The sequence below is a fragment of the Wenxinia saemankumensis genome (assembly GCF_900141735.1).
Classification (GTDB): Bacteria; Pseudomonadota; Alphaproteobacteria; order Rhodobacterales; family Rhodobacteraceae; genus Wenxinia; species Wenxinia saemankumensis.
Window position 1 is genome coordinate 275,258 of record NZ_FQYO01000002.1, and the last position, 55,897, is coordinate 331,154.

The 55,897-nt window shown below is 72.2% G+C and carries 51 protein-coding genes and 1 tRNA gene (2 of these 52 cut by a window edge); 25 read left to right on the forward strand and 27 right to left on the reverse strand.

Annotated features, from left to right (window positions below; translation table 11 throughout):
* The 4 genes from BUE30_RS05175 to BUE30_RS05190 form a co-directional block, all read left to right on the forward strand.
* Positions 1 to 376: the 3' end of an amino acid ABC transporter substrate-binding protein gene (locus BUE30_RS05175; RefSeq protein ID WP_073326792.1), read on the forward strand. It extends 641 nt beyond the left edge of the window; 376 of the gene's 1,017 nt are visible here — the last part of the coding sequence; the start codon falls outside the window, past its left edge; it ends in the stop codon at positions 374 to 376.
* A gap of 182 nt (positions 377 to 558) precedes the next feature.
* Complete coding sequence (locus tag BUE30_RS05180) at positions 559 to 2,100, forward strand: amino acid ABC transporter permease (RefSeq protein ID WP_073326793.1); 1,542 nt, start codon at positions 559 to 561, stop codon at positions 2,098 to 2,100.
* A gap of 1 nt (position 2,101) precedes the next feature.
* Positions 2,102 to 3,406 (forward strand): amino acid ABC transporter permease, encoded by a 1,305-nt coding sequence (locus BUE30_RS05185; RefSeq protein ID WP_073326794.1) that lies wholly within the window; start codon positions 2,102 to 2,104, stop codon positions 3,404 to 3,406.
* Between the two features lie 11 nt (positions 3,407 to 3,417).
* Entirely contained in the window at positions 3,418 to 4,215 is a 798-nt protein-coding gene (locus BUE30_RS05190) for an amino acid ABC transporter ATP-binding protein (RefSeq protein ID WP_073326795.1), read from the forward strand.
* 17 nt (positions 4,216 to 4,232) lie between these two features.
* Here BUE30_RS05190 and BUE30_RS05195 read toward each other — a convergent pair whose 3' ends face one another.
* The 7 genes from BUE30_RS05195 to ttcA all read right to left on the reverse strand — a co-directional run bounded on the left by BUE30_RS05195 (position 4,233) and on the right by ttcA (position 11,515).
* Positions 4,233 to 4,730 (reverse strand): SixA phosphatase family protein, encoded by a 498-nt coding sequence (locus BUE30_RS05195; RefSeq protein ID WP_083601147.1) that lies wholly within the window; start codon positions 4,728 to 4,730, stop codon positions 4,233 to 4,235.
* Positions 4,727 to 5,293 carry a ferredoxin gene (locus BUE30_RS05200; protein ID WP_244526276.1) on the reverse strand — a complete coding sequence of 189 codons (567 nt, stop codon included), beginning with the start codon at positions 5,291 to 5,293 and terminating at the stop codon, positions 4,727 to 4,729. Before BUE30_RS05200 ends, BUE30_RS05195 begins: the two co-directional genes overlap by 4 nt.
* A 71-nt stretch (positions 5,294 to 5,364) precedes the next feature.
* A complete protein-coding gene (gene argB, locus BUE30_RS05205) occupies positions 5,365 to 6,255 on the reverse strand; it encodes an acetylglutamate kinase (RefSeq protein ID WP_073326797.1) in 891 nt (296 codons plus the stop codon).
* Positions 6,256 to 6,314: 59 nt separating this feature from the next.
* Positions 6,315 to 6,962, reverse strand: coding sequence for a ribosome biogenesis GTP-binding protein YihA/YsxC (gene yihA / locus BUE30_RS05210; protein ID WP_073326798.1), 648 nt, complete (start codon positions 6,960 to 6,962; stop codon positions 6,315 to 6,317).
* Positions 6,959 to 8,770 (reverse strand): membrane protein insertase YidC, encoded by a 1,812-nt coding sequence (gene yidC / locus BUE30_RS05215; RefSeq protein WP_073326799.1) that lies wholly within the window; start codon positions 8,768 to 8,770, stop codon positions 6,959 to 6,961. The genes yihA and yidC overlap by 4 nt, the downstream gene beginning before the upstream one ends.
* Before the next feature lie 364 nt (positions 8,771 to 9,134).
* Positions 9,135 to 10,619: a GGDEF domain-containing phosphodiesterase gene (locus BUE30_RS05220; protein ID WP_073326800.1), complete on the reverse strand. Its 1,485-nt coding sequence runs from the start codon at positions 10,617 to 10,619 to the stop codon at positions 9,135 to 9,137.
* 59 nt (positions 10,620 to 10,678) lie between these two features.
* Positions 10,679 to 11,515, reverse strand: coding sequence for a tRNA 2-thiocytidine(32) synthetase TtcA (ttcA, locus tag BUE30_RS05225; RefSeq protein ID WP_073326801.1), 837 nt, complete (start codon positions 11,513 to 11,515; stop codon positions 10,679 to 10,681).
* Positions 11,516 to 11,562: 47 nt separating this feature from the next.
* Here ttcA and BUE30_RS05230 point away from each other — a divergent pair, with 47 nt between their 5' ends.
* The gene (locus tag BUE30_RS05230; protein WP_073326802.1) at positions 11,563 to 12,195 is read left to right on the forward strand and encodes a glutathione S-transferase family protein; all 633 of its coding nucleotides are present in this window, start codon (positions 11,563 to 11,565) and stop codon (positions 12,193 to 12,195) included.
* Between the two features lie 85 nt (positions 12,196 to 12,280).
* Here the strand turns inward: BUE30_RS05230 and BUE30_RS05235 are convergent, their stop codons facing one another.
* From BUE30_RS05235 to BUE30_RS05270, 8 genes are all read right to left on the reverse strand, one after another.
* The gene (locus BUE30_RS05235; RefSeq protein WP_073326803.1) at positions 12,281 to 13,348 is read right to left on the reverse strand and encodes an LLM class flavin-dependent oxidoreductase; all 1,068 of its coding nucleotides are present in this window, start codon (positions 13,346 to 13,348) and stop codon (positions 12,281 to 12,283) included.
* Positions 13,349 to 13,456: 108 nt separating this feature from the next.
* Entirely contained in the window at positions 13,457 to 13,984 is a 528-nt protein-coding gene (locus tag BUE30_RS05240; protein WP_073326804.1) for a hypothetical protein, read from the reverse strand.
* Positions 13,981 to 15,219, reverse strand: a complete 1,239-nt coding sequence (locus BUE30_RS05245; protein WP_073327684.1) for a bifunctional folylpolyglutamate synthase/dihydrofolate synthase — start codon at positions 15,217 to 15,219, stop codon at positions 13,981 to 13,983. Before BUE30_RS05245 ends, BUE30_RS05240 begins: the two co-directional genes overlap by 4 nt.
* Positions 15,220 to 15,302: 83 nt before the next feature.
* Positions 15,303 to 16,301: an acetyl-CoA carboxylase, carboxyltransferase subunit beta gene (gene accD, locus BUE30_RS05250; protein WP_073326805.1), complete on the reverse strand. Its 999-nt coding sequence runs from the start codon at positions 16,299 to 16,301 to the stop codon at positions 15,303 to 15,305.
* 430 nt (positions 16,302 to 16,731) lie between these two features.
* A complete protein-coding gene (locus tag BUE30_RS05255) occupies positions 16,732 to 17,133 on the reverse strand; it encodes a hypothetical protein (RefSeq protein WP_073326806.1) in 402 nt (133 codons plus the stop codon).
* A gap of 16 nt (positions 17,134 to 17,149) precedes the next feature.
* A complete protein-coding gene (locus BUE30_RS05260; protein ID WP_073326807.1) occupies positions 17,150 to 17,923 on the reverse strand; it encodes a DUF6478 family protein in 774 nt (257 codons plus the stop codon).
* 109 nt (positions 17,924 to 18,032) lie between these two features.
* Positions 18,033 to 18,698, reverse strand: a complete 666-nt coding sequence (locus BUE30_RS05265; RefSeq protein ID WP_073326808.1) for a hypothetical protein — start codon at positions 18,696 to 18,698, stop codon at positions 18,033 to 18,035.
* Between the two features lie 123 nt (positions 18,699 to 18,821).
* The gene (locus BUE30_RS05270) at positions 18,822 to 19,919 is read right to left on the reverse strand and encodes a class II histone deacetylase (protein WP_073326809.1); all 1,098 of its coding nucleotides are present in this window, start codon (positions 19,917 to 19,919) and stop codon (positions 18,822 to 18,824) included.
* Here BUE30_RS05270 and BUE30_RS05275 point away from each other — a divergent pair.
* Positions 19,918 to 20,217, forward strand: a complete 300-nt coding sequence (locus tag BUE30_RS05275; RefSeq protein ID WP_073326810.1) for a DUF167 domain-containing protein — start codon at positions 19,918 to 19,920, stop codon at positions 20,215 to 20,217. The genes BUE30_RS05270 and BUE30_RS05275 overlap by 2 nt on opposite strands.
* A 17-nt stretch (positions 20,218 to 20,234) precedes the next feature.
* Here the strand turns inward: BUE30_RS05275 and BUE30_RS05280 are convergent, their stop codons facing one another.
* The gene (locus tag BUE30_RS05280; protein WP_073326811.1) at positions 20,235 to 20,486 is read right to left on the reverse strand and encodes a hypothetical protein; all 252 of its coding nucleotides are present in this window, start codon (positions 20,484 to 20,486) and stop codon (positions 20,235 to 20,237) included.
* Positions 20,487 to 20,638: 152 nt separating this feature from the next.
* On the opposite strand from BUE30_RS05280, the gene BUE30_RS05285 reads away from it, so the two are divergent.
* Positions 20,639 to 21,409 (forward strand): M48 family metallopeptidase, encoded by a 771-nt coding sequence (locus BUE30_RS05285; RefSeq protein WP_073326812.1) that lies wholly within the window; start codon positions 20,639 to 20,641, stop codon positions 21,407 to 21,409.
* A gap of 27 nt (positions 21,410 to 21,436) precedes the next feature.
* Here the strand turns inward: BUE30_RS05285 and trhA are convergent, their stop codons facing one another.
* Positions 21,437 to 22,093, reverse strand: coding sequence for a PAQR family membrane homeostasis protein TrhA (gene trhA / locus BUE30_RS05290; RefSeq protein ID WP_073326813.1), 657 nt, complete (start codon positions 22,091 to 22,093; stop codon positions 21,437 to 21,439).
* A gap of 188 nt (positions 22,094 to 22,281) precedes the next feature.
* Here trhA and msrB point away from each other — a divergent pair, with 188 nt between their 5' ends.
* Positions 22,282 to 22,773, forward strand: a complete 492-nt coding sequence (msrB, locus tag BUE30_RS05295; protein ID WP_073327687.1) for a peptide-methionine (R)-S-oxide reductase MsrB — start codon at positions 22,282 to 22,284, stop codon at positions 22,771 to 22,773.
* Positions 22,774 to 22,849: 76 nt separating this feature from the next.
* Here msrB and rimO read toward each other — a convergent pair whose 3' ends face one another.
* Complete coding sequence (gene rimO, locus BUE30_RS05300) at positions 22,850 to 24,226, reverse strand: 30S ribosomal protein S12 methylthiotransferase RimO (RefSeq protein ID WP_073326814.1); 1,377 nt, start codon at positions 24,224 to 24,226, stop codon at positions 22,850 to 22,852.
* A gap of 111 nt (positions 24,227 to 24,337) precedes the next feature.
* Here rimO and BUE30_RS05305 point away from each other — a divergent pair, with 111 nt between their 5' ends.
* Positions 24,338 to 25,537, forward strand: a complete 1,200-nt coding sequence (locus BUE30_RS05305; protein WP_073326815.1) for a mechanosensitive ion channel family protein — start codon at positions 24,338 to 24,340, stop codon at positions 25,535 to 25,537.
* 60 nt (positions 25,538 to 25,597) lie between these two features.
* Positions 25,598 to 26,695 carry an endonuclease/exonuclease/phosphatase family protein gene (locus BUE30_RS05310; RefSeq protein WP_073326816.1) on the forward strand — a complete coding sequence of 366 codons (1,098 nt, stop codon included), beginning with the start codon at positions 25,598 to 25,600 and terminating at the stop codon, positions 26,693 to 26,695.
* Between the two features lie 102 nt (positions 26,696 to 26,797).
* On the opposite strand, the gene BUE30_RS05315 is transcribed toward BUE30_RS05310, so the two are convergent.
* On the reverse strand, positions 26,798 to 27,400 hold the full coding sequence (locus tag BUE30_RS05315; RefSeq protein ID WP_073326817.1) for a GcrA family cell cycle regulator: 603 nt from the start codon (positions 27,398 to 27,400) through the stop codon (positions 26,798 to 26,800).
* A 203-nt stretch (positions 27,401 to 27,603) separates the two neighbouring features.
* Here BUE30_RS05315 and BUE30_RS05320 point away from each other — a divergent pair, with 203 nt between their 5' ends.
* From BUE30_RS05320 to argF, 3 genes are all read left to right on the forward strand, one after another.
* A complete protein-coding gene (locus tag BUE30_RS05320) occupies positions 27,604 to 28,425 on the forward strand; it encodes an ABC transporter permease (protein WP_244526277.1) in 822 nt (273 codons plus the stop codon).
* Positions 28,426 to 28,685: 260 nt separating this feature from the next.
* A complete protein-coding gene (locus BUE30_RS05325) occupies positions 28,686 to 29,861 on the forward strand; it encodes an aspartate aminotransferase family protein (protein WP_073326818.1) in 1,176 nt (391 codons plus the stop codon).
* 83 nt (positions 29,862 to 29,944) lie between these two features.
* Entirely contained in the window at positions 29,945 to 30,850 is a 906-nt protein-coding gene (gene argF, locus BUE30_RS05330) for an ornithine carbamoyltransferase (protein WP_073326819.1), read from the forward strand.
* A gap of 82 nt (positions 30,851 to 30,932) precedes the next feature.
* On the opposite strand, the gene BUE30_RS05335 is transcribed toward argF, so the two are convergent.
* The 4 genes from BUE30_RS05335 to BUE30_RS05350 form a co-directional block, all read right to left on the reverse strand.
* Positions 30,933 to 32,603 carry an alpha-amylase family glycosyl hydrolase gene (locus BUE30_RS05335; protein WP_073326820.1) on the reverse strand — a complete coding sequence of 557 codons (1,671 nt, stop codon included), beginning with the start codon at positions 32,601 to 32,603 and terminating at the stop codon, positions 30,933 to 30,935.
* Positions 32,604 to 32,692: 89 nt separating this feature from the next.
* Positions 32,693 to 33,061, reverse strand: coding sequence for a hypothetical protein (locus BUE30_RS17740; RefSeq protein ID WP_073326821.1), 369 nt, complete (start codon positions 33,059 to 33,061; stop codon positions 32,693 to 32,695).
* Between the two features lie 72 nt (positions 33,062 to 33,133).
* Complete coding sequence (locus BUE30_RS05345; protein WP_073326822.1) at positions 33,134 to 33,811, reverse strand: GntR family transcriptional regulator; 678 nt, start codon at positions 33,809 to 33,811, stop codon at positions 33,134 to 33,136.
* 40 nt (positions 33,812 to 33,851) lie between these two features.
* The gene (locus BUE30_RS05350; RefSeq protein ID WP_073326823.1) at positions 33,852 to 34,541 is read right to left on the reverse strand and encodes a M48 family metallopeptidase; all 690 of its coding nucleotides are present in this window, start codon (positions 34,539 to 34,541) and stop codon (positions 33,852 to 33,854) included.
* Between the two features lie 131 nt (positions 34,542 to 34,672).
* Between BUE30_RS05350 and BUE30_RS05355 the strand changes: the two genes are divergently transcribed.
* From BUE30_RS05355 to BUE30_RS05365, 3 genes are all read left to right on the forward strand, one after another.
* Positions 34,673 to 35,011, forward strand: a complete 339-nt coding sequence (locus BUE30_RS05355; RefSeq protein WP_073326824.1) for a TIGR02300 family protein — start codon at positions 34,673 to 34,675, stop codon at positions 35,009 to 35,011.
* Between the two features lie 106 nt (positions 35,012 to 35,117).
* Positions 35,118 to 35,193 (forward strand) — tRNA-Ala (locus tag BUE30_RS05360).
* Between the two features lie 761 nt (positions 35,194 to 35,954).
* Positions 35,955 to 36,854 carry a sugar kinase gene (locus tag BUE30_RS05365; RefSeq protein ID WP_073326825.1) on the forward strand — a complete coding sequence of 300 codons (900 nt, stop codon included), beginning with the start codon at positions 35,955 to 35,957 and terminating at the stop codon, positions 36,852 to 36,854.
* 100 nt (positions 36,855 to 36,954) lie between these two features.
* Here the strand turns inward: BUE30_RS05365 and BUE30_RS05370 are convergent, their stop codons facing one another.
* From BUE30_RS05370 to truA, 3 genes are all read right to left on the reverse strand, one after another.
* Positions 36,955 to 42,897, reverse strand: coding sequence for a translocation/assembly module TamB domain-containing protein (locus tag BUE30_RS05370; protein WP_073326826.1), 5,943 nt, complete (start codon positions 42,895 to 42,897; stop codon positions 36,955 to 36,957).
* 68 nt (positions 42,898 to 42,965) lie between these two features.
* Entirely contained in the window at positions 42,966 to 44,717 is a 1,752-nt protein-coding gene (locus BUE30_RS05375; protein WP_073326827.1) for an autotransporter assembly complex protein TamA, read from the reverse strand.
* Positions 44,718 to 45,259: 542 nt separating this feature from the next.
* Entirely contained in the window at positions 45,260 to 46,033 is a 774-nt protein-coding gene (gene truA, locus BUE30_RS05380) for a tRNA pseudouridine(38-40) synthase TruA (RefSeq protein ID WP_073326828.1), read from the reverse strand.
* 283 nt (positions 46,034 to 46,316) lie between these two features.
* Here truA and BUE30_RS05385 point away from each other — a divergent pair, with 283 nt between their 5' ends.
* From BUE30_RS05385 to BUE30_RS05400, 4 genes are all read left to right on the forward strand, one after another.
* Complete coding sequence (locus tag BUE30_RS05385; protein WP_073326829.1) at positions 46,317 to 47,744, forward strand: YcjX family GTP-binding protein; 1,428 nt, start codon at positions 46,317 to 46,319, stop codon at positions 47,742 to 47,744.
* Positions 47,741 to 48,196 carry a GNAT family N-acetyltransferase gene (locus tag BUE30_RS05390; protein ID WP_073326830.1) on the forward strand — a complete coding sequence of 152 codons (456 nt, stop codon included), beginning with the start codon at positions 47,741 to 47,743 and terminating at the stop codon, positions 48,194 to 48,196. The genes BUE30_RS05385 and BUE30_RS05390 overlap by 4 nt, the downstream gene beginning before the upstream one ends.
* The gene (locus tag BUE30_RS05395; RefSeq protein WP_073326831.1) at positions 48,193 to 49,218 is read left to right on the forward strand and encodes a YcjF family protein; all 1,026 of its coding nucleotides are present in this window, start codon (positions 48,193 to 48,195) and stop codon (positions 49,216 to 49,218) included. The genes BUE30_RS05390 and BUE30_RS05395 overlap by 4 nt, the downstream gene beginning before the upstream one ends.
* 352 nt (positions 49,219 to 49,570) lie before the next feature.
* Positions 49,571 to 49,813: a hypothetical protein gene (locus BUE30_RS05400; protein ID WP_244526278.1), complete on the forward strand. Its 243-nt coding sequence runs from the start codon at positions 49,571 to 49,573 to the stop codon at positions 49,811 to 49,813.
* A 107-nt stretch (positions 49,814 to 49,920) separates the two neighbouring features.
* Here the strand turns inward: BUE30_RS05400 and BUE30_RS05405 are convergent, their stop codons facing one another.
* A complete protein-coding gene (locus tag BUE30_RS05405; protein ID WP_073326832.1) occupies positions 49,921 to 51,168 on the reverse strand; it encodes an FAD-dependent oxidoreductase in 1,248 nt (415 codons plus the stop codon).
* Positions 51,169 to 51,275: 107 nt separating this feature from the next.
* Here BUE30_RS05405 and BUE30_RS05410 point away from each other — a divergent pair, with 107 nt between their 5' ends.
* The 5 genes from BUE30_RS05410 to BUE30_RS05430 all read left to right on the forward strand — a co-directional run.
* A complete protein-coding gene (locus BUE30_RS05410) occupies positions 51,276 to 51,746 on the forward strand; it encodes a GNAT family N-acetyltransferase (RefSeq protein WP_073326833.1) in 471 nt (156 codons plus the stop codon).
* 505 nt (positions 51,747 to 52,251) lie between these two features.
* Entirely contained in the window at positions 52,252 to 55,191 is a 2,940-nt protein-coding gene (ileS, locus tag BUE30_RS05415) for an isoleucine--tRNA ligase (RefSeq protein ID WP_073326834.1), read from the forward strand.
* Between the two features lie 82 nt (positions 55,192 to 55,273).
* The gene (locus BUE30_RS18000; RefSeq protein WP_073326835.1) at positions 55,274 to 55,531 is read left to right on the forward strand and encodes a DUF3253 domain-containing protein; all 258 of its coding nucleotides are present in this window, start codon (positions 55,274 to 55,276) and stop codon (positions 55,529 to 55,531) included.
* Positions 55,528 to 55,893: a VOC family protein gene (locus BUE30_RS05425; protein ID WP_073326836.1), complete on the forward strand. Its 366-nt coding sequence runs from the start codon at positions 55,528 to 55,530 to the stop codon at positions 55,891 to 55,893. Before BUE30_RS18000 ends, BUE30_RS05425 begins: the two co-directional genes overlap by 4 nt.
* On the forward strand, positions 55,869 to 55,897 hold the 5' portion of the coding sequence (locus BUE30_RS05430; protein WP_073326837.1) for a methylated-DNA--[protein]-cysteine S-methyltransferase. Its footprint extends 442 nt past the window's final position; 29 of the gene's 471 nt are visible here — the first part of the coding sequence; it begins with the start codon at positions 55,869 to 55,871; the stop codon falls past the right edge of the window. The genes BUE30_RS05425 and BUE30_RS05430 overlap by 25 nt, the downstream gene beginning before the upstream one ends.

Consider the following 55,897-nt stretch of genomic DNA (forward strand, 5'->3'; position numbering starts at 1 on the left):
CCTGCCCGAGATCATCTCGAAGGAGCCGCTCGGCCCGCTCGTCCGCCAGGGCGACGACCAGTGGGCGGACATCGTCCGCTGGACCCTCAACGCGCTGATCGCGGCCGAGGAATACGGCGTGACCTCGACCAATGTAAGCGAGCTGGCCTCGGGCACCGACAACCCCGAGATCAACCGTCTGCTCGGCTCCGAGGGCGAACTCGGCGCGATGTTCGGGCTCGAGAACGACTGGGCGCAGCAAGCGATCGCGGCGGTCGGGAACTACGGCGAGCTGTTCGAGCAGAACATCGGCGAGTCGACCCCGATCGGCCTGGCGCGCGGCCTGAACGCGCAGTGGACCGATGGCGGCCTGATGTACGCGCCGCCGTTCCGGTAAGCGACAGGGCAGGGCGCGGGAGGAACCCCTCCCGCGCCCGCTTCACAAGAAGAAACGACCAAGCCGCCGATCAAGACGCGGCCGGGACCAGGAAGGGCCCAAACCAACCGCCTGCCAAGCCCGAAGACCGGACCAATCCGGCGCGGGCGCGGCGCGCACGGGCGGAACCTCGGGGGTAAAACATGGCGACGACGACCGATCCGCATCGCGCGGGATTCCGGCTCAGCCAACTTGTCTACGACACGCGTTACAGGTCGATGACGATCCAGATCGTCGCGCTCGTCGCGCTGATCGTCGCCGGCTGGTGGCTGGTCGCGAACGTGGTGCAGAACCTGTCCGCGCTCGGCAAGGATTTCGACTTCGGCTTCCTGTCGTCGCGTGCCGGCTACGACATCAACCAGACGCTGATCGCCTACGACAATTCGATGAGCCACGGCCGCGCCTCGCTCGTCGGCATCCTCAACACGCTTCTCGTCGCGTTCATGGGCTGCGTCACCGCGACCGTGCTCGGCGTGATCGCGGGCGTGCTGCGGCTGTCGAGGAACTGGATCGTGGCGAAGCTGATGGCCGTCTATGTCGAGGGCTTCCGCAACGTCCCGCTGTTGCTGTGGATCGTGCTGATCTTCGCGGTGATGACGGAATCGACGCCGCAGCCGCGTGATTTCCGCGTGCTCGACGACGGCACGTCGGCCGCCTCGATGCTGCTGGGCGACACGATTGCCATCACCAACCGCGGGGTGTTCATCCCCGCCCCGGTCTGGGGCTCGGGGGCGCTGGTGCTCGGCCTCGTCTTCCTCGCCTCGCTGGTCGCCATCTGGGCCTATCGCCGCTGGGCCTTCGCCCGGCAGGAGAGGACGGGCCAGATCGCGCCGGTCTTCCGCGTATCGCTCGTCCTGTTCCTCGTGCCGACGATCCTCGTCTTCCTGTTCATGGCCTTCCTCTCCGACCGGCAGACGCTGGTCGCCTATGGGGGCGCCGACGGTCAGGACCTTGCCGGTTTCGCGCAGGCGCTCGGCCCCGACGGGCGGGTGACGGCCTGCGTCGTGCCCGGCACCACCCAGGCGCTGCTGGTCCGCCGCGCGCTGCGGAACTCGGACGCGAATTTCAGTCTCGTCGAGGTCGCCGACGGCGAGGCCGCCATCGCGGCGGCCGAGGCGGGCGAATGCAACCTGATCTCGCAGCCGCCCGGCGTCGATCCCGCGACGATCCCGGCCGGCGGCTTCGCCCTGTCGGACGGCATCCGCTCGGGCAACCCGGTGGAGTTCGACGTCCCCGTCCTCGGCGGCTTCAACTTCGAGGGCGGCCTGCAGGTCCGCAACTCGCTGATCGCGCTGTGGCTGGCCCTGTCGCTCTATACCGGGGCCTTCATCGCCGAGATCGTGCGCGGCGGCATCCTCGCCATCTCCAGGGGCCAGTCCGAGGCGGCCTTCGCGCTCGGCCTGCGTCCCAACCGGACGATGAACCTCGTCATCCTGCCGCAGGCGCTGCGGGTCATCATCCCGCCGCTGATCTCGCAATACCTCAACCTGACCAAGAACTCCTCGCTCGCCATCGCCGTCGGCTACATGGACGTGCGCGCGACGCTGGGGGGGATCACGATCAACCAGACCGGGCGCGAGCTCGAGGGGATGCTGCTGCTCGGCGGCTTCTATCTCGGCCTGTCGCTGCTGATCTCGGGCGTGCTCAACGTCTACAACAATCGCGTCAAGCTGAAGGAGCGCTGAGATGAGCGACACGCACGCCCAGACGGTTCCTTACGTCCGCGAGTCCATGCTGCCCCAGGCGGAGCCGCCCGTGGCGGAGCGCGGTGTCGTCAAGTGGATCCGCGAGAACCTCGTCTCGTCCTGGCTGAACGCGATCCTGACGCTGGTCTCGCTCTACATCATCTGGTGGGTCGTCTCGCACGTCTGGGGCTGGTTCGCCGGATCGGTCTGGAATGCCGGATCGCTCACCGAATGCCGCGAGATCCTGGCGGGGGAGGAGGGCGCCTGCTTCGCCGTCATCGCCGAGCGGTGGAACCAGCTCGTCTTCGGGTTCTACCCGCCCGAGCTCTACTGGCGCCCGCTCCTCGCGCTCGCACTGTTCTTCGCCGCCATCGCACCGGTCCTGTTCCCCGAGCGCGTGCCGCGGGCGATGTTCGTCGTGACCGCGGCGATGCCCTTCGTCAATGTCTGGCTGATCTGGGGCGGCTCGCTCTGGGGGCCGATCTTCGTCGCGCTCGGCTTCGTCGCCGGATGGGGGGCCTGGCGGCTGGCCCAGCCACGGCTCGGCGTGCTGGCCGGGGCGATCCTGTCGGTCCTCGCGGCGCTGCTCTGGTGGGGAGTCGTGACGGGCTGGGCCTCGCCCGACTTCGCCCGGATCCTGCCGCTCGACCTGCAGCGGGTGACGAGCCGCGACATCGGCGGGTTCCTCCTGTCGACCATCATCGGCCTGTCCGCGATCATCCTGTCCCTGCCGCTCGGCATCCTGCTGGCGCTGGGGCGGCAATCGGATCTCTTCATCATCAACAAGGTCTCGGTCGCCTTCATCGAGGTGATCCGGGGGATCCCGCTGATCGTCTGGCTCTTCACCGCGCAGCTTCTGCTGAACTACTTCCTGCCGCCCGGAACGAATTTCGACCTGCTGCTGCGGGTCATCATCATGGTGACGCTGTTCTCGGCCGCCTACATCGCCGAGGTGGTCCGCGGCGGCCTCGCGGCGCTGCCGCGCGGCCAGTACGAGGGGGCCGACAGCCTCGGCCTGAGCTACTGGCAGTCGATGCGGCTGATCATCCTGCCGCAGGCGCTGAAGATCTCGATCCCCGGGATCGTCAACACCTTCATCGGCCTGTTCAAGGACACCACGCTCGTCGTCTTCATCGGCCTGCTCGACCCGATCGGCTTCTCCAACGCGATCCGGGCCTCCACCGACTGGAACGGCATCTACTGGGAGCTCTTCGTCTTCATCGGCGTGCTCTTCTTCATCTTCTGCTACTCGATGGGGCGCTACTCGCTCTACCTCGAGAAGAAGCTTTCCCGCGAACATCGCTGAGGACCTGACCCATGACCGATACCGCATTCGACGACAGCCCGAAGGTCGACCGCAGCCAGATGAAGGTCTCGGACGAGGTCGCGATCGAGATCGCCGAGATGAACAAGTGGTACGGGACGTTCCACGTCCTGCGCGACATCAACCTGACCGTCTACCGGGGCGAGCGCATCGTGATCTGCGGCCCCTCCGGCTCGGGCAAGTCGACTCTGATCCGCTGCATCAACCGGCTGGAGGAGCATCAGTCGGGCCGGATCGTCGTCGACGGGACCGAGCTGTCGAGCGACCTGAAGAACATCGACAAGATCCGGTCCGAGGTCGGGATGTGCTTTCAGCACTTCAACCTCTTCCCGCATCTGACGATCCTCGAGAACTGCACCCTCGCCCCGATCTGGGTCCGCAAGGTTCCCAAGAAGGAGGCCGAGGAAACGGCCATGCACTTCCTCGAGAAGGTGAAGATCCCCGATCAGGCCAACAAGTATCCGGGCCAGCTCTCGGGCGGGCAGCAGCAGCGTGTGGCCATCGCCCGCTCGCTCTGCATGCGGCCGCGCATCATGCTCTTCGACGAGCCGACCTCCGCCCTCGATCCCGAGATGATCAAGGAGGTGCTCGACACCATGATCGAGCTCGCCGAGGAGGGGATGACGATGATCTGCGTCACGCACGAGATGGGCTTCGCCCAGGCCGTGGCGAACCGGGTCATCTTCATGGACCAGGGCCAGATCGTCGAACAGAACGAGCCCAGGGAGTTCTTCAACAACCCGCGCAGCGACCGGACCAAGCTGTTCCTCAGCCAGATCCTCGGCCACTGAAGGCGGCGCGCCGCCCGCTACAGGTCCCGCGGCGCGGCGAAATGCTCGACCCGGCCCGAGCCGGGCTGCACGTCCTGCCATGGCCCGCCCGGGAAGGTCAGGATCGCGATGCCGGCGGTCGGGTAGGCCGCGAAGCGGTCCTGCTCCGGCCCCCCCGTCGCGAGCAGCGCCGCGAGGCTGCCGATCCCGGGGAAATGCGCGACGATCATCACGTCCGCCTCGCTCCGGTCCTGCAGCAGGCGCAGCATCGTGCCCGGCTCGGCGAGGTAGAGCGCATCGAGCGGCTCGCAGGGCGGCGCGACCTCCCAGGCCGCGCTCACCTCCTCCCAGGTTTGCCGGGTCCGGCGCGCGGACGAGACCAGCGCGACATCAGGGCGGGCAAGCCCCGCCAGCCAGCGCCCCATCGCGGCCGCGTCTGCGTGCCCCCGGTCGGTCAGGGAGCGGGCGGCATCGTCCTGCCAGGGGCCTTGCGCCTCGGCCGCGCCGTGTCGCATCAGGATCAGGCGTCGCGTCACGGGTGATAGGCCCTCATGTGGAACGCCGATTGCGCGGGCGGCCGCAGGTCCTGCCCGACCGGGCAGGCCCGGCGCACGGCGCAGCCCCGGTCCAGGCAGTCCCGCCCGGCCTCGGTGTCGAGGTAGCCGTGGCACCGCGCCGTATCCAGGCCGTCCGGCCCGAATGCATCGATTGGGCAGGCCGCCCGGCAGGGCGCGGCACAGGTGGTGCAGGGGCGGGGCAGGGGCGGCGGCAGGTCGACGGGGTAGGGCAGGGCCAGCGCCCCCCGGACCGAGACCCAGAGACCCCGCTCGCCATGCACCATCATCGCGACCGGCGACGACCAGGCCCGGCCCGTGGCGAAGGCCCAGCCGAAGATCGGTGCGTAAGGCGGCCCGTCTAAGGGGAAGAGCGCCGTGCCCCCCACCGCCGCCGCGAGTGCGCCGACGACACGGGCCGACCAACGGTCGAGAGGGTCCGGCGCCCCGTCCCGGTATTCCGCCGATGCGGCGAAGATCTCCCAGAATCGCGGCTCGTCCGGTCCCAGCAGCAGGATCGCCTCCGATCCTTCGCGGCGCAGCACGTGCCCCGGCGGCGTGGTCAGCCCGCCCAGGATCGTCAGCCCCTCCGCCGACGCCGCGTCTTCTATCGCGGTCAGGTCCGTGGCTTCACGCTCGGCTCGGAGCTGCGGATCATCGACCCGGCCCCGTAATCGGTGAAGAGTTCCAGCAGCGCGGCGTTCGGCAGCCGCCCGTCCAGGATGACGGCGGCGCGCACCCCGTCCTCGACCGCCTTCACCGCCGTCTCGACCTTGGGGATCATGCCGCCCGCGATGGTGCCGTCCGCGATCATCGCCCGAACCTGGTCGGGCGTGAGCTGCGTCACCACCTCGCCGCTGCCATCCTTGACCCCCGGCACATCGGTCAGCAGCAGCAGCCGGTCCGCCTTGAGCGCGCCCGCGATGGCGCCCGCGGCGGTATCGCCGTTGACGTTGTAGGTCTCGAGCGGGTCCATCCCCGTCGCCACGGGGGCGACGACGGGAATGATCCCGGCGTTGAAGAGGTCGCGCAGCACCTGCACGTTCATCTCGATGGGGCGCCCGACGAAGCCCAGCTCGGGATCGTCCGCCTCGCAGACCATCAGGTCGTCGTCCTTGCCCGACAGGCCCACGGCGCGGCCGCCCTCGTCCATGATCGCCTGCACGATCCGCTTGTTGACGAGGCCGGTCAGCACCATCTCGACCACCTCGACCGTCTGCTGGTCGGTCACGCGCTTGCCGCGGACGAAGGTACTCTCGATGTTCAGGCGCTTCAGCAGGTCGTTGATCATCGGCCCGCCGCCATGGACGACGACCGGGTAGGCGCCGACCTGCCGCATCAGTACGACGTCCCGGGCGAAGTCGGCCATCGCCTCGGCGCTGCCCATGGCGTTGCCGCCGAACTTCACGACGACGATCGCGCCGGAATAACGCTGCATGTAGGGCAGCGCCTCGTTCAGCGTGCGGGCGGTCGCGATCCAGTCACGGTCCATACTCTGCTTTCTCATGTGCTGGTCCTTGCGGGGTCGCCCGCAGGCTTAAGAGCCCGGCCCGCCCACGGCAAGCGTCACAGATCGGCGACGATGGCGCGCAGCGTCTCCAGCCCCTCGCCCTTCTCGGAGGAGGTGAGCACGATCTCGGGGAAGGCGGCGGGGTGCCGGGCCAGCGCCTCGCGCGTACGCGCGAGGCTGTCCTCCAGCGCGCGGCCGCGCGTCTTGTCGACCTTGGTCATCACCACCTGGAAGGTGACGGCGGCCCCGTCGAGCAGGGTCATGATCTCCTCGTCGACCTTCTTCGCCCCGTGCCGCGCGTCGATCAGCACGAAGGCGCGGCGCAGCGTCTGGCGACCGGCGAGATAGGCCTTGAGCAAGCGCTGCCACTTCTCGACCACGGGCTTCGGCGCCTCGGCGAAGCCGTAGCCGGGCAGGTCGACGAGGTAGTGTTCGGGGCCGAGGACGAAGTAGTTGATCTCCTGCGTGCGGCCCGGCGTGTTCGACGCGCGGGCCAGCCGGTTCTGCCCCGTCAGCGCATTGATGAGGCTCGACTTTCCCACGTTCGACCGGCCGGCGAAGCAGACCTCCGCCCGGTCGGCGGGGGGCAGCCCGTCCATCGCGACGACGCCCTTGAGGAACTCCACCTGCCCCGCGAAGAGCAGGCGCCCCCGCTCCGCCGCCTCGGCCTCGGGCGGTGCGGCGGCGGGGAAGGTCAGCTTCACTTGCCCTTCTCCTCGGCCGTCTTGCGGCGGAAGCTCTGGCGGATGTTGCCGAACACGTCCGGCTTCGACCCGTGCAGCCGCATGATCGTGTATTGCTGCAGGAAGGTGATGGTGTTGTTCACGATCCAGTAGAGCACCAGCCCGCTGGCGAAGCTGCCCAACATGAACATGAAGATCCACGGCATCCAGGCGAAGACCATGCGCTGCGTCGGGTCCGGCGGGGCCGGGTTCAGCTTCTGCTGCAACCACATCGAGATGCCGAGCAGGATCGGCAGCACGCCGAGCGAGAGGATGAACAGGATCGAGCCCGGCTCCGGCGGCGCGAAGGGCAGCAGGCCGAAGAGGTTCAGGATCGAGGTCGGATCGGGGGCGGACAGGTCGCGGATCCACAGGATCCAGGGCGCGTGCCGCAGCTCGATCGTGACGAAGATCACCTTGTAGAGCGAGAAGAAGATCGGGATCTGCAGCAGGATCGGCAGGCAGCCGGCGGCCGGGTTCACCTTGTTCTTCTTGTAGAGCTCCATCATCCCCTGCTGAAGCTTCTGCCGGTCGTCGCCGGCCTGCTCCTTCAGCTTCTCCATCTCGGGCTGGAGTTCCTTCATCCGCGCCATCGAGACGTAGGATTTCCGGGCCAGCGGGAAGAGGATCATCTTGATCAGGATGGTCAGGCCGATTATGGCCCAGCCCATGTTGCCGATCACGCCGTTCAGGAAGTGCAGGACGCGGAAGATCGGCTTGGTCAGGAAGAAGAACCAGCCCCAGTCGATCGAATCGACGAAACGCTGGACGCCCGCTTCCTCGTAGGCGCGGATCGCCTCCCATTCCTTGGCGCCGGCGAAGACCAGCGTCGTGGCCTCGGCGGCCGCGCCGTCCGCGACCTCGGTCACCGGGTAGACGGTCTCGGTCTGGTAGACGCCGTTGCCGAAGCGCGCCTCCGAGCGGAAGGCGGTGCCGGGCTCGGGGATCAGGGTCGTCATCCAGTACTTGTCGGTGAAGCCGATCCAACCGTCGGAGGCGACCTCGATCCGCCCCTCCTGGGCGCCGTAATCCTCGAGATCGCCGTAATCGACCTCTTCCAGCTCGCCGTCGGACATCCGCACGACGCCCTCGTGCAGGATGAAGAACGGGCTGGTGTCGGGCAGGCCGTGCCGCGCGACGAGGCCGTAGGGCCGCAGGCTCACCGGGGCGCCGGTCGCGTTCTCGACCGATTGCGCGACGGTGATCATGTAGCGGTCGTCGATCGAGAAGGTCTTGCGGAAGGTCAGGCCGGCGCCGTTGTCCCATTCCAGCGTGACGGGGCTGTCCGGGGTCAGCGTCTCGCCCTCGGCGACCTCCCAGCGGGTGTTCGGCCCCGGGACCTCGTCGGCGGTCACCCCGGACACGGCCAGCCAGCCGTGCAGCGCGTAATAGGGCAGGTCGGACCCGACGGGAGAGAGCAGGCGGACGAGCGGGCTCTCGGGGTCGAGGGTCTCGTGGTAGTCGGCGAGGGACAGGTCGTCGATCCGCCCGCCGTCGAGCGAGATCGAGCCGATGACCGAGGGGGTCTCGACAGCGACGCGGGGCGCCTCGCTCGCCGCGGCCTCGACCTCGGCCACGTCGGCCTCCGGATCGCCCGGGCTGGCGGGGGTCGCGGCCGTGGCGGAATCGCCGTCCAGCGCCTCGTCGCCCGGCACGCCCTGCACCAGCTCGCCGTCGCTGTCGGTCGTCGACGGCGCCTGCTGGTCCGGCGGGAAGAGCAGGAACCAGGTCACGATGACCAGGAAGCTCAGGACCGTGGCGAGGATGAGGTTCTTGTTCTGGTCGTCCATAGGGCCCCCAGGAAAACGGCATCCGGCAGGGCGGGCCGGCGGCCCCCCTCGAACGCGGGCCGGTTCAACAGGGGAGGGGGGGAAAGGTCAAGCGGTTTCGGCCCGCCGGGACGGTGCGTCGCGGGGGCCCCGGCGGGTCCGGCCCCACGCCCCGCGCGGAGGGAGCGCCGCCGGGAAGGTCGCCGATCCGGCAGCCCCCCGTCGCCACCCCACCGCGCCGCCCCCGCCCCCACCGCCGCCCGCAGCCCGGTCCCGCCGGCCGGTGCAGGGTGCCGGGCCCCCGCGCGTCGTGGTTCCCGGGCCCCCCCGAACCGGCGCTTCGCAACACGCGGTTCCCGGCCGGCCCCTTCCGCCGATCCGCGCCTCACCCGGTCTGCCGCAGTCGCGTCACGGTGCCGTCCCCCGCCTCGCGCCGGCGCAGCCAGGTCGCCACGTCCTCGAAGGGCATCGGCCGGGCGATGCCGTAGCCTTGCAGGTGTCCGCAGCCGAGCGCGACGAGCATCTCGGCCTCGCCGTCCGTCTCGACCCCCTCGGCGAGGGTCTCGAGTCCCAGCTTCTCGGCCATGACGAGGATGGCCGACACCATCTTCTGCTGCTCGGGATCGGTGTCGATATCGGTCACGAAGCTGCGGTCGATCTTGATCCGCTCGATATGGAAGCGGCGGATCGAGGTGATCGCTGCCTGCCCGGTGCCGAAATCGTCGAGATCGATGCGGCATCCCAGCCGGGCGAAGCTGGCGAGGTTGCGGATCACCGGGTCCTCCTCGCCATGGGCGACGACGGATTCCAGCACTTCGACCACCAGGCGGTCGGGGGTCAGGTCGTTGCGGTCGATTTCGAACGCGATGCGGTCCGGAAGGCGCGGATCGCAGAGTTCCTCGGTCGAGAAATTCACCGAGACGCGCGGCACCTGCAGGCCCGCCCGGTCCCAGTCCCGCACCGCGCGGAGGGCCAGCCCGACCATCAGCGCGGCAAGGCGATCGGCCAGCCCCGCGCGCATCAGGTCGGGCAGGAACTCGCCGGGCGGGACCACGCCGCGGCCCGGCCGGTTCCAGCGGACCAGCGTCTCCATCCCCGTCAGGGCGCCGGTCGCGGCGGCGACCTGCGGCTGGAACCAGGCGGTGATCTCCCCCCGGTCGAAGGCCTCGATGAGGCGATGGACGATCTGCTCCTGCTGGCGGAGCCGGCCGGCGATCGCGCCGGAGAAGCTGCGGATCGCCGAGGGGCCGTTGCGATGCGCCTCGTGCGCGGCGTGATCGGCGGCCTGCATCAGCCGTTCGCCCGAATCGAGTCCCGGCCCGACCGGCAGGGCAAAGCCGATCGACACGGTGGGCGCGATCGCGATGCCCCCGACGGGGACCGTCCCCGACATCGCCCGCTGCAGGCGCGCGGCGATCTGCATCGCCCCCGACGTGTCGATCTGCCGGTCCCGGACCGACAGCGCCACCGCGAACCGCTCGGGCGCGAGGGGGGCGCAGGCATCGTCGGGCCGCAGGGCCCCGGCGAGGCGATCGCGCAGGACCGCGATCAGGTCCAGCAGGTCGGGATGCGGCAGGCGCTCGCTCAGCGCGCGAAAGCCGTCGATCTCCACCACGAGGGCGATCGGGGTCGCGCCCCGGGCCGCGTAGGCCCGGTCGAGCGCCTGCACCGCATCGCCCCGTTGCGCCGGCCGGGGCGACTGTCCCGTCCCTTCGGCCCCCCGCAAGGCGGCCAGCCAGGCCAGGATCGGTGGCAGCACGAAAAGGGCCGCGGGAACGCCCGCGAAGACGAGCGCGAGTCCGGCGAAGGTCGCGCCGATGAGGGGCGCGGCGATCCGCCAGTCCGGCCGGGCCCGTCCCGTCCCTTGCATCGCTCGTCCCTCGCGGCCTGTTGGTCCGCCCGGTCTAGGCGGCAAGCGTGAGGACCGGGTTAACGGGGCGGCGCCTCGCGCAGCAGCGCCGCGAAGTCGAAGAGCTCGCCGTCCAGCAGGTGCGACGGCCTGACCTGCGACAGGGCCGAGAACATCTTGCCCCGCCGGCCCGGGCTGCGCCGCTCCCATTCGTCGAGCATCGCCTTGATCTGCTGGCGTTGCAGCCCGTCCTGGCTGCCGCAGAGGTCGCAGGGGATGATCGGGTAGTCCAGCGCGCGGGCGAATCGCTCGCAATCCTCCTCGGCGACGTGGGCGAGGGGGCGCAGCACGTGCAGGTCGCCCTCGTCGTTCAGCAACCTGGGCGGCATCGTCGCCAGCTTGCCGCCGTGGAAGAGGTTGAGGAAGAACGTCTCGAGGATGTCGTCGCGGTGGTGGCCCAGCACCACGGCGCTGCACCCCTCCTCGCGCGCGATGCGGTAGAGGTTGCCGCGCCGCAGGCGCGAGCAGAGCGCGCACATCGTCCGCCCCGCCGGCACCTTGTCCATCACGATGGAATAGGTGTCCGCATATTCGATCCGGTGCGGCACGCCGCGCGCGCCCAGGAATTCGGGCAGCACCGTCGCGGGAAAGCCCGGCTGCCCCTGGTCGAGATTGCAGGCCAGGATCTCGACCGGCAGCAGGCCCCGCCATTGCAGCTCGGTCAGCGCAGCGAGCAGGGTGTAGCTGTCCTTGCCCCCCGACAGGCAGACGAGCCATCTCGCGTCCCGCTCCACCATGGCGTAGCGGTCGAGCGCCTCGCGCACGTTCGCCACGATCCGCTTGCGGAGCTTCTTGAACTCCGTGGTCTTGGGCGCCCCGGCGAAGAGCGGGTGGATGTCGTCGGTCTGATCCAGCATGTCGCGCGGGATAGACCCCGGCGCCCCTCCCGGCAATAGTGGCGCGCATGATCGACCTCTACACCTGGACGACGCCGAACGGCCGCAAGGTCTCGCTCCTGCTGGAGGAGCTGGGCGTACCCTACCGCGTCCACGCCATCGACATCGGCAAGGATGAGCAGTTCGACCCGGCCTTCCTGAAGGTCTCGCCCAACAACAAGATCCCCGCGATCCGCGACGGTGACGTGACCCTGATGGAGAGCGGGGCGATCCTGCTCTACCTCGCCACGACGCACGGGCGGTTCCTCGCCGAGGGCGTGGAGTACTGGCGCATGATGGAATGGCTCATGTGGCAGATGGGCGGGCTGGGGCCCATGCTCGGGCAGGTCCACCATTTCGCGCACTACAACCCCGGCAGGGCGCCCTATGCCGAGGCGCGCTATTCGGCCGAGGCGCGGCGGCTCTATTCCGTGCTCGACGGGCGGCTGGACGGGCGCGACTTCCTCGCCGGGGACGGCCCGGGCGCCTACACGATCGCCGACATGGCCTGCTGGCCCTGGGTGTCGCGCTTCGAATGGCAGGGCATCGACCTCGCCGAATATCCGGCGGTGCGCGACTGGTATCTCAGGATCGCCGAGCGGCCGGCGACGGCGCGGGGCTACCATGTCCCGCATTTCGTCAGCGACATTCCGATGCCGTAGGCGGCGCCGCGCAGGGGGAGAGCGCCCGGGGAGGGCGCTCGGGGCGACTTTCCGGGCCCCCGGTCCCGGCACGGTCCGCGCGCCGTCAGGCCGGTTGCGGCGCCTCGGCCAGCATCTCGCGCACCATCGGGATGACCCGCGTGCCGTAGAGCTCGATATTCCGCATCAGCGCGTCATGCGGCAGCGTGCCGTGGCTGTACTTCATGTCGAAGCGCTGCAGACCCAGCGCCCGCACCGTCCCCGCGATCTTGCGCGCGACCGTCTCGGGCGCGCCGACATGCAGCGCGCCGGTCGCGATCTCGCCCTGGAACTGCTCGCGGCTCATCGGGCGCCATCCCCGCTCGCGGCCGATCCGGGCCATCATGTCGCGGTAATGGGGCCAGAGGATCTCGGCCGCCTCCTCGTCCGTATCGGCCACGAAGCCCGGGGAATGCACGCCCAGCGGGCGCGGCGCCTCGCCCGCCTCGGTCCAGGCGCGGGCGTAGAGGTCGGCGAAGGGGCGGAACCGGGCGGGGCTGCCGCCGATGATCGCCAGCATCACCGGCATTCCGAAGGAGACGGCGCGCAGCACGCTTTCGGGGCTGCCGCCGACGCCGATCCAGGTCGGGATGCCGCCCTCGGGCGGGCGGGGGAAGACGGCCTGCTTCTTCAGGCCGGGCCGCACGCTGCCCTGCCACGTCACCTTGTCCGAGCGCAGCAGCGCGGCGAAGAGGTCGAGCTTTTCCGAGAAGAGCCGCTCGTAATCCGACAGCTCGTAGCCGAAGAGCGGAAAGCTCTCGGTGAACGAGCCCCGGCCGAGGATCGCTTCGGCCCGCCCCCCGCTCAGGGCCGCGACAGTCGAGAACCGCTGGAAGACCCGCACCGGATCGTCCGAGGACAGCACGGTCACGGCCGAGCCGAGGCGGATGCGCCGGGTGCGCACGGCGAGGGCCGCCAGCATCGTCTCGGGGGTGGAGATGGCGAAGTCGGCGCGGTGATGCTCGCCGAGGCCGAGGAAATCGACACCGCTCTCGTCGGCGAGGATTCCTTCCGCCAGCACGTTGCGCAGGACCTCGTCCTGCGGCAGCGTCGTGCCGCCCGGGCCGCGCGTCACGTCGCCGAACGTGTCGAGGCCGAGTTCGAGCGTGGCGGGGTCGAAGGTGGGGGCGGTCATGGCTTGGTCCTCTCGCACGGGCGCCCTCCGAACTAGGCGCCCGGTCCGGACCGCGCCAGACGAAGCCGCGCACGGCAGCTGTGCGGGGCCCCCGCCCCGGGACGGGTCTCAGCGCGGTGCCTTGCCCAGCAGCGGCGCATTCGAGCAGGTCAGCGGGTCGCGGGGCGCGGCATAGGACAGGAGCGGCGTGTCCCAGAAGATCGTGCTCTCCGCCTGGTAGACCCCGTCGACGCAGACGTCCTGCCCGCCATTGCCGGCGTTGAAGCCGAAGCCCGGAGAGCCGCAATCGTCGACATAGCCGTCGGCGTTCCACATCTGGTAGAGGCCGTCGCCCGTATCCCCCAGATAGAACCGCCCCTCGGCGGCGTTGTAGCGCAAGAGCCAGCTGCGCGGTGGCGCGGCGGGGTCGAGCGTCCATGACCCCAGCGGGGCGCCGTCGCGGAAGCCCTCGATCGACATCGCCGTCACGTCGCCCTCGCCGACGAAGGTCGCGGTGGCGAGGCTGTCGGGAAAGGTGAAGCTGCCCGTCATCGTGTAGCCGCCCTCGCCACGCCAGCAGAGGTGGCGGGTCTCGGCCGCGCCCGGCCCGGCGAGCAGCGCGAGCAGCAGCGCGGCAAGAGGGGCGCGGCGCGTCATCCGTTCACCCGCTTGACGTGACCGGCGAGGTAGAGCGAGCCGCAGATCAGGATGCGCGCGCCGGGATGGGCGCGGGCGATCGCCGCGACGGCCGCCTCCACCCCGTCCGCGATGTCGGCCGTCAGGCCCACGGCCCGGGCCCGCTCCGCCGTCTCTTCGGCAGGGATCGTCGCGCTCTCGCCCGGGATGGACACCCCCGTCAGGCTTTCGGCCACGCCCGCGAGCGGGCGCAGGTAGCCGGCGATGTCCTTGGTGTTCAGCATGCCGCAGATCAGGTGGACCGGCCGGGGGGGCAGGGCGCGCAGGCTGGCCGCGACTACCTCTCCGGCCGCAGGATTGTGGCCGCCGTCGAGCCAGAGCTCGCAGCTCCCCGCCAGATCGACCAGCGGCCCGGCGGTCAGACGCTCCATCCGCGCGGGCCATTCGGCGCGGGTGACGGCAGCCTCGCTGGCCTCGGCCCCGAATCCCAGCGCCCGCAGGGCGACCACCGCCATCCCGGCATTGCCGACCTGGTGCGGCCCGACCAGCCGGGGCAGGGGCAGGTCGACGAGCCCGGTCTCGTCCTGCACGATCAGGCGCCCCCGCTCCTCGGCCGCGTGCCAGTGCTGGCCGTGGACCAGCAGCGGGGCGCCGACCCGCGCGGCGCGATCCTCGATCACGCGCAGCGCCTCGTCCTTCTGCGGGCCGACGATGCAGGTCACGCCGCGCTTGAGGATGCCGGCCTTCTCGCCCGCGATCGCGCCCAGCGTGTCGCCGAGATAGGACTGGTGGTCGAGATCGACCGGGGTGATGATCGTGAGCGCGGGCCTCTCGACCACGTTCGTGGCGTCGAGCCGCCCGCCGAGCCCGACCTCGAGCAGCGCCCAGTCCGCCGGCGCCTCGGCCATCGCCAGAAGGGCGGCTGCGGTCGTCGCCTCGAAATAGGTGATGGGATCGGGCCCGTTCGCCGCCACGCAGCGGTCGAGCACGCCGGCGAGGGCCGGCTCGGGGATGATCTCGCCCGCCAGCCGGATCCGCTCGTGGAACCGGGCGAGATGGGGCGAGGTGTAGGCGTGGACGCGGGTCCCGGCCCCCTCGAGCCCGGCACGCAGCATGGCGAGGGTCGAGCCCTTGCCGTTCGTGCCCGCGATATGGATCACCGGCGGCAGGCGGCGCTCGGGATGGTCCAGCGCCGCGAGCAGGCGATGCATCCGGTCGAGCGAGAGGTCGATCACCTTGGGGTGGAGCGTCATCATCCGCTCCAGCAGCGCATCCGAGACGGGCGCCGCGATCCGGTCCGGCGCGGCCTCCGCCGGGAGGGACGGGCCGGACATCGCGATCAGCCCTTGTCGCCCGCCGGCGCGGTCTCGCCCGAGCCGGAGGGGGCGGGCGCCTCGGCGCCCTCGGCCGCCGCCTCGCCCTCGTGCAGGGCGGTGCTGGCGGGGCTCTCCAGCGTGGCCGGGGCGGGCAGGTCGCCCATCACGGCCGGCGGCTCCTTCAGCAGCATCCGCACGATCGAGATCAGCTCGTCCCGCAGCTGGCCGCGCGGCGTCACCCGGTCGAGCATCCCGTGGTCGAGCAGGTATTCGGCGCGCTGGAACCCCTCGGGCAGCTTCTCGCGGATCGTCTGCTCGATCACGCGCGGCCCGGCAAAGCAGATCAGCGCCCCCGGCTCGGCGATCTGCACGTCGCCCAGCATCGCGTAGCTGGCCGTGACCCCGCCCGTCGTCGGATGCGTCAGCACCACGATGTAGGGCAGGTTCGCCTCCTTGAGCATCTGCACCGCGACCGTGGTCCGCGGCATCTGCATGAGCGAGAGGATCCCCTCCTGCATGCGGGCGCCCCCGGCGGCCGAGAACAGGACGAGCGGGCACCTGCGCTCCACCGCGCGCTCGGCGGCGGCGATGATGGCATTGCCGACATACATGCCCATCGAGCCGGCCATGAACGAGAAGTCCTGGCCCGCCGCGACGATCCGGGTCCGGCCCATCTCGCCCTCGGCGACGAGCATCGCCTCGCGCTCCTCGGTGGTGCGGCGGGCCTCCTTCAGCCGGTCGGTGTACTTCTTGCCGTCCCGGAAGCCGAGCGGATCGGCGATCGGCTCCGGCACCGCCACCTCGGTGAAGATGCCGCCGTCGAACAGGGCGGTGAATCGGGCGCGCGGCGTGATCGCCATGTGATGCCCGCAATTTGTGCAGACGTTCAGGTTCTCGGCCAGCTCGCGGTGGAACAGCATCGTCCCGCACTCGTCGCACTTCGTCCACAGGTTCTCGGGCACTTCGCGGCGCGAGAAGATCGAGTTGATCCGGGGGCGGACGTAGTTCGAAATCCAGTTCATCGGCGCGCGGATCCTCGGGGTTCGGGACGTGTCTGCGGGCCGGGGCCCGGTCCGGGCGAGATAGGCCGGGCGGGGCGGATTTGCAATTGCCGGCCCGGGCCGGGCCACGCGCGCGCTTGCCCCGCGGCGGGCGGGCGGCGGGGACGGGTCGAGGTATCTGAATCCCTGCGAAGGGACCGGGGCGGCGCGCCGTGGACGAGGGGGCGGGATGCGCCCCCTCAACCCCCGAGCGGTCCGGTCTTCCGGCGCGAGGCGGGGTTCCTCATGCGGGGCCGGGCACTCCGGGCGGGGGCGGGTCCCCGCGCGCGGCGAGGGGGGGCGAGGATCGGGCCCGAGCCGGCGCGGTGCGGCGGCGCCGGTCCGGCTGCCGGGGGGGAGGATGGGCCGGGGGCCCGCCTTGGCGGAGGAGCCGACATCCGCCCAGGGGAGGTCAGCTCTCGGCGCAGTGGCGGCGGAAGGCGCGTTTCAGCAGGTCGAGCTCGGCCCGCAGCAGGTCGATCTCGGCGCGCAGGTCGTGGGCCAGCGGCTCGCCCACGACGAGGGTGAACGTGTTGAGGACCGCGCCCTCCCCTTGCGCCCCACCGATGCCGGCAGCGGCCCCGAGGTCGCGGACGACGAAGGTCTGCACGCCGTCGGCGATCAGCGCCGGCGGGATCGGCAGGCGCAGCGCCCATTCCCCGGGGGAGAGCTCGTGCATCTCAAGCCCCGGCACCGCCTCGCCGAGATGGCTGACCTCGAGCCTGGGCGGCGCCTCGGCGCGGCCCGACCGGGTGAGCACCGCCTCCCACGTGCCGCCGGCGATCCGGGTCCGGGTCAGAATCGGGTCGGACATGACAGGTTCCTGTTCGTCAGATGTCGGCCCGGGGCAGGCGGGCGAAGGTCAGGTCGCGCAGCGTGACCTGGTTCATCTCGGGCCCCTCGAAGATCAGGTCGAGCCACATCCGCTCGGCCCGGCGCTCGTCGAGGCGGGTATAGGCCAGGTCGAACTCGACATGGACCTGGTCCTGTCCCCGGGGCAGCTCGCGCACGATCTGCTCGACATTCGGACCGTGCTTGACGTTCAGCCGGGCGAAGATCTCGAGCGGGCGCTCGGTCTCGACCAGCGTGTCGAGGCGGATCAGGTGCCGCTTGCGCAACCCCTCGGCGGCGGTCTCGGGCAGCTCCACCACGAGGCTGAGATACGAGCCGTCGAAGCGGAACACGTCGAGCCGCAGACCGAACGGGGCGAGGTCGGTCTCGCGCTGGTTGCGGACCTGGCGGAGCGTCAGTTCGCGCAGGGGGCAATCGTGGTGAAGCGCCACCTCGTCGCCCAGCGGCATCCGCCCCTCGATCCCGACCGCGCCGCGGACCGGCAGCGGACTGCGCCAGATCGCCGGACGCCAGGACCAGTCGGTGCCGGGCGGACGGGCGAAGGCGGCGGACCCGATCCGGGGCAGGGCGAGGCGGCTGTCGGCCACCGCGATCACCTCGCCCAGGTGATGGACGAGCCGGCCCGCGACCTGCCGCTGCCGGTGCAGGGCGGACAGTTCGGCCCGGGGCGCGCGCCGCGCGGCGCGGGCCCAGCGTGCCAGCGTGCCGCGGTTCAGCAGCCGCGTCAGGGGACCGTCGTCGCGTCGTGCCATGTCGCGTGTGATCCGCCCCGTTCCCCTCGCGCCCGGCCCGGCCCCCGGGGGGGCGGCGCCGCGCCGGATCGTCCCGGATTCGCACCGGCCCCGCAAGCGCCCGTCCGCCTCAGCCGGCGAATTGCTCCGCCACGAGGCCGCCGCTGACGGTGTTCGCCTGCCGCAGACGGGTCACCGTGGCCATCAGCACGCCGCGTCCCGCCTCGACCTCCAGCCCGCCGCGGACGAAGCCGCGCACGCTCACCGTCGTCAGCCGGCCCGACAGGTCGAGAAAGGCCCGCCACTCGGCGCTCTCGCGCCCGTCCGGGCTGCGTCGGCCGTGAAACCGCACGATGACGAGGCCGGGGCTTTCCTCGATCGAATCGGTCACGACGGGATTGCCGTCGGAGGACAGCATCGCGCCGCCCTCCGGCGTGGCGAGCAGCGTGGCGAGCGCGGCCTCGTTCCCCGCCACGGCCGCGCTGCCGCGGCCCCCGGCCTGGAGCGAGACGAAAGCGTCGCTCCCGGCCCCGAGGGTGGCGCCGGTCAGCCGGCCGCAGCCGACGAAGGCGGCGTAGCCCTCGGCCGGGCGGCTGGCCATCCGTTCGGTGCAGTAGCCCGACGGGCCGAGCGCGACGAGCGCCGGCCCCGCCCAGCCGCCGAACATCCGCACGCTCTCCTCCCCCGCCCGGGGCAGGAGCGAGAGGGACAGGGGCGGCGCGCCCCCGCCGCCGCACCCGACCAGGGCGAGGCCGGCGGCGAGCAGCGGGGCGAGGAACGGGCGCGGAAGGGGCATCGGCGGGGACTCGCGTCGGACAGGGACGGGGGCAGGAACGGGGGGCAGGAACGGCTTCGGGCGGGTGCGGCGCCCGGGCCGGCCATAGCGGCCCTCCTGACGATGGGGCAACCCCGCCCGGCGTCAAATCCCGAGCGTCCGCGCCAGACCGCCGATCCAGTCCGAGACGAAGCCGTCGAAGGCCGGTCCCGGCTGCCGCGCGGCGTAGGTCGCCGCCATCGGGTCTGCGACGCGGATCGCGCTGCCGGACAGCTCCTCGATCGTGGCATGGCCGCAGAACGGAACGTAGAGCTCGGAATACCCCCCCTCGTGGACGAGGACGAGCCGGCCGTCGCAGATCTCGCGCGCCAGCGTCTGCACGGCGCGGGTCATGTGGCGGTAGGTCTCGACCGTGGCGAGCATCCGCCCCAGCGGGTCGATCGGCGCGGCGTCGAAGCCACAGGCGACGACGATCGCCTCCGGCCGATGCGCGCGGATCGCGGGGAGGGCGATCCGCTCCATCGCCTCGAGATAGCCGGCATGGCCGGTGCCCGCGGGCAGCGGGACGTTGACGTTCGCGCCGCCCGCGCCGCGCACCTCCGCCCCGCCGGTGTCGAGCGGGTAGTTCCGCTCCTGGTGGAGCGACAGGGTGAGGATGTCGGGATCGTCGAGGAAGATCGCCTCGGTCCCGTTGCCGTGATGCACGTCCCAGTCGAGCACCGCGATCCGGCGGGCAAGGCCGGCGGCGCGTGCCGCCTCCACCGCCACGGCGATGTTGTTGATCAGGCAGAACCCGTTCGCCCAGTCCCGCGTCGCATGATGTCCCGGCGGGCGCGACAGGGCGTAGGCGGCCTCGAGCTCGCCCGACAGGACCGCCAGCAGCGCGTCCCGCGCCAGCCCCGCCGACAGGGCCGCCACCTCGTAGCCGCCGGGGCCGAAGGGTGCGCGCAGCCCGATCTCGCCCCCGCCCGCATCCGAGACGCGCCGGAACTCGTCGAGATAGGCGGGGTCGTGGACCCGCTCCAGCTCCTGCCGGCTTGCCGGCGCGGCGGAACGGACGGAGAGCTCGGCCAGCAGGCCGGACACCTCCATCATGTTGCGAAGGCGCCGCTTGGTCTCGGGATTCTCGGGCAGCCCGCCCGAGGCCATCGGCTGGACCATTCCACCCACCGGCATCATGTTCGCGTAATAGCCGCCCCCGTGCCAGAAGCAGCGCTCGTCCGTGAAGAAACCCGTCGTCATGCCCGGACCCTGCCGCCCCGCGGCCCCGGACGCAAGGAAGGCGGCCGGAAAAGGCGCGCTCGCCGCCCGCGCGATCCCGGGCGCGACCTTCGAGGTGACGGCCCGGCCGGGGGGACGGCGCGACGCGGTCACCGAAGGGGAGGGCCCGCTGCGGGTCGAGACGACGGAGCCGGCCGAGGGCGGGCGCGCGACCGCTGCCGTCGCGCGGCAGCTGGCGCGGGCGCTGGGCGTGGCGCCGTTGCGGCTGACGCTGCTGCGGGGCAGGGCGGCGCGGACCAAGGTGTTCCGGCTGGACTGACGGCCCGGCCGGGCGGGTCAGCCCCCGCGCGCGGGGCGGTTCTCGCGCAGGCGGTAGATTCCCTCCGGCAGGTTCAGCGCCGCGCCGAGATCGCGGGCCTGCGCGATCGAGAGCGTGATCGTCACCACCTGATCGGTCCGCGGGTCGAGCTGTTCGAGCGTGATGCAATCCTCGAAGGCGCAGATCGTCACGTCCTCCTTCAGGGGGGCGGCGCCTTCGTCGACGAGCGTGATGACCGTCGCGTCGAAATCGTGCTCGATGCTGAACATGGGGGCCAGCGTAGGGGAGGGGGCGCACGCTCACAAGCCGGTCGCGACCGCTCCGCGCCGCTCCCTCGCGCAGACGCGAGTGGCCCCGCGCGGCGCGGCGGGATAGGATGGCAGCCGTGACCCGCGACCGACGCGCGACGAGGGATGCCCACATGACGACACGCCGCCTGGCCGCCCTGATCACCGCGCTCGCGGGCCTCTCCGCCTGCGCCGCGCCCGCCCCCGCCCCCACCGGGGTCGCGCCGTCGGACGTGGTCGTGGTCGGCGACCGCAGCGTGCCGGCCGGCGCCGTGCCCCCCTCGCCCGCCAGCCTCGACGGGCGGATCCAGGGCCTCGCCCGGGCCTTCGTCGCGGTGGCCGACCGGGTCGAGCCGGCGGCCGAGGCGGCCTGCTTGCGGCAGGCGGGCCCGGGGGTCGATTGCGACTTCCAGATCGTGCTCGACGACCGGACCGGCGCCCCGCCCAACGCCTTCCAGACCGAGGATCGCCGCGGCCGGCCGATCATCGCCTTCACCGTCTCGCTTCTGGGGCAGGTCGAGAACGCGGACGAGATGGCCTTCATCATCGCGCACGAGGCGGCTCACCATATCGAGGGGCACCTCGCCCGGCAGCGCGAATACGCCACGCTCGGGGCCACGGTGTTCGGCCAGCTCGCCGGGGCGGGGGGCGCCACGGACGAGGCGATCCGCACCGCGCAGCAGATGGGCGCGGTCGTCGGCGCGCGGACCTACAGCCGGGATTTCGAGCTGGAGGCCGATGCCCTCGGCACCGTGATCACGGCCGAGGCCGGATACGATCCGCTGGTCGGGTCGCGCTTCTTCTTCCGCCTGCCGGATCCGGGCGACCGGTTCCTCGGCACCCACCCCCCGAACGCGCAGCGGCTGGCGATCGTGCAGCAGACGGCCGCGCGCCTGGGCTACTAGCCCGCACGCGCCGGTGGGCCGGGCCGGTCAGGCCGCGGCAAAGACGCTGCCGGCGATGGCCGCGAAGAAGCAGGCCGATGCCGCGAGGACGAAGCCGTGCCAGATGGCGAGGGAGTATTTCAGCCCCTCCCAGTTGAAGAAGACGACGCCCCCCGTGTAGAGCGCGCCGCCCGCCGCGATGAGGGCGAGTGCGGGCCAGCCCACCGTCTGGGCAAGCGGCCAGATCAGCGCCAGCGACAGCCAGCCGAGCACGAGGTAGAAGACCGAGGACGAGGCGCCGTTGGTCCAGAAGAACAGCTTCCGTGCCATGCCGACCAGCGCCAGCACCCAGACCAGCGCCAGCACGGCATAGGCGAAGGGTCCGCCGATCAGCACCGCGAGCGGCGTGTAGGTGCCCGCGATCTTGAGGAAGATCGCCGCGTGATCCAGCCGCCGGAACAGCGGGCGCGCCGCCTCCCACGGGGTGAAATGGTAGATCGCCGAGGCGGTGAAGGACGCGACAAGCGCCGCGCCGTAGACGGACAACGCCGCGACATGCGCGCCGCCGAGGTGCAGTGCGCCGATCACGATCAGCAGCACCGCCCCGGACAGGGCAAAGATCACCCCGGCGAGGTGGATCACGCCGTCGGCGATCCTCTCGGACCGGGCGTAGCGGGGATACTGGTAGCGCGGAATCATCGTCATGGGGGGGATATAGCGCCGCTCGATGTCGAAATCGCGAAGGCCGGAACGGAATTTGACGGGCTTGTTATCTAGACCCTGCTGGAATCGTTCATAGATCACGGGAGCAGGACGCCACGGCGCGCCGGATGCAACTTGTCCGTCCCGCCCGCCGTGGCTCCACGCGACACGAATGGAGGCACGACATGCAGATCGACAGACGCAAGTTCCTTCTGGGCAGCGCGGGCGTGGCCGCGGTCGTCGGCGGCAGCTACGTCGTCGGCCAGGTCGCGCAGGCGCAGGATCCGGGCGACTTTCCCTTCGAGCTGAGCGAGGCCGAATGGCGCGAGCGGCTGACCGACAGCCAGTTCGCCGTGCTGCGCGAAGAGGCGACCGAACCCGCCTATTCCAGCCCGCTCAACGACGAGAAGCGCGCCGGCATGTTCCATTGCGCGGGGTGCGAGCAGGCGGTCTACCCGTCCGACACGAAATACGACAGCGGAACCGGCTGGCCGAGTTTCTGGGCGCCGGTGGACGAGGCCGCGATCGGGACCAAGGCCGACTACAAGCTCGTCCTGCCGCGGACCGAGGTGCATTGCTCGAATTGCGGCGGGCATCTGGGCCACATCTTCGACGACGGCCCGGCCCCGACGGGCAAGCGCCACTGCCTGAACGGCGTCGCGCTGACCTTCGTCGCCGCCTGACCCGGCCGCCTTTCGCCCGATGGACGCCCGCCCCGGCAAGGACCGGGGCGGGCGTTCCGCTCGCCGGAAGGGCGCGTCAGCCCGCCAGCCGGCCCCAGAGGTCGTATTCTCCCGCCTCGTCCACCTCGACGGGCACGATGTCGCCGGGGGTCAGCCCGTCGGTCTCCTCGTCGATGAAGAGGTTTCCGTCGATCTCGGGCGCATCGCCCTTCGTCCGGCAGGTCGCGATGCCGTCCTCGTCGATCTCGTCCACGATGACGTCCATCACCTTTCCCACCTTCGCGGCCAGTTTCGCCTCCGAAATGGCCTGCGCCTTTGACATGAAGCGATCCCAGCGGTCCTGCTTCACCTCGTCCGGCACGTGGTCCGGCAGGTCGTTCGACCGTGCGCCCGCGACGTTCTCGTACTGGAAGCACCCCACCCGGTCGAGCTGCGCCTCGTCCAGCCAGTCGAGCAGCGTCTCGAACTCCGCCTCGGTCTCGCCGGGATAGCCGACGATGAAGGTCGAGCGCAGCGTGATGTCCGGGCATTCGCGCCGCCAGGCGGCGATCTCGTCCAGCGTCCGGGCCGCCGCGGCGGGACGCGCCATGCGGCGCAGCACGTCCGGGTGGGCGTGCTGGAAGGGGATGTCGAGATAGGGCAGGACGCCGCCCTCGGCCATCGCGGGGATCAGCTCGCGCACATGGGGATAGGGATAGACGTAGTGCAGGCGGATCCAGGCGCCGAGGCTGCCGAGATCCCGGGCCAGGGCCAGGATCGGGGCCTTGTCCTCGCGGTCCTTCCAGTCGGTGCCGTAGGCGCTGGTATCTTGGCTGATGACCAGCAGTTCCCGCACCCCGGCCTCGACCAGCTTCTCGGCCTCGCGCATGACCGCCCTGTGGGGGCGCGATTGCAGCCGGCCGCGCATGTCGGGAATGATGCAGAACCTGCACTTGTGGTTACAGCCCTCGGAGATCTTGAGATAGCTGTAATGCCGGGGCGTCAGGCTGACGCCGCGCGCGGGCAGCAGGTCGACGAAGGGATCGGGCGCGGGCGGCACCGCCTTGTGCACCGCGTCCAGCACCTGCTCGTATTGATGCGGCCCGGTGACGGCGAGAACCCTGGGATGAGCCCCGGTGATGTAGTCGGGCTCGGCCCCCAGGCAGCCGGTGACGACGACGCGCCCGTTCTCGGCCAGCGCCTCGCCGATCGCGGACAGGCTCTCGGCCTTGGCGCTGTCGAGGAAGCCGCAGGTGTTCACGATCACCGCGTCGGCCCCCGCGTAGTCGGGCGAGATCGCGTAGCCCTCGGCCCGCAGCCGCGTCAGGATCCGCTCGCTGTCCACCAGCGCCTTGGGACAGCCGAGCGAGACCATGCCGATCGTCGGCTGCCCGGCGGGACGCACGGTGCCGAGATCGCGCGACAGGCGCGCATTGGCGAGGTCGGGGCGGAGATCGGGGGGGTTCTGGGTCATGCCCGCCTCATAGCGGGGCCCGGCCGGCGGCGGAAGCGGGCGCGTTGAACCTGTCGTGAACCGGCCTATCCTCGCCCGGCGAGGGAGGCGCCAGACGACACGGGCCGCGACATGAACCTGATCGAAGAGGCGCTGGCCGAGAGCCGCGCCCTCCTGCCCGAGACGCTGTGGGCGGTACTCATCGTGCTTGCAGGCATGGCGGCCGCTTGGGGACTGCACGCGCTGCTCTGGCCGCTGATCCTGCGCATCGCCCCGTCCCGCGGTCTGTGGGCGCAGGTGATCCCCCGACTGCGCCGTCCCGCCCGCCTCGCGGCGATGGCGGTCATGGCGAGCGTCCTCGTCAATGTGGCCGACCTGCCGCCGGACTGGACCTACGCGCTGGGCAAGACCGCCTTCGCCCTTCTGATCGTCATCATCGGCTGGATGTGCCTGATCGCGCTCGAGACGGCGGTCCACCGGGCGACCGACAACCTCGCGCTCGAGGCCGAGGACAACCTCGCCGCGCGCAAGCAGGCGACGCAGATGCGGGTACTGCGTGCCGCCGGGCGGGTGGTGATCGTGCTGGTGACGCTCGGCGCGGTGCTGGCCAGCTTCCAGACGGTGCGCGCCTTCGGCGTGTCGCTCTTCGCCTCGGCCGGGGCGGCGGGGCTCGTGCTCGGCTTCGCCGCGCGGCCCGTCCTCGCCAACCTGATCGCCGGGATCCAGATCGCCATCACCCAGCCGATCCGCATCGACGACGTGGTAATCGTGGAAGGCGAATGGGGCTGGATCGAGGAGATCGCCTCGACCTATGTCGTCGTCCGCATCTGGGACCTGCGCCGCCTCGTCGTGCCGCTCTCGCAGTTCATCGAGCAGCCGTTTCAGAACTGGACGCGCGAGAATGCCGAGATCATCGGGACCGTCTTCTGGTATCTCGACTACACCGCCCCGATCGGCGAGATGCGGGAAAAGCTCAAGGAATTCGCCGAGGCGAGCCCTCACTGGGACGGCAAGGTCGTGAATCTGCAAGTGACCGAGACCGACAAGGAGGTCATCACCGTACGCGCCCTGCTCTCCGCCCGCAATTCCCCCACGGCCTGGGATCTGCGCTGCGAGGTGCGCGAGAAGATGGTCGCCTGGCTGCAGGAGGCGTATCCCGGCGCGCTGCCGCGTGTCCGGGGCGAGCTGACGATGACGGAGCGTGCCGCCGGCCGACCGCCCCGCGGCCCCGGACCCGGCCCGGGCCCCGGCGAGGACGGCACTTCCGGCATCCCGGAGGCGGCGCTGCCCGAGGGCGAGCGCGGCGCGGACCCCGATCCGAAGCGGACCTAACGGAACCGTGAGGCCGTTCGGGCCTTGATCCCCCTACGAACGCACGGCACGAGGGGACCCATGATACTCGACACGATCGCCTGGTCGCTGACCGTCTTTCTCTTGCTCGTGACGGTGATTCCGATCAGCCGCCTGCCGCATGGCGCCGTCCGAACGCTCAGCTTCGCCCGGCAGCAGATCATCGTCCTCGCGGCGCTGACGCTGCCGATCGTCTTCTGGCGGGCCGAGGGCAACGCCATGTGGCTGGCGGGGCTGGCCCTCCTGGCCGTCATCGGCTTCCAGCTGGCCTATATCAGCCGGTTCTTTCCGTTCATGCCCACCCAGTCGGTGCGGGCCGATCCCGCCATCGCGGCGGACCGCAAGCGCTGCCTGCGCATCATGACCTCGAACGTGAAACTGTCGAATCGCGACTACGAGCGGCTGCTCGCCGTGGCGGTGGCCGAGGATCCGGACATCCTCGTCGTGGTCGAGACCGATCAGCAATGGTTCGACGCGCTCGCGCCGCTGCACGAGGCCTTTCCTCACCGCGCCCTCAAGCCGCACGACAACGGCTACGGCATGGGGATCTACTCCAAGGTCGCCTTCGACGAGGTCGAATGGCGCGAACTGCTGATCAACGACGTGCCCTCGGCGCGGATCACGCTTACCGTCGGCGGCGACCGGCTGCGTCTCTACGTGATCCACCCCGAGCCGCCTGTCCCGACCTTCAGCACCGAGGGACGCGATGCCGAGATCGGCCTCGTCGGGATCGAGGTCGACGAGGATCCGCTGCCCTGCATCGTCCTCGGCGACCTGAACGACGTGGCGTGGAGCCACACGACCCGTCGCTTCCAGCGCCTCTCGGGCCTGCAGGATCCGCGGGTCGGGCGGGGCTTCTACAACACGTTCGACGCCCGCTTCCCCTTCATGCGCTGGCCGCTCGACCACCTGTTCCACGATGCGCGGTTCCGGCTGGTCGACATGCGCCGCCTGCCGGCGATCGGCTCGGATCACTTCCCGATGCTCTTCGATCTCTACCTCGCCCCAACGGAGGGCAACGGAGAGGCCGAAGTCGAGGAGCCGACCGAGGAAGACCGCGAGGAGGTCGAGGAGATGGCCGAGCACGAGCGCAAGCAGGACCGCGATGCGATCGGCTCGCACTGGGAGGACGAGGACTGATCCGCGCCGCCCGCTCGCCCGAACCCCGCTCGCCCGAACGAAGTGAAGCCCGCCGGTCGGGCGGGCTCCACAGATCGGAACGGAACGGGGCGGGCAGGGGGCCTAGCGGCGACGGTCCCGGCGCGAGGACATCGGCTGGAACGCGACGCCCACATGCGCCTCGCAATAGGGCTTGCCGGCCTGGGCCGGCAGGCCGCAGAACCAGAAATCCTCCTTGGCCGGATCGCCGACGGGCCATTTGCAGGTCCGTTCGGTCAGTTCCATCAGCGAGAGCTTCTTGGATTTCTTCTCGACCTCGCTCACCTTGGCGAGCGCCTCGGGGCTGATCTCGTTCGCGCTGGGCTGCGGCGGCAGGGGCTGGCCGGCGGGAATGATCGCCCGGCGGGCGGCGCTCATCGGGATCGGCGCGTCGTCCTCCTCCGCGTCCTCGGCCGGCGGCGCCTCGGCGACCGGCTCCTCCGCGGGGGCGGCAGGCTCGGGCGCGGGGGAGGGGGGCGGCGGGGCGGCGGCGGCGGCGCGGGGCGCGGGTTCGGGCGCGGCGGGGGCCGCCTCGGGGCCGTTGCGGTTGGACAGGCCCAGCCGGTGCACCTTGCCGATGACCGCGTTGCGGGTGACGTTGCCCAGTTCCTTGGCGATCTGGCTCGCCGACTGGCCCTCGTTCCACATCCGCTTCAGCGTCTCGACGCGCTCGTCGGTCCAGGACATGCCATACCTCTCGCTGATTGCCGGGCGCGGGGCTCCGCGGAAGCCGCGCCTCACAAGGACATGTCAGATACAGCCCGCCTTGCCCGGTTTCAAGGCGCGGCGGCGCCGCCGCGGGCCGATCGCCCTTGCCTGCCGGGGGATGGGTGCTAGACCTCGGCCCCCAGGGGACAGGGCCCCTCGGATGACAGGGGAGGGGGCCGCCGATGACCTACCGCATGCAGGACGGAGAGACGATCGGGGCCGGCACCCGCAGGTTCGGGCGCGTCAACTGGATCGGGACCTGGACGCTGGCCGAGCGCGAGGTGAAGCGCTTCCTCAACGTCTGGTCGCAGACGATCCTCGGCCCGCTGGTGACGGCGGGCCTGTTCCTGCTGATCTTCTCGATCGCCATCGGCCCCGGCCGGCCCGACGTGATGGGCGTGCCCTTCATGGTCTTCCTCGTGCCCGGCCTCATGACGATGACGGTGATCCAGAACGCCTTCGCCAACACCTCCTCCTCGATGGCCGGGGCCAAGGTGCAGGGCAACATCGTCGATACGCTGATGCCGCCGCTTTCCCCGGCCGAGATCCTGACCGGCTACCTCGCGGGGGGGATCGCCCGCGGCCTCATCGTGGCGGTGGCCATCGCGCTCGGCGCCTGGCTGGCGCTGGGCGTGGGATTCGAGAAGCCGCTCTGGGCGCTGACCTTCGCGGTGCTCGGCTCGATCATGATGGGGGCGCTCGGCCTGATGGCGGGGATCTACGCGCAGAAGTTCGACCAGCTCGCCGCCATCACCAACTTCATCGTCACGCCGCTCGCCTTCCTGTCGGGCACCTTCTACTCGCTCGAGGCGATGCCGCCGCTCCTGCGGACGCTCAGCCACGCCAACCCGGTCTTCTACGTCATCGACGGGGTGCGCTACGGCATGATCGGTGTCTCGGACAGCTCGCCCCTGCTCGGCCTCGGCGTGCTGCTCGTCTCCTGCGCGGTGGTCTGCCTGCTGGCCTGGCAGATGCTGCGCCGGGGCTACCGGCTGAAGGCCTGACCCGCGCGCCCCGCGGGGGGCGCGCCAGGGCCTGACTTGCGCGAAGGGCGGCCCCGCGCTACGCCCGGTGCCATGACGACGCAGACGCTCCAGCTCCGACGCCGACGCTGACCGTCCCCGGGGGGCCGGGCCGCCCCCCCCTGCGACTCCCCCCGACTGCCCCGCGGCCTTTCCCCGACGTTGACATGATGCGCCCCGCCCGCCATGGCTTGGCCCTTCAGGGGCCGCCCGCGCGCGCCGCCACGAGGAGCGATCCGCCGATGATTCCCGCCGTCCTTCCCACCTACAACCGCGCCCCCCTGACCTTCGCGAAGGGGCAGGGCGCCTGGCTCGAGACGGAGGACGGCACCCGCTATCTCGACCTCGGGGCCGGCATCGCGGTCAACGCGCTCGGCCATGCCGCGCCCGAGCTGGTCGAGGTTCTGACGCAGCAGGCGCAGCGCCTCTGGCACGTCTCCAACCTCTACCGCATCCCCGAGCAGGAGCGGCTGGCCCGGCTGCTGACCCAGCATACCTTCGCCGATACCTGCTTCTTCACCAATTCGGGGACCGAGGCCTGCGAACTCGCGGTCAAGATGGCCCGGCATCACTGGTCGCAGAAGGATCCCAAGCGCACCCGCATCCTGGCCTTCGCCGGGGCCTTCCACGGCCGCTCCTCCGCCGCCATCGCCGCGGCGGGAACCGAGAAGATGACGAAGGGCTTCGGTCCCCTCCTGCCCGGGTTCACCCAGCTGCCCTGGGGCGATCACGACGCGCTGCGCGCCGCCATGGCCGAGCCGGACGTGGGCGCGGTGATGATCGAGCCGGTGCAGGGCGAGGGCGGCATCCGTCCGCTGCCCGACCAGTGCCTGAAGGGGCTGCGCGATCTCTGCGACGAGACGGGCGTCCTGATGATCGCCGACGAGGTGCAATGCGGCATGGGCCGGACGGGGCGCCTCTTCGCCCATGAATGGGCCGGCGTGACCCCCGACATCATGATGGTGGCCAAGGGGATCGGCGGCGGCTTCCCGATCGGCGCCGTCCTCGCGACCGAAGAGGCCGCCGCCTCGATGAGCGCCGGCACCCACGGCTCCACCTATGGCGGCAACCCGCTCGGCTGCGCCGTGGCCGCCAGGGTGGTCGAGGTGATGACCGGGGACGGCTTCCTCGAGGGGGTCCGCGCCCGCGGCGCGCATCTCCACCAGGGGCTGCAGGGCCTCGTCTCGTCCCACCCGGACGTGTTCGACAGCGTGCGCGGCCTCGGCCTCATGTGGGGCCTGAAATGCAGGATCGCCCCCGCCGACCTCGTCCAGGCCGGCTATGCCGAGCACGTCCTCACCGTGCCCGCCGCCGACAACGTCGTGCGCCTGCTGCCGCCGCTCACGATCACCGAGGCGGAGATCGGCGAGGCGCTCGCCCGCCTGGACCGCGCCGCCGCCCGCCTCTCCGCCGCCTGATGCCCTTATCTTGCTGACAATACTCCACGGGGGTCCGGGGGTGTGAAACCCCCGGTCCTCCCGCCGCCAAACGGACCGACGCCATGACCAGCTTCCTCGACATCCACAAGACCGACCCTGCCGACCTGCGCGCCATCCTCGACAGCGCCGCCGCGATGAAGACGGCCCGCGCCGGACGCCCCAGGGGCACGCCCGACGACGCGCAGCCGCTGGCGGGACGGATGGTGGCGCTGATCTTCGAGAAGCCCTCGACCCGGACCCGCATCTCCTTCGACGTTGGAGTGCGGCAGATGGGCGGGCAGACCATGGTGCTGTCGGGCGCGGACATGCAGCTCGGCCACGGCGAGACCATCGCCGACACCGCGCGGGTGCTGTCGCGCTATGTCGACCTCATCATGATCCGCACCTTCGAGGAGCAGACCCTGCTCGACATGGCCGAACATGCGGACGTGCCGGTGATCAACGGTCTGACCAACCGCACCCATCCCTGCCAGATCATGGCCGACATCATGACCTTCGAGGAGCATCGCGGCCCGATCCGGGGGCGCAAGGTGGTCTGGTCCGGCGACGGCAACAACGTCTTCGCCAGCTTCGCCCATGCGGCGAAGCAGTTCGATTTCGAGCTCGTCTTCACGGGGCCCGAACCGCTCGATCCCGAGAAGGCCCTCGACGGCCTCTATTCCGTCGAGCGCGACCCGGCAAAGGCAGTGGAGGGCGCCGACCTCGTCGTCACCGACACCTGGGTCTCGATGCACGATCCGCAGAGCGCGCGCGAGCGGCGGCACAACCAGCTGCGCGGCTACCAGGTGACGGCCGACCTGATGCGCAAGGCCAAGGACGACGCGCTCTTCATGCATTGCCTTCCCGCCCACCGCGAGGACGAGGTCACGTCCGAGGTGATGGACGGCCCCGCCTCCGTGATCTGGGACGAGGCCGAGAACCGCCTCCACGCGCAGAAGGCCGTCATGCGCTGGTGCCTCGGCGTCTGATCGGACCGCGGCGCGCAATCGCGGGCCGGGGCGCGGGCCGGGGCGCGGGCCGGGGCGCGGGACGGATCCCGCGCCCCGGCGATCACTCCGCCTGCAGGTCGGGAGGCGCCGCCCCCTCCAGGTAGGCGTAGCCCCAGCCGGGCAGGACGAGCCTGTTTCCCGCCGCGCTCCCCGACCACTCGCCCGCCACCGGACCTGCGGTGCCGCTCGCCCCGTCGACGGACAGCGTCACCGGGTCGGGGCCGAGGTTGAACACCCCCGTCAGGCAGCGCCCCGCATGGCTGCGGGCCACGGCGAGCACCGGCTCGGGCACGTCGGGAAAGCTCGTCCCGCCCAGCCGCAGCTCGTCGCGCTGCTTCCGCCAGGCCAGCGCGGCGCGGTAGGCGGCCATCACGCCGTCATTGCCCTGCCGGTCCACGGCCCGGGCCGCCTGCGGCGCCTTGACCGGCAGCCAGGGCGTGCCGGTCGAGAAGCCGGCATTGGGCGCCTCCGCCTCCCAGACCATCGGGGTGCGGCAGCCGTCGCGGCCCTTGTAATCCGGCCAGAAGTCGATGTTCGCCGTGTCCTGCAGCTCGTCGAAGGCGATGTCCGTCTCGACCTGCCCCAGCTCCTCGCCCTGGTAGATGCCCAGCGTCCCGGGAAACGAGACCAGCATCGCGATCGATTGCCGGGCTACCGCGTCCGCCGTCGCGCGATCCTCCGAATGGGTCCGCCCGCCCGGCGTCCAGCGCGAGACGTGGCGCGTCACGTCGTGGTTCGAGAAGGACCAGCAGGGCCAGCCATGCGGCGCGTAGGTTTGGAACGCCGAGATCGTGTCGCGGAAATGCGCGGCACTTTTGTCGTGGCTCAGCATGGCGAAGGAATAGGCCATGTGCAGCTTGTCGCGGCCTTCGGTGTATTCGCCCATGATCTCGACCTGGCGCATCCCCATCTCGCCGACCTCGCCGACCATCATCCGGTCGTCGTAGCGGTCCGTCAGCCCGCGGAACCGCCGCAGGATGTCGAGATTCTCGGGCTGGGTCTTGGAATGGACCTGGTCCTGCGCCTCGTAGGGATTGGTCGGGAAGCTCTCGCGCGGGGCGGGCGGGTTGTCGCGCAGCTTCGCGTCGTGGACGTAGAAATTGGCCGTGTCGAGGCGAAAGCCGTCGACGCCGCGCTTCAGCCAGAACTCCATGGTCTCGAGCAGCGCGTCGACCGCCGCGCGGCAGTGGAAGTTGATGTCGGGCTGCTGGACCGCGAAATTGTGCAGGTAATACTGCCGCCGCCGCGTGTCGAACTGCCACGCGCTGCCGCCGAAGATCGACAGCCAGTTGTTCGGCGGGGTGCCGTCCTCCTTCGGGTCGGCCCAGACGTACCAGTCGGCCTTGGGATTGTCGCGGCTGGCCCGGCTCTCCTCGAACCAGGGATGCTGGTCCGAGGTATGCGACAGGACCTGGTCGATGATGACCTTCAGCCCCAGCGCATGTGCGCGCTCCACCAGCGCGTCGAAATCCTCGATCGTGCCGTAGAGGGGCGAGACCTCGGTATAGCCCGACACGTCGTAGCCCATGTCGCGGTCGGGGCTGCGGAAGAATGGCGAGAGCCAGATCGCGTCGACGCCCAGCCCCGCGACGTGATCGAGCCGCCGGGTGATGCCCGGCAGGTCGCCGATCCCGTCGCCGTTCTCGTCCTGGAAGCTGCGCGGATAGATCTGGTAGATCACCGCGTCGCGCCACCATTCGCGCCCCGCCGCCTGCGTGGTCGTCTCGGCCATGAAGCTGTCCCTTCGTCCCGTTCGCTCTCCCCTGACGGGGGAGTTACGGGGCCGGCGGGGCGGAACGCAATCGGGGTGCGGCGAATCGCCTAGTGGATGGTGCCGGACGGCGCAGCTGGGCCGCGCCGCAGCGCCAGCGCCGCCTGCTGCGCCAGCGCGACCGCCAGCGGCGCGAGATCGGCGCGCACCAGCAGCATCGCCAGCATGAGCGCCTCCTCCTGCTCGCCCCCGGCGGCGAGCTCGATCAGCCGGGCGAAGCACGCCTCGTCCCCGCCGAGGCAGGGACAGCCCGCGCCGTGGCACGCCAGCGGGCGCCGCCCGTGCCGGGCGCAGAGCGCGCAGAGATCGCGCAGGGGGGCGGGGCAGAGTTCGCGCCCGTCGCCGCGGAACGCGGCCACGGCGACGCGGCCGGCGGGGTCGAGATCGGTCAGTTGGCCGACGGGATGCGAGCCTTTCACGGGAGGGGTCTCCGGCAGGAATGATGACGGGTTTCGTTATTCCTGACTGAAACGATCAGGCAAGTCCAGCGATCATTTCTCCTTCAGCAGTCGCAGGCCCTGGGTCGCGTCGGTCCGCACCGCGAGGCGGAGGCCCGGCTCGTCCCCCGCGCGCAGGGCGGCGAGGATCAGCCGGTGATGCGGCGGCGGCTCGGTCCGGTTCAGGCGGCCGTAGAGAGAGGCCATGGTGGGCCCAAGCTGCAGCCAGACCGTCTCGGTAAGCGCCAGGATCGCCGGGGCCTGCGCCCGGAGGTAGAGCGTGCGGTGGAATTCGAGATTGGCGCGGATGTAGCCGCTGGCATCGTGCCGCGCGACGGCCTGGCTGACGCCCGCATTGATCGCCTCCAGCCGGTCGATCAGCGCGAAATGGGCCCGGGGCAGGGCGCGGCTGGCGAGTTCGGGCTCGAGCATCGCGCGCAGGCTCGCCAGTTCCTCGATCCGGTCGTTGGTCAGGCTCGGCGTCGCCACCCGGCCCGAGGCCGAGAGCGTCAGCGCCCCCTCCGCCGCCAGCCGCCGCACCGATTCGCGGGCCGGGGTCATCGACACGCCGAAGGCTTTCGCGATGCCGCGCAGGGTCAGCGCCGCGCCCGGCGCGATCTGTCCGTGCATGATCCGCGTCCGAAGTGCGCGGTAGACCCGGTCATGCGCCGCGCCCGAGGCGGGGCCGGAGGGGGGCTGCGAGAGAGGAGCGGGTTCGGGATCGAGCGGCATGGGCTTTTGTGATCACACCCGCCCGGCGCGTCAATCGCCCTCAGCCGAAATCCAGCCGGAGGAGGGCGTCGCCCTCGTCCTTCAGCCAGGCGCGGTGACGCCGGTAGGCGGGGCAGAGCCGCCCGGTCGCCGCCCAGAAGGCGGCCGAATGATCCATGTGGGCAAGATGCGCCACCTCGTGCGCGGCGACATAGTCCAGCACCTCCGGCGGGGCGAGGATCAGCCGCCAGGTGAACATCAGGTCCCCCTTCGACGAACACGAGCCCCAGCGCGAGCGGGTGTCGCGCAGCGTGATCCGCCCGTAGGGCCGCCCCAGCGCGGCGGCGTGGGCGTCGCAGGCCGCCGCCAGCCGGTCGCGGGCCAGCGCCTTGAGGTGCCCGGCCAGCCGTGCCCCGGCCCGCTCTTCCGGACCCGGGACGCGGACCCGGTCCGGGCCGATCTCGACCCGCCGCCCGGCGCCCGCCTCGATCCGGCAGGGCCGCCCCTCGACCGGGATGACCGCGCCGATCCCGACGCGGGTGATGCCGCCGATCTGCCCCAGATGGCCCCGCAGCCAGCCCTCGCGCTCGGCGAGGAAGGCCAGCCCCTCGGCCTCGGGCACGCGCTGGGGCAGGGTCAGCGTCACCCGCCCGTCCAGGCGCGAGACCCGCAGGCTCATCCGCCGCGACCGGGCCGAGCGGCGCAGCTCGACGGCGATCGGGGGGTTGCCGATGCTGGCCTGCCGTCCCATATGCGTCGCTCCCCGATGCCAGTCCGCCCGGCGGTCCCCCGCGACCTTTGACACCGGCAGGGCCATATGGCAGGGGACCGCGATGCGCCGCAAGGCGCCGCCGATTGCCACCCCTCGAAAGGGACGAAGCCATGCCCAAGGAAGACTGGGGAACGAAGCGCGTCTGCCCGACCACGGGCAAGCACTTTTACGACCTCAACAAGGATCCGATCGTCAGCCCCTATACGGGTCAGGTCGTCACCGTCGATACCGGCAAGAACCGGACGATGGTCGCCGACCAGGAGGACGCGCAGACCAAGAAGCTCAAGGCCTCGAAGACCGACGAGGATGACGAGCTGCTGCTGGACGACGACGAGGAGGACGACAGCGATGTCGATCTCGGCGACGAGGTGCTCGAGGATGACGACGAGGACGACAACGTCTCGTTCGACGACCTCGGCGACGTGGCCTCGAAGGACAGCGAGGACTGACGTTCCGGCAGGACGTTCCGGGGCGGGAGAGGGCAAAAAAAGCCTTGAACCCGCCCCCCGGCCCGCGTAGGAGCGGGCCGTCGGCGGGGCCACCCGCCACCAGGATGGGGCCTTAGCTCAGCTGGGAGAGCGCTTGCATGGCATGCAAGAGGTCAGGGGTTCGATCCCCCTAGGCTCCACCATCCTTCCATCCGATTTGAATGACGTCGCCTCGGGATTTTAGGTTTCCGTGGTTCGAACAGGGGTCGGACCCGCTCCCGGCGGCTCCACCATCCGTCCCTCCGATGCGACGGCGTCACCGCGGACCACGACTGGTCGTGGAACGGACGGGGGCGGACCCCGCGCCCCGCGGCGTGATCTCTCTCCCCTCCCGGCCTGATGCCCCGCCTCTCGATCCTCGCCCGTGGGCCGAACAGGGTCGGACCCCGCCCTCAGGCTCGGCAATCCTCCCTTCCGGTCCGAATCCCGCTGGTCGCGGGGGCAGGGACCGTGGTCCGGACCGGGTCCAGCTCCGCTCCGGATCGGCGCCGTCATCCCCACATCCCGGTTCCCGACCGGCCGCCGCCCGTTCGGGGGTCTCGCACCGATCCCTGCGGCGCCTGGCCCCCGGCCGAGCTGTCCTGCCGGCCGGCGCGGGCGGCGCACCGGGCGCTCGGCCCTTTCCCGGACGCATCAACCTGCGGGCGCACCGCGCCCGCAGGGAAACGCGCCCGGTCACCCGGGCAGGATCGAAGGGGGCGCGCGGCGGGCCCGGCGGAATCCCGTGCCGGACCCGGGCGGCGCCGCGATATCCGATCGCCCCCTGCCGCCTCGGCGTATTCGCGCGGCCCGGACTCGCCCCCGCCGCCGGCGGGAGGGGGGCGGCGCCCGGACGCCCGTCGCACCGGCCTTTCCCCCGGCCGCCGCCCGGTCTATCCCGCCGGGGGACGAAGGGGGGCCGGCCATGCCACGGATCGCCTGCATCGGCGAAGCGATGATCGAACTCGTGCCCGAGGGCGCCGAGCGGGCGCGGCTCGGCGTGGCGGGGGACACGCTCAACGTCGCGGTCTACCTCGCCCGGCTGCTGCGCGGCACGGGCTGGTCGGTCGATTACATGACCGCCCTCGGCACCGACGCCTTCTCGGACCGGATCGCGGGGGCCGTCGCCGCCCACGGGATCGGCACCGGCGCGATCGAGCGTCGGCCGGACAAGGGGCCGGGCCTCTACGCCATCTCCACCGACGCGGCGGGCGAACGCAGTTTCACCTACTGGCGGTCGGACAGCGCGGCGCGCACGCTCTTCGCCGCGCCGGGGCAGGTCGGCCTCGACCGCCTCGCGGGCTACGACCTCGTGCTGCTCTCCGGCATCAGCCTCGCCATCCTCCCGGCCGAGCGGCGCGCCGCCCTCACGCGGGCCCTCGCCGGGGCGCGGCAGGGCGGCACCCGCATCGCCTATGACAGCAATCACCGCCCGCGCCTGTGGGAAAGCGCGGCCGCCGCCCGCGACGCCAACGACGCGGTCTGGGCGGTGACGGACATCGCGCTGCCCTCGCTAGACGACGAGCGGGCGATCCATGCGGATGCGGACGAGGCGGCGGTCCTGGCCCGGCTCCGGGCGCGCGGCCTGACCGAGGGGGCGCTGAAGCGGGGGGCCGCCGGCCCGGTCGCGCTCGATCCCGATGTCGTGGCCGGCCCCTTCGCCCCGGCCCCGTCGGTGGTGGACACGACGGCGGCGGGCGACAGTTTCGATGCCGGCTTCCTCGCCGCGCGTCTCACCGGATCGCGGACCGAAGAGGCGATGGCGGCGGGCCATGCGCTGGCGAGCCGGGTGGTCGGCATCAGCGGGGCGATCCTGCCCGACTAGGGCCTCCGGGCCCCGGCCCGGCCGCTCCCGTCTCGCCGCACATAGCTACGGGGGGTGAAGCGGCGCGGCCGAGGGGGGGGCAGCGCCCCCCTTTGCCTTCTCAGTAATCCCGCTCGAAGAAGATCCCCAGCGAGCTCTCCCCCTCCGACGAGACGCCCCCGCGGACGGTGATGTCCTCGGTCAGGTCGAGATTGATCGTCGCCTCCGCCCCGGATTCGCCGACCTGCACGTCGGTATAGACGTTCTCGGACAGGTAGCGCCCGGCCCGCACCGCGACCCCGCCCTCGTCATCGGTCGCGATGTCGAGGTCGTCCAGCCCCAGCCCGTCGCGGAACCGGTCGAGCACGCTCGGCCCGCCGCCGGTCAGGGTCGAGACCGCGGCGGCCAGCTGCACCGCCTGCAGCGGCGAGATCGACAGCAGGTCGCGGCCGAAGAGCAGCCGCGCCAGCACCTCGTCCTGCGGCAGCTGCGGAGAGCTGTCGAAGGTCACCGACAGGTCCGAGGCGGGCCCGTCGAGGATGATCCGTACCTCGGTTCCGTCCTCGGCCTCGGTCACCGCGACGAACCGCAGATAGGGGTCGAAATCCCCGGCGATCGAGACGATTCCCTCGTCCAGGACGAAGCGCTGCGACAGGATGTCGAGCCGCCCGCGCACCAGCTCGAACTGGCCCTGCGGGATGATCTCGTTCGTGGTGCCGCCGATGGTGATCGACCCGCCCAGCTCGGCGTCGAGGCCGCGGCCCCGGACGAAGATCTGGTTCGGCGCCGAGACGGTCACGTCCAGCGCGTAGCCCGGCCCGCCGCCGCCGCCCGCGCCATCCCCGCCGCTCTCGCCCACCGGGACGCCCGCGATGGTAAGTCCGGCGCGGTCGAGGGTCCTGCGGACATCGGCGGGCGCGTTCACATGCGCCACCTCCGGCAGGTCGCCGAGCGCGCCGAGCGCGCCCGAGGGGACGCGGATCTCGGTCCGCCCCAGCTCGATCAGACCCGCGATGCGCGCGCCGCCCGTGAGAGGGCCGGTCACGGTCAGCGTGCCGTTCGCGATCGTCTCGTAGAGTTGCGGGTCGCGCAGGACGAGGCCGTTCAGCGCGATGGTCAGAGTCCCGTCGAAGGGCGCGGTCAGGCCCACGGGCCCGCTGATCGCGACGCTGCCGCCCTCGCCGAGGCCCGCGGTGAGGTCGATCGTCGCCGCGCCGCCCGACAGGGTGATCGTCGCGTCGATCCCCTCGATCGCCTCGCCGATCTGCGGGATCGCCAGCCGCGCGCCCTGCGCGCTGACCGTGCCCGAGACGGAGGAGAGGGCAGGGGGGCCGTTCACCGACAGATCGAAGGTCAACGGCCCGCTGATCCGGGCGGGATCGATGAACTCGTTGGCCAGCTGCAGCGGAGCGGATCCGCTGGCGGTCAGGGCCAGCGTGCCGTCCGCGTTCACCGCGCCGCCCACGTCCACCGTCACGCCGCCGGGCCCGGTGGCGCTCGCATCGATAAGCGTCGCCCCGCCCGGTTGCAGCGTCGCGGTTCCGCTCGACGTCACGGCGCCCGGGAAATCGGGCACGAAGAGTCCCAGATCCGCGAGACGCGCGTCGAAATCGATGACGGTGTCGCCGCCTGCGCTGGTCGTGCCGTCCGCGGTGACGCTGAATTGCGGGAAGCTGACGGCGAGGTCCTGCACCGCGATCCGCGGCCCGTCCTTGACGATCCTCCCCCGCGCGGTGCCGGTGCCGGCCAGCAGCGGGCGCACGGCGTCCACCCCGACATCGAGGCCGGTGGCCCGCGCGTCGAAGCCGAGGTCGAGCGTGGAGAGGTCGGTCCGCAGCTGTCCGTCCAGCGTCGCGTCGAGCGATCCGCCCAGCGGGCGGCCGATGATCCGCCCGATCTCGCCCAGCTGCGCGACCGAGATGTCGGCCACGCCGCTCACGTCGTAGAGCGTCGGATCGTCTCCCACCGGGTCGAGCATCGCGGTCACGTCGAGGGCGACGCCCCCCGGCCCGCTGCCGGTGACGTCGAGCGCCAGCTGCCCGCTGCCCGTCCGCTCCACCGTGCCGGCGGCGGTGACCCCGCCGGTCAGGCCGGGGGCCAGGACCGAGGCGTCGGTCAGCCGCAGGTCGAAGGCGCCGGAGCCCAGCCCCTCCTCGATCTGCCCGTCCAGCGTCAGGCCCAGCACGGGGGTGGAGATCGCGACATCCTCCGCCGTGAAGGAAAGGGGGCCCGTCCGCGCGACGCGGCCGTTCAGCCGGCCCGCCCCGTCGAGGATCGCGTCGACCTGCGGCAGACCGATGCCGACATCCTGCGTCCGGGCCTGCGCGGTCACGTCGAAGGTGGCGAGATCCAGCGCCGCCTCGCCCGACAGGTCCGCCACGAGCGCGCCGTCCAGGGGCCGCCCGGCAACGGCCGAGAGCGGCGCGAGGTCGGCCACCTCGACCGAGAGGCCCGGGCTCGCGATCCGCCCGTCCGCGAGCGTCGCGTCCCCGGTCGCGGTGACCAGCGGCGAGTCGAGGTCGAGCCCCGTCACCGCGAAGGCCATCGGCCCGCTGCGCTCCACCCGGCCCGACAGGCGCACTGGCCCGTCCAGCAGCGGCTGGGTGCCCGGCACCCCGATGGCCAGCCCGTCGCCCGACGCGTCGACCGCCAGGTCGAAGGTCGCGGCGTCCAGCGCCGCGCGCCCCGACACCTCGGCCCGGAGCGCGCCATCGAGCGGCCGCCCTGCGAGGTCCGAGAAGGGGGCGAGGTCGGGCAGGTCGACCGACAGCCCGTCGGTGGTCGCGATCCCGTCCGCGACGGTCAGGTCGCCGCTCAGCCGTGCCGCGGGGGCGTCGAGGACGAGGTCCGACACCGACCCCTGCAGCGGCCCGGTCCGTTCGACGGCGCCCGACAGGGCGATCTCTCCGGCGAGCAGCGGATCGATGCGCGCGTCGCCGATGGCCAGATCCGTCGTCCGCGCGTCGAGGATCAGGTCCAGCGTCGCCGCGTCGGTCGCGGCCCGGCCCGACAGGTCGAATTCGGCCGACCCCGAAAGGTCCCGCCCCGCGAGCGCCGAGAAGGCCGAGAGGTCCGGGACGGAGGCCGAGAGCCCCTCGGTCGTCGCGATCCCGTCCGCGACCGTCAGGCTGCCGGTGAGGTCCGCGACGGGCGCGCGCAGGATCAGGTCCGTCACCGATCCCGCTAGGGGTCCGGTCCGCTCCACCGCGCCGGAGAGGGCGATCTCTCCGTCCAGCAGCGGATCGATTCTTTCGTCCCCGATGGCGAGGTCGGTCGAGGTGGCGTCGAGCGCGAGGTCCAGCGTCGCGCCGTCCAGCCCGGCGCGCCCCTCGGCCGTCACGTCGAGCGCGCCGTCCAGCGCCCGCCCGGCCAGGTCCGAGAAGGGGGCGAGGTCGGAGACAGAGACCGTCAGCCCGTCCGTCTCCACCGCGCCCTCCGAGAGACGCGCCCCGCCCGCCGCCGTGACCAGCGGCGCGGTGAGCGACAGATCCTGCAGCGTGAAGGCCAGGGGCCCCGACCGCGCGACCGCGCCCGACAGGGCGACATCGCCCGCCAGCAGGGGGTCGATCCTGTCGTCCCCGACCGAGAGGTCGATCGCGGAGGCATCCAGCACGAGGTCGAAGGTGGAGAGATCGGTCTGCAACCCGCCCGACAGCTCGGCCTCCAGCGCACCGCCGAGGCGTCGCCCCGCGATGTCCGAGAAGGGGGACAGGTCGGAAGAGGACAGGCTCAGCCCGGGCGTCGACACGGCCCCGTCGACATAGACCACCGCGCCGGATGCCGTCAGCAGGTCCGAGGCGAGCGACAGCCCGTCCAACCGGAAGGCCGTCTCGCCCGAGCGCTCCACATTTCCCGACAGCGCGACGTCGCCGGCCAGCAGCGGGTCGATCCGGTCGTCCCCGATCGCGAGGTCGGTCGAGGCGAGGTCCAGCGTCACGTCGAAGGTCGCGCCGTCGATCCGCGCCACCCCGTTCGCCGTCAGGTCGATGGCGCCGCCCAGGTCGCGCTCGGCCAGGGCCGAATAGGGCGCGAGATCGCCGATCTCGGCCACCAGCGCGAAATCCGCGACCTGCCCGTTGCCGCCCGGGTCCGAGAGATCGGCCGACAGGTCGATGCTGCCCTCCGGCACGTCGCCGGTCACCGTCAGCGTGCCGGTGCCCGCCTCGTCCCGGCTGAACCGGCCCTGCAGGCTGGCCCCGCCCTCCAGCGTCGGCACGGCGAGCGAGACGTCGGGGATCGTGAAGTCGAACTCGGCCGAGGACGCGCCCGAGGTCAGGTCCGCGCTCGCGGTCAGGCTCAGGGCGTCGGTCGACAGGTCCAGCGCCTCGAGCCGCGTGCCCTCCTCGTCGCGTGTCGCGGCGAGGTCCAGCGTCGCGGTCCCCGCAAGCAGCGGGTCGACCCGGTCGTCGCCGATGGCGAGATCCTGCGTCTGCCCGTCGAGCACGATCTCGAACGCGCCGTCCAGCGGCCGCGCGGTCAGGTCGAGGACGAGGTCGGCGCCCCCGGACAGGTCCGTGCCCGCCAGCGCGGCGAAGCGCGACAGGTCCGCCGCCTCGAGCTCTGCGGTCAGGTCCGTCAGCCAGGCGTCGTCCGGCCCCTGGACGGTGCCCGAGGCGTCGAGGTCGATCCCCGGCCCGGTCAGCGTCAGGCGCGAGATCTCGACCGGCCCGGCATCGCGCGACAGCGCGATCGTGCCGGCGATCTGCGATCCGATCGCCGCGGCCAGGGCCGGGTCGGCGAAGGACAGGCCCTCGGCCGCGTAGTCGAAGGTGAGGTCGAGCGCGCCGAGCGCGCCCTCCTCCGGCGGGGCGAGCGTGCCGGTCCCGGTCAGCGACAGCGTGTCGATGGTCAGGCCCTCGCGGTCGATCCCCTCGGCCGTGAGCTCCAGCGTGAAGTCCTCGCTCACGCTCGCGTCGTATTGCAGGTCGAGCCGGGCAGTACCGATATCGGTCCCGCCGGGCACGGTCGTCTCCGACCCGTCCCGCGCGCCGAACCGGCCGCGGATGTCCAGGAGGGTCGGCCAGTTGTCCGGGCCGACCTCGATGTTCCCCAGCAGCACCAGCGCGTCGGTCTGGACCACCAGCTGCGGGATCGATTTCGACCCGTCCGGATTGCCGAGATAGCGGACCGAGAGCTGCGCCGACTCGCCGACGAAGGGGCGATAGGTCGCGGGGATCAGCGGCTGCAGGTCCCCCTCGACGTTCACCAGGACCTCGGTCCGGCTGGGCGGGGCGATCTCGTTGCCCGCCGCGTCGGTGCCCGGCTCGCCCACCGTCTCGGTCGACAGGCCGAACAGGCCCGTCACCCGCTCCTCTCCGTCGGTCGCCAGGGTCAGATCGGCGGTGTAGTCGCTGATCGGCCCGGTCCCCTGCAGCGTCAGCTCCACCGACGGCCGGCCGGGAAGGCCGATCGCGTTGGCGACCAGTCCGTCCGCCTCCTCCTGAACGTCGAGCGTCAGGTCCAGCACCTCGGTCTCGTTGGAATAGGCGCCCGACAGCTCGAACCGGCCCCGCCCGTCCGTCCGTTCGGCGGTCAGCGTGGCCGATCCCTCGCCATCCGCCAGCGCCGCCTCGCCCTCGATCACGAGGGTCAGCGCCTCGCCGAGAAACGCCTCGCCAAGGGTCAGCTCGTCGATCCTGAAATCGCCCACGCGGATGGAGAGCGGCAGGTTCGGCAGCGAGAAGGGCGTCGCCTCGGCCTCCGGCAGGTCGAGCGTCGCCTCGGGGATCGGCGGCCGGATCACCTCGATGCTCTGCGCCGACAGCTCCTCCACCTCCAGGCGCCGCCGCAGCAGGGCCGAGCGGTCCCAGTCCAGCACCAGCCCCTCGGCCCGCAGCCAGACCCCCTCGGAATCGGCGATCGTCAGCAGATCCACCGTCGCCTCCGAGGAGAGCGCGCCCCGGAACCCCTCGATCCGCACGTCCCGCGCCGTGCTGGACAGGTTGTCCTCGATCAGCCCCTGCAGGAAGCCGCGGTCGCGATCCTCCTGGGCGGTGTCCTGTGCGAGGGCGAGGCCCGGCAGAATCCAGATCAGGCAGAGGAGGAGGAAACGGACCAGCGGCATGGGGAAACCCTGTCTCGGAATGGCGGCGGGCCGAGGAAAGGCCCGGACGGAGGGGGAGGGGGCGGGCGTCAGAACGCCTGCCCGATCCCGAGATAGACCTGCACCTCCTCGAAGGCGTCGTCGCCCGAGGCGGGGGTGCCGACATCGAGCCGGATCGGCCCGATCGCGGTGTCGTAGCGCGCGCCGATCCCGACCCCGGCATGCCAGGGATCGTCCGCCTCGGGGAAGGTCTCGCGGCTGATGATCCCGGCATCGTAGAAGCCCACGGCCGAGATCGCGTCCGTGATCCCCACCCGCGCCTCGGCCTGGACCCCGACGAAGGACCGGCCCCCGGTCTCGAAGGTCACGCCGTCGCGCTCGGTCTCGAGCGAGAGCGAGCGGAAGGGCTGGCCGCGCACGGTGCCGCCGCCGCCCGAGTAGAAGAGGTAGTTCGACGGCACGTCGAGCACGCTGTCCGGCCCGATCACCGAGCCGGCCTGCACCCGCCCCGCCAGCGTGAAGCGGTCGCCCCCGCCGAAGGACAGGTAGGCCCGCGCATCGGCGTAGAGCCGCCCGCCGAACCCCGTCTCGTCCAGCCCGTAGAACGGCGTCGCCTCGAGATTGACGTAGTAGCCTTCGGTCGCGTTCAGCTCGACGTTGCGCCGGTCCAGCACCGCGTCGACGGGGAAGGTCAGCAGGCGGTAGTCCCGCGTCACGCCGTCCTGTTCCTCGCGCGCGATCAGCAGGCCGGGACCGCCCTCGAGCGTGAGATCGTCGTTGACGTAGCGCGTCAGCGTCGCTTCGGCCGAGAAGCTGTCGAAGACGAAGGCCTCGGCATCCTCGCGCGACAGGGCGGTGCGGAAGGTCAGGTCGGTATCCCGGCGGAAGGTCGCGGGGCGGACGAACTCGGCCGACAGGCCGTAATCGATGCCGCCATCGGTTCCGCCGATATCCTCGATCCGCGCGTCGAGGCGCAGCGATTCCGCCCCGCCCAGCAGGTTGCGGTGCAGCCAGTACCCGGTCAGGGCGAGTCCGCTGTCCGTCGCCACCTCGGCGCCGAAGCCGATCCGGCGGGGCAGCGCCTCCTGCACCTGGATCTCCAGCGGCAGGGTCTCGCCCGGGCCGGGCGCGTCGCCCTCGAGGATCGCGGCGGAGGAGAAGGCCGCGATCCGCCGCAGCCGCTGCTCGGCGCCCGCGATCTCGTCCGGGGAATAGATCTCGCCCACCCGGATCCCGGCGATGTCGAGGATGCGCTGGGTCCGCACCGCCTCGTTCCCGTTGACGGTCGGTCGGCCGAAGGTCAGGACCGGCCCGGGCGCCAGCGCGACGCGGGCGTCCAGCTCCTCGGCCGGGTGGCGGGCGACGATCTCCTGCGCCGCGATCGCGGCCAGCGGCCGCCCCGATTCGCGCCAGCCGTCGACCCCCGCATTCGCGGCCTGCCGGATCGTGTCCGCAGCGGCGACCTGTCCGGGGGCGAAGTCCTCGGGCAGCTCGGTCCCGGGCGCCAGCGGCTGCACCTCGGCCGTGCCGAAGGTGAAGACCGGCCCCGCTTCGACATCGATCACGATCCGCCCGATCCGGGCCGGCGCGTCGAGCGGCGCGATGGTCGAGGCCTCGACCCCGTCGATCCGGATCGAGATCGTGGGCCCGTAATGACCCTCGCCGTAGAGCGCGGTGAGGATGCGGCGGTAATCGGCGGTCGCCGCAGCGACGTAGTCCTGCGCGGTGCTGTCCTCCCCCTCGGGATCGAGGCCGAGCGTCAGGGCGGCCGCCCGCACGCTGGTCTCGACATCGGCGTCCCCGCCCGAGAGGTCGAGCGTCACCTCCTGCGCGGCCCCCATCGTCGCGGCCAGGGCGAAGGCCCCCGCCGTCGCGGCGCGGGCGAAGGGGGCGGCCGCCGGACCCGGGCGGAGGGGCGCGGCAGGGGGGCGGGAGGCGGCGCGGCCGGGACGAGTGCCGGGACGGGGGCCGGGGCGCCCGCGCCGGTCGATGGATGTGCTGTCGATGGTCCCGGTCCCCCGCTCGTCCCCGCCCGGTCTCGCGTCCCGGCGCGTGCCGGCCCCGCGGACCGGCTTTCCTGCCGGTTTATCCAAGCGCGGCGCGGGATTGAATGCGACATCGCAGGGGCGGGGCGAATTGTGATCGGCGGCATCGCGCCTATGACGCGCAGGTCAGGCGGGGTCGCGGGCGGCCCCCGGGGTGGGCCTGCCCCGCGGCGGCCCGGGGCCGACGGCTCCCGGCCACGGCGACCGGGCCCGATCGGCGGGGACCGCCCCGCAGCGGGGGCGGGCGTCCTCTCCCGGATCGCCCCCGCCCGAACGCTCCCGTGCGGGTTCCGTCGCCCGTCCCCCGTCCGCACCTGCCGGTCCGGGCCGCCCCCCGCCTAGCGGTCCCCGAACGGGTCCACGGGATAGCCCACCCCGGCGAGGCACAGGCCCTGCGGCGGCGCGACGGGCCCGCAGGCGGCGCGGTCCCGGGCCGCCAGCGCCCGCCCCACCTCCTCCGGCGCCCAGGCCCCGGCGCCCACCCGCTCCAGCGTCCCTGCGAAGCTGCGGACCTGGTTGTGCAGGAAGGAGCGGGCCCGCACCTGCAGCCGGATCTCCGGGCCGGACGGGCCCTCCGCCTCCTCCACCTCCAGCGCATCCAGGGTCCGCACGGGGCTGTCCGCCTGGCAGATGGTCGAACGGAAGGTGGTGAAGTCGTGCCGCCCCAGCAGATGCGCCGCCCCCGCCCGCATCGCCGCGGCGTCCAGCGCGTGCCGCACCTGCCAGACCTGTCCGTCCTCCAGCACCGCCGGGGCCCGGCGCAGCAGGATGCGGAAGGTGTAGCGCCGCTCCACCGCCGAGAAGCGGGCATGCCAGCCATCCGGCACCCGCGCACAGGCGGTGATCGCGACGGGATCGGGCCGCAGGTGGTGGTTCAGCGCCTCGGACAGGCGGAACGGGTCCCAGTCCTTGGCGAGGTCCGCCTGCGCCACCTGGCCCCGCGCATGCACGCCGGCATCGGTGCGGCCGGCGGCGGCGATCGTGTGGGAGCCCGGCTCCAGCCGGGCCAGCGCCGCCTCGATCGCCCCCTGGACCGAGGGCCGGTCGGCCTGCCGCTGCCAGCCCGAGAATGGCGCGCCGTGATATTCGACCTTGAGAGCGTAGCGGGGCATCCCGCCGCTCTAGTGCCGCACCCCCCGCAAGGCCAGCCCCCCGGACGACCCCGCGGGCGCGCCCGTCGATACCTGCCCCCGCTCGCCCCTTCCCCGCCGTGCGCGGTTCTCCTTATCTTGCCCACAAGTACTCCCGGGGTGAGGCCCGTCAGGGCCGAGGGGGCAGCGCCCCCTGCCCGGGTGCCGCGCGCGCCCCGCCCCCGGCCTCGCGACCGCGCCATCGCCTTTCGCCTGCCGCCTTGCCGCCCTATCTTCGGGGACGACGACATCGACGGAGGCCGCCTTGGTCCTCGGAACCCTGACCAGCGGCCTGACCGACGGCCTCGCCCGCACGACGCGCGGGCTGGGCGATGCCGCGCGCGCGCCCTTCGTCGACCGCACGATCCGGCTCGGCGTCACCGGCCTCTCCCGCGCGGGCAAGACCGTGTTCATCACCTCGCTCGTCGCCAACCTGCTCGACCGCGGGCGGATGCCGCAGCTCTCGGCCGCCGCGCAGGGCCGGATCCGCGCCGCCTGGCTGCAGCCGCAGCCCGACGACACGCTGCCCCGCTTCCGCTACGAGGATCATCGCGCCGCGCTCACCGGCACCGAGCCGCGCTGGCCCGAGGGGACGAAGCGCATCAGCCAGCTGCGACTGTCGCTCAAGGTCGAGCCGCGGGGCCTGCTCTCGGGCCTGCAGGGGCCGCAGACGGTGCATCTCGACATCATCGACTATCCCGGCGAATGGCTGCTCGATCTCGGCCTTCTCGACCGGTCCTATGCCGACTGGTCCCGCGACGCGCTCGCCCGTGCCTCCGCCCGCCCCGAGGCCGAGGGCGTGCGCGCCGCGCTCGACGCCGCCGATCCCACCGCCGAGGCGCGCGAGCCCGAGATGGAGGCGCTGGCCGAGGCCTGGCGCGGCTACCTGAGGGCCGCGCAGGCGGCGGGCTACAGCGACCTCACCCCCGGCCGCTTCCTGCTGCCGGGCGAGATGGCGGGATCGCCCGCGCTGACCTTCGCCCCGCTGCCCGAGCCGCGCGATCCGCCCCGGCGCTCGCTCTGGCGCGAGTTCGAGCGGCGCTACGACGCCTATCGGCGGCACGTGGTGAAGCCCTTCTTCCGCGACCATTTCTCCCGGATCGACCGGCAGGTCGTGCTGGTCGACATGCTGGGCGCGGTGCATCGCGGCCCCCGCGCGGTCGAGGATCTGCGCCTCGCCATGGCCGACATCCTGGGCGCCTTCCGCCCCGGCCGGAACGCCTGGCTCTCGGCGATCTTCCGCGGCCGCCGGGTCGAGCGGATACTCTTCGCCGCGACCAAGGCCGACCACCTGCACCATGCCCAGCACCCGCGCCTCACCGCGCTCGCCGAGGCGCTGCTGCGCGACGCGAAGGACCGGGCCGATTTCGCCGGCGCCAGGACCGCCGCGATGTCCATCGCCGCCCTGCGCACGACGGTCGAGGAGACGCGCGAGCACGAGGGCCGGCCCGTCGACCTCGTGCGCGGCCGGCTCGAGGGATCGGGCCGGCAGGCCGCCTTCCATCCGGGCGAGCTGCCCGCCGATCCCGGGCACCTGCTCTCGCCCGCCCGCGGGGGGGCGCAGACCTGGCTGGACGGCGATTACGGCGCGATGACCTTCGCCCCCGCGCGGCTCACCCTGGCCCCGGGGGAGGGGCCGCCGCATATCCGCCTCGACCGCGCGGCCGAGTTCCTGTTCGGGGACGCGCTGTGAGCGGCCCCGCGATCCGCCCCGCCCGGTCCGAGGACGCCCCCGCCATCGCCGCGATCCTCGGCGGCTGGGTGCGGGAGACCGGCTGGATGCCCAGGCTCCACAGCGCGGACGAGGATCTGCACTTCGCGCGCCATCTGGTCCGGACGCAGGACGTTCTCGTCGCGGGTAACCCGCCGCAGGGCTTCCTCGCCCGGAACGGCGAGGACGTGACCGCGCTCTACCTCGCGCCCGGTGCGCGTGGCAGGGGGACCGGCCGCGCGCTCCTCGACGCCGCCAAGGCCGAGAGCCCGCGCCTCGCGCTCTGGACCTTCGCCGCGAATGCGGGCGCGCGCGCCTTCTACGCCCGCGAGGGCTTCACCCAGATCGGCGGCACGCCCGGAGAGAACGACGAGGGCTTGCCCGACATCCGCCTGCAATGGACCGCCCCCGCGGCGAAGGCGGGAGACCCATGACCGAGACCCGCACCGGCCCCGTCCTGATCGACCTCGACGCCGAGGCAGAGGCCGCCCGCCCCGAAACGGCCCCCCCGGTCCCCGACGTCGCGCCCGCGGGCCGCGGAAGCGCGATGGCGCAGGCGGCCCGGCTCGCCGCGCGGCGCCCCTCGCGGCTCGGCACCCTGTTCTGGGGGCTGGCCGGCGCGCTCCTCTCCTTCGTGGTGACGGTGGCGGCCTGGAGCTGGATCGGCGCGCTGATGGCGGCCTATCCCGCGCTCGGCTGGATGGCGGCGGTGCTGACCCTGTCCTTCCTCGTCGTGCTGCTTCTCATGGCGGGGCGCGAGATGGCGGCGCTGCTGCGGCTCGGCCGGATCGACCACCTGCGGGCCGAGGCGGAGGCGGCGGTGGCGCAGGACGATCTGAAGGCGGCGCGCAGGGTCGCGGCGGGGGTCGAGCGGCTCTATGCCGGGCGGCCCGACGCCGCCTGGGGCCTGGCACGGCTGAAGGACCGGAAGGAGGACATTTTCGACGCGGACGGGCTGCTCGGCCTGGTCGAGACCGACCTGCTCGCGCCGCTCGACCTCGCCGCCATGCGCGAGGTCGAGGGCGCGGCGCGGCAGGTCGCCACGGTGACGGCGGTGGTGCCGCTGGCGCTGGCCGACGTGGTCGCCGCGCTGACCGCCAATGTCCGCATGATCCGCCGCGTCGCCGAGATCTATGGCGGGCGGTCGGGCACGATCGGCGGCTGGCGCCTGACCCGGGCGGTGATGACCCATCTCGTCGCCACGGGCGCGGTCGCGGTGGGCGACGACCTGATCCATTCCGTGGCCGGGGGCAGCCTGCTCACCCGCCTCTCCCGCCGCTTCGGCGAAGGCGTGGTGAACGGCGCCCTGACCGCCCGGGTCGGCGTCGCGGCGATGGAGGTCTGCCGCCCGCTGCCCTTCGTCGCGGTCGCCCGTCCCTCGGTCTCGGCGCTGGTCGGGCGGGCGCTGGCCGGTCTCTTCGGCTCGGGCCGGGAGGACGCACCGGACCGGGACTGACCGCCGTCCCGCGCCGCGAAGGCCGCCTGCGTCCAGCGAACCGCACGCCCCCCCCATCGCGCGAAGGACAGTCGGCCCGGCCCGGGCGAGGGCCGCTCGCGAGGCGCGGCGACCGCCTGAGCCCCGCCTCGCCACCCGGATGCTCCGGCCGGTCCCCCGCCGGCGCCCCTCCTTCGCAGGGGCGCAAATACCGCGGGGGTCCGGGGGCAGAGCCCCCGGCCCCGGCGGCCGCAGGCCGGATCCTCGGGGGTCCCGCGCGCCGCAACCCGGCCTTGCGCGACCGGCTCTGGTGGCGCGCGCCCCCCGGGTCCAGATCGGGGGGCGAGGGAGACGACAGACCGGAGACGGACAGATGAGCCTTCAGACTTCCCCGACCATTGACCGGACCACGGCCCGGACCGACGCCCGGATCGACGCCGATCTCGACGCCTTCTTCGCCGGTCTTGGCATGGGCGTGAACGCCTACGAACTGCGCCAGGCCCGGCGCGACCGGCTCGTCGCGCTCGCCGCGCTCAGCGATGCCGAGCTGGCCGCCCGCGGGATCGACCGGGACGGCATTCCCGCCCATGTCTTCTCCGACCTGCTCGCCGCCTGACCCCGCCCCGGCCCCGCGATCCCGGCGCGGCTGCAGGGCCCCGCCCGGCGCGGGGGCAGCGCGCGCTCCGGACTGCGGCAAGGCGCCTCTCTGTGCCGAGCCGGGTTTCAGCGGCCCCCGCGCGGGTCGGCCGCCCGGGCAGGCATTGCGGCCGGCGGGTCCCTGTGCGCGGAGAGCGATCCCAGCGGGGGCAGCAGGTCCCCGGCGACCAGCCGGGAGAGGAGGCGGGGCAGGGGCGGCACGCCGGTCAGCGGCGCCAGCACCCGGTCCCGCAGCACCGGCAGCGCCCGGCTGTCGGACTGGTATTGCGGGGTGAAGAGCGCGCTCATCGCCTGGTAGGCGGCCACGTGCCAGCGCCGGGCGAGGGCATAGGCGCGCGGCGCCGCGTCCAGCGGATGCAGCGCCAAGGCGCGGGTCAGAGCGGCGGCGTCCAGCAGCGCCATGTTCGCCCCCTGGCCGAGCTGCGGCGAGGCGCGGTGCGCGGCGTCCCCGATATGGACGACCCCCGCCCCGCAGGGCCGCCGCAGGCTGCCGTGCGAATAGCGCGCCATCGTCATCTGCCCGGCATCCGTCACCCCGTCGAGGAACGGCGCGATGGCGGGCCAGAGCGCGCGGGCCTCGTCCTTCCACGCCGCGAGGCCCCCGGCCCGCCACTCCGCCTCGCCGTCCCGGGGCAGGGACCAGAAGATCGCGGCGAGGGCCCCGTCCGTTCCCGGCAGCCGTCCGACCGGCAGCACGCCGATCATCCGGTCGGCCCGCCGGTAGCACTGGCTCAGCCGGTCGGGGGGCAGGGCGGTCTGCGGCCAGCGCACCGTGCCCCAGATCGCCCCGTAGGAGAGCGGCCGCGCGACGAGCGGCGAGAGCGGCGAGTTCGCCCCGGCCGCGTCCACCACCAGGTCGAACGGCCCGAACCTGTCCCCGGCGAGCAGGAATCGCGCCCCGCGCCCCGTCGTTTCTGCCCCCGTCACCTCCGCCCCCGTCACCTCCGCGCCCGGCACGATCCGGGCCCCCGCCGCGCGTGCCGCCTCGAGCAGCGCCTCGAAGAGCGCGGCCCGGTGGATGGCCAGTCCGTGGCGCCCGGGCCCGTAGGCGACGTCCAGGACGGTGCGCCCCGTCGTCGCCTCGTGCCCGTGCAGCCGCGCGATCCGCGCCCCGTGATCGAAGGCCGCCCCGGCCCCCGCCGCGCGCAGGACGGCCTGCCCGACCGGCTGGATCACCAGCCCGGACCCGACCGGGGCGGGCCGCGCGAAGCGGTCGAGCACCGTCACCTCGTGCCCGTCCCGCGCCAGCAGCGCCGCCGCCGCCAGCCCGCCAATTCCCGCCCCCGCGATCCCGATTCCGTAGCGCCGCGCCATCGCTCCCCCGTCCGTCCGGGCCGCGCCCGTGGTTGAAGACGCGGGCCCTTTCCCCTAGGTGATGACACTTTCCGCCCCGATCCAATCCCCAACCGACCGAACCGACCATGCCCGACGCCGCCGAGCTCACCCTCCGCCGCTCCCGCCCGCTCGACCTCGAACCGCTGGTGGACCTGCTGACCGACGAGGCCGATCTGGCGCTCGTCAATCCCTCCGCCAAGCATCCCTTCGATCCGATGGAATGGTACGAGATCTGGCTGAACGAACCCGGCGACGCGGCCTATTACCTCGTCGACGACGACGGGCGGGAACAGGGCTTCTTCGCGCTGCGCCCCGGCATCGGACCCGAGCAGCGCCACCTCGCCTATGTCTACGTCGCCCCCGAGGCGCGCGGCGGGGCCGGAGACCGGCTGACCACGCTGGTGGAGAAAGCCGCCCGCGATCTCGACGCGCTGACCGTCACGCTGAAATGCGAGACCGACAATGCCCCCGCGCTGAACGCCTACCGCGCGGCCGGCTACGAGGAGCTGGACGTGAACGGCGGCATGGCGACGATGCGGATCGACCTCGGGGCGTGAGGCCGCGCCGCCGGGCGGGGGCAGGGCCGGGCCGCCCTGCGCCCTTCGGGCCGCCGCCCAGCCGCAGCCTGACCGGGGGTAGCGGATCGCCGGCGCCGCGCAGTGCCGACCGCGTCCGGGCCGCGGGGGCCGCTCCCCCCGGTCCTCCCGCAGCGGGCCAGGAAAGGCCGCTCGCCGCCCCGGGGAGTCCCGGCCCGTCGACGCCGCCCTGCCAGGTCCGGACCGCGCGCCCTTCCAGGGGCCCCCAATACCGCGCGCTCCTCGGGCCCCGCAGAATCTCGGCGATAGCCGGTCCCCCGGGCCCGCTCCGGTCGCTTTACGCGCCGCCCGCCCCGTCCTATACACCGCGCCCATGACATGGCTCATCGACCGCATCGCCCGAATTAGCCTCCCGGCGCGCTGAGCCCTTCGGCGCCGCCGGGCCAATGGTGTCCGAGACCTCGCACCGATTCCTCCGAAGATGCCCCCCATCGCCGAAACGACTTTGCCGACAGGAGTCGAGCCCATGTGCGCCGACACGACCGAACCGACCGACGCCCCCGCCGAGACGATCGACTACAAGGACACGCTGAACCTGCCGCGCACGGAGTTTCCGATGCGCGCCGGCCTGCCGAAGCGCGAGCCCGAATGGCTGGAGCGCTGGCAGCGCCTCGCAGTCTACGATCGCCTGCGGGCGCAGGAGGGGCGCACGCCCTACGTCCTGCATGACGGCCCTCCCTATGCGAACGGCAACCTCCATATCGGCCACGCGCTGAACAAGATCCTCAAGGACATGGTGGTGCGCAGCCACCAGATGATGGGCTTCGACGCGCGCTACGTCCCCGGCTGGGACTGTCACGGCCTGCCGATCGAGTGGAAGATCGAGGAGCAGTACCGGGCCAAGGGCCAGGACAAGGACGATGTCGACACGGTCGCCTTCCGCCAGGAATGCCGCCGCTTCGCCGAAGCCTGGGTCGACGTCCAGAGGGACGAGTTCAAGCGCCTCGGCATCACCGGCGCCTGGGACCGGCCCTACCTCACGATGGACTTCCACGCCGAGCGCGTGATCGCCGAGGAATTCCAGAAGTTCCTGATGAACGGCACGCTCTACCAGGGCTCCAAGCCGGTCATGTGGTCCCCCGTGGAGCAGACCGCCCTGGCCGAGGCCGAGGTGGAGTACCACGAGAAGGAAAGCCCGACGATCTGGGTGAAGTTCGCCGCCGAGGGGGAGGGCGATCTCGCCGGCGCGTATGTCGTCATCTGGACCACGACCCCCTGGACCATCCCGTCGAACAAGGCCGTCGTCTACGGCGCGGACATCGCCTACGGCCTCTACGAGGTCACCGGCACGCCGGACGAATGCTGGGCCGATGTCGGCGACCGCTACCTGCTGGCCGACGACCTCGCCGCCGACGTGATGACCCGCGCCCGGCTGGAGCCGGACCAGTGGCGGCGCGTGCGGGACGTCACGGCGGAGGAGCTTTCCGCCCTGTCCCTGCGCCACCCCCTCGCCGGGGCCGAAGGGAGCGAGGGCGAATGGGACGAGCTGCGCGACTTCCGCGCCGCCGATTTCGTCACCGACACCGAGGGCACCGGCTTCGTCCATTGCGCCCCCTCGCATGGGATGGAGGAATACGACCTCTATCGCGGCCTCGGCATGCTGGAGCAGGTCCTCACCTACAACGTTATGGACGACGGCTCCTTCCGCGCCTCGCTGCCGTTCTTCGGCGGCAAGCGCATCCTGACCGACAAGGGCAAGGAAGGCGACGCCAACAAGGCCGTCATCGACAAGCTGGCGGAGGTCGGCGGCCTGCTCGCGCGCGGGCGGATCAAGCATTCCTACCCCCATTCCTGGCGGTCCAAGGCGCCGGTGATCTACCGCAACACGCCGCAATGGTTCGCCGCCATCGACCGCCCCGTCGGCGACGGGCAGGACGCGAACGGGACGACGATCCGCGAGCGGGCACTCACCTGCATCGACCAGGTGACATGGACTCCCGCCTCGGGGCGCAACCGGCTGCATTCGATGATGGAGGCGCGGCCCGACTGGGTGCTGTCGCGCCAGCGCGCCTGGGGCGTGCCGCTGACCTGTTTCGTGAAGAAGGGGGCCCTTCCGACCGACCCGGACTTCCTGCTGAAGTCGGAAAAGGTCAATGCGCGCGTGCTCGAGGCCTTCGAGGCCGAGGGCGCCGATGCGTGGTATGCGGAAAATGCCAAGGCGCGGTTCCTCGGCAACGACGCCGACCCCGACGCGTACGATCAGGTCTTCGACGTGCTCGACGTGTGGTTCGACAGCGGCTCCACCCATGCCTTCGTCCTGCGCGACCGCGAGGACGGGGCGCCGGACGGGATCGCGGACCTCTATCTCGAGGGGACCGACCAGCATCGCGGCTGGTTCCACTCCTCCATGCTGCAATCGGTCGGCACGACCGGCCGGGCGCCCTACAGGGGCGTGCTGACCCACGGCTTCACGCTCGACGAGAAGGGCATGAAGATGTCCAAGTCGCTCGGCAACATCATCGCCCCGCAGAAGGTGGTGGACCAGTACGGCGCCGACATCCTGCGGCTCTGGGTGGCGCAGACCGACTACACCGCCGACCAGCGCATCGGGCCCGAGATCCTCAAGGGCACGGCCGACGCCTACCGGCGGCTGCGCAACACGATGCGCTTCCTGCTCGGCTCGCTCGCGGACGTCACCGAGGCCGACCGCACCGACCCCGCCGACATGCCCGAGCTGGAGCGCTGGGTGCTGCACCGCCTTGCCGAGCTCGACGCCTTCGTGCGCGAGCGCTACGCTGCCCACGACTTCCAGGCGGCGTTCCAGGCGGTCTTCACCTTCGCCACGGTGGACCTGTCGGCCTTCTATTTCGACGTGCGCAAGGATGCGCTCTACTGCGACGGCGACACGCCCCGCCGGCGCGCCGCGCGCACCGTGCTCGACCTGCTGTTCCACCGGCTGACGACCTGGCTCGCCCCGGTCCTCGTCTTCACGATGGAGGAGGTCTGGCTCGAGCGCTATCCGGGCGAGGACAGCTCGGTCCACCTGACGGACTTCCCGGACACCCCGGCGGAGTGGCGCGACGCGGCGCTGGCGGCCAAGTGGTCGACGATCCGCCGCACCCGCCGCGCCGTCACCGGCGCGCTCGAGATCGCCCGCCGGGACAAGGTGATCGGTGCCAGCCTCGAGGCCGCGCCGATCGTCCACGTGCCGGAGGACGTGGCGGCCGTGCTGCGGGACGTCTCCTTCGACGACCTGTGCATCACGAGCGGGATCGAGGTCACGACCGATCCCGCCCCGCCCGAGGCGCACCGCATCGAGGGCGCCTCCGATATCGGCGTCGTCTTCGCCCGCGCCGAGGGGCAGAAATGCCAGCGCTGCTGGAAGATCCTGCCCGATGTCGGCACCCATCCGCATCCGGGCGTCTGCGCCCGCTGCGAGGCCGCCCTGCAGGATCGCGGGGCGTGAGGAAAGCCCGCCTCCGGCCCGGCCCCGCCGTCGGGCCGGAGGCGGCCCCCCGGCAAGCGGGGCCGCCGGGCGGGCCGGGACGGTGACGGATGCCGATATCGCCGCCGCCCTGATGGCGCTGGCCCGCGCCCGGGCCCCCGGGACCTTCTGCCCGTCCGAGGCCGCCCGCGCCCTGTCGGAGGATTGGCGCCCGCTGATGGGCGTCGTGCGCCGCGTCGCCGCCACGCTGCCGCTCCTCGCGACGCAGGGCGGCGTCCCGGTCGACCCGGCCGGCGCGCGGGGCCCGATCCGCCTCGCGCTTGACGAGGGGAGGGCGGAGGGCGGACACTCCGGGACATGAGCTACAAGCCCGCCGGTTCCACCGACCTCGCGCCCTACCTTGTCGTCCCCGACCCCGAGGCGGTGCTGGCCTTTGCCGAACAGGTCCTGGGCGGCGAACGGCTTCGCGCCTTCCGGGGCGAGGACGGGTCGGTCCTGCAGGCCGAGATCCGTCTCGGCGACACGGTCCTGATGGTCGGCGGCGGGGACGGGCCGCCCGCCATGCTGCATCTCTACATGCCGGACCAGGACGCGGCCTTCGAGCGGGCGGTGGCGGCGGGCTGCGACGTGCTTCAACCCATGATGGAAAAGGGCGACGGAGACCGCCGCGGCGGCGTCCGCAGCCCGGACGGGACGCAATGGTATCTCGCCCGGCAGGTCTGAAGGC

Coding starts and splice junctions, on each gene's coding strand:
- BUE30_RS05180 (WP_073326793.1), top strand. CDS start 559: ATGGCGACGACGACCGATCCGCATCGCGCGGGATTCCGGCTCAGCCAA.
- BUE30_RS05185 (WP_073326794.1), top strand. CDS start 2,102: ATGAGCGACACGCACGCCCAGACGGTTCCTTACGTCCGCGAGTCCATG.
- BUE30_RS05190 (WP_073326795.1), top strand. CDS start 3,418: ATGACCGATACCGCATTCGACGACAGCCCGAAGGTCGACCGCAGCCAG.
- argB (WP_073326797.1), bottom strand. CDS start 6,255: ATGAGAAAGCAGAGTATGGACCGTGACTGGATCGCGACCGCCCGCACG.
- yidC (WP_073326799.1), bottom strand. CDS start 8,770: ATGGACGACCAGAACAAGAACCTCATCCTCGCCACGGTCCTGAGCTTC.
- BUE30_RS05220 (WP_073326800.1), bottom strand. CDS start 10,619: ATGCAAGGGACGGGACGGGCCCGGCCGGACTGGCGGATCGCCGCGCCC.
- ttcA (WP_073326801.1), bottom strand. CDS start 11,515: ATGCTGGATCAGACCGACGACATCCACCCGCTCTTCGCCGGGGCGCCC.
- BUE30_RS05230 (WP_073326802.1), top strand. CDS start 11,563: ATGATCGACCTCTACACCTGGACGACGCCGAACGGCCGCAAGGTCTCG.
- BUE30_RS05235 (WP_073326803.1), bottom strand. CDS start 13,348: ATGACCGCCCCCACCTTCGACCCCGCCACGCTCGAACTCGGCCTCGAC.
- BUE30_RS05240 (WP_073326804.1), bottom strand. CDS start 13,984: ATGACGCGCCGCGCCCCTCTTGCCGCGCTGCTGCTCGCGCTGCTCGCC.
- BUE30_RS05245 (WP_073327684.1), bottom strand. CDS start 15,219: ATGATGACGCTCCACCCCAAGGTGATCGACCTCTCGCTCGACCGGATG.
- accD (WP_073326805.1), bottom strand. CDS start 16,301: ATGAACTGGATTTCGAACTACGTCCGCCCCCGGATCAACTCGATCTTC.
- BUE30_RS05255 (WP_073326806.1), bottom strand. CDS start 17,133: ATGTCCGACCCGATTCTGACCCGGACCCGGATCGCCGGCGGCACGTGG.
- BUE30_RS05260 (WP_073326807.1), bottom strand. CDS start 17,923: ATGGCACGACGCGACGACGGTCCCCTGACGCGGCTGCTGAACCGCGGC.
- BUE30_RS05265 (WP_073326808.1), bottom strand. CDS start 18,698: ATGCCCCTTCCGCGCCCGTTCCTCGCCCCGCTGCTCGCCGCCGGCCTC.
- BUE30_RS05275 (WP_073326810.1), top strand. CDS start 19,918: ATGCCCGGACCCTGCCGCCCCGCGGCCCCGGACGCAAGGAAGGCGGCC.
- BUE30_RS05270 (WP_073326809.1), bottom strand. CDS start 19,919: ATGACGACGGGTTTCTTCACGGACGAGCGCTGCTTCTGGCACGGGGGC.
- BUE30_RS05280 (WP_073326811.1), bottom strand. CDS start 20,486: ATGTTCAGCATCGAGCACGATTTCGACGCGACGGTCATCACGCTCGTC.
- BUE30_RS05285 (WP_073326812.1), top strand. CDS start 20,639: ATGACGACACGCCGCCTGGCCGCCCTGATCACCGCGCTCGCGGGCCTC.
- trhA (WP_073326813.1), bottom strand. CDS start 22,093: ATGACGATGATTCCGCGCTACCAGTATCCCCGCTACGCCCGGTCCGAG.
- rimO (WP_073326814.1), bottom strand. CDS start 24,226: ATGACCCAGAACCCCCCCGATCTCCGCCCCGACCTCGCCAATGCGCGC.
- BUE30_RS05305 (WP_073326815.1), top strand. CDS start 24,338: ATGAACCTGATCGAAGAGGCGCTGGCCGAGAGCCGCGCCCTCCTGCCC.
- BUE30_RS05310 (WP_073326816.1), top strand. CDS start 25,598: ATGATACTCGACACGATCGCCTGGTCGCTGACCGTCTTTCTCTTGCTC.
- BUE30_RS05315 (WP_073326817.1), bottom strand. CDS start 27,400: ATGTCCTGGACCGACGAGCGCGTCGAGACGCTGAAGCGGATGTGGAAC.
- BUE30_RS05320 (WP_244526277.1), top strand. CDS start 27,604: ATGACCTACCGCATGCAGGACGGAGAGACGATCGGGGCCGGCACCCGC.
- BUE30_RS05325 (WP_073326818.1), top strand. CDS start 28,686: ATGATTCCCGCCGTCCTTCCCACCTACAACCGCGCCCCCCTGACCTTC.
- argF (WP_073326819.1), top strand. CDS start 29,945: ATGACCAGCTTCCTCGACATCCACAAGACCGACCCTGCCGACCTGCGC.
- BUE30_RS05335 (WP_073326820.1), bottom strand. CDS start 32,603: ATGGCCGAGACGACCACGCAGGCGGCGGGGCGCGAATGGTGGCGCGAC.
- BUE30_RS05345 (WP_073326822.1), bottom strand. CDS start 33,811: ATGCCGCTCGATCCCGAACCCGCTCCTCTCTCGCAGCCCCCCTCCGGC.
- BUE30_RS05350 (WP_073326823.1), bottom strand. CDS start 34,541: ATGGGACGGCAGGCCAGCATCGGCAACCCCCCGATCGCCGTCGAGCTG.
- BUE30_RS05355 (WP_073326824.1), top strand. CDS start 34,673: ATGCCCAAGGAAGACTGGGGAACGAAGCGCGTCTGCCCGACCACGGGC.
- BUE30_RS05365 (WP_073326825.1), top strand. CDS start 35,955: ATGCCACGGATCGCCTGCATCGGCGAAGCGATGATCGAACTCGTGCCC.
- BUE30_RS05370 (WP_073326826.1), bottom strand. CDS start 42,897: ATGCCGCTGGTCCGTTTCCTCCTCCTCTGCCTGATCTGGATTCTGCCG.
- BUE30_RS05375 (WP_073326827.1), bottom strand. CDS start 44,717: ATGGGGGCCGCGCAGGAGGTGACGCTCGACCTCTCGGGCGGGGACGCC.
- truA (WP_073326828.1), bottom strand. CDS start 46,033: ATGCCCCGCTACGCTCTCAAGGTCGAATATCACGGCGCGCCATTCTCG.
- BUE30_RS05395 (WP_073326831.1), top strand. CDS start 48,193: ATGACCGAGACCCGCACCGGCCCCGTCCTGATCGACCTCGACGCCGAG.
- BUE30_RS05400 (WP_244526278.1), top strand. CDS start 49,571: ATGAGCCTTCAGACTTCCCCGACCATTGACCGGACCACGGCCCGGACC.
- BUE30_RS05405 (WP_073326832.1), bottom strand. CDS start 51,168: ATGGCGCGGCGCTACGGAATCGGGATCGCGGGGGCGGGAATTGGCGGG.
- BUE30_RS05410 (WP_073326833.1), top strand. CDS start 51,276: ATGCCCGACGCCGCCGAGCTCACCCTCCGCCGCTCCCGCCCGCTCGAC.
- ileS (WP_073326834.1), top strand. CDS start 52,252: ATGTGCGCCGACACGACCGAACCGACCGACGCCCCCGCCGAGACGATC.
- BUE30_RS05425 (WP_073326836.1), top strand. CDS start 55,528: ATGAGCTACAAGCCCGCCGGTTCCACCGACCTCGCGCCCTACCTTGTC.